General features: G+C 62.4%; 38 protein-coding genes. 12 read left to right on the forward strand and 26 right to left on the reverse strand.

Annotation, left to right across the window (positions count from 1 at the left end; all coding sequences use genetic code 11):
* The first annotated feature begins 82 nt into the window (after positions 1–82).
* Complete coding sequence (locus EVC45_RS36125; RefSeq protein ID WP_306770830.1) at positions 83–973, forward strand: acyltransferase; 891 nt, start codon at positions 83–85, stop codon at positions 971–973.
* Positions 974–1688: 715 nt separating this feature from the next.
* A complete protein-coding gene (locus EVC45_RS36130; RefSeq protein WP_129962922.1) occupies positions 1689–2618 on the forward strand; it encodes a phytanoyl-CoA dioxygenase family protein in 930 nt (309 codons plus the stop codon).
* Positions 2619–3002: 384 nt separating this feature from the next.
* Here the strand turns inward: EVC45_RS36130 and EVC45_RS36135 are convergent, their stop codons facing one another.
* Both EVC45_RS36135 and EVC45_RS36140 read right to left on the reverse strand, forming a co-directional pair.
* On the reverse strand, positions 3003–4208 hold the full coding sequence (locus EVC45_RS36135; protein WP_129962923.1) for a glycosyltransferase: 1206 nt from the start codon (positions 4206–4208) through the stop codon (positions 3003–3005).
* A gap of 287 nt (positions 4209–4495) precedes the next feature.
* A complete protein-coding gene (locus EVC45_RS36140) occupies positions 4496–5470 on the reverse strand; it encodes a hypothetical protein (protein ID WP_129962924.1) in 975 nt (324 codons plus the stop codon).
* Positions 5471–5473: 3 nt separating this feature from the next.
* Here EVC45_RS36140 and EVC45_RS36145 point away from each other — a divergent pair, with 3 nt between their 5' ends.
* Entirely contained in the window at positions 5474–6070 is a 597-nt protein-coding gene (locus EVC45_RS36145; protein WP_129962925.1) for a hypothetical protein, read from the forward strand.
* Positions 6071–6671: 601 nt separating this feature from the next.
* Here the strand turns inward: EVC45_RS36145 and EVC45_RS36150 are convergent.
* From EVC45_RS36150 to EVC45_RS36165, 4 genes are all read right to left on the reverse strand, one after another.
* Positions 6672–7385 (reverse strand): 4'-phosphopantetheinyl transferase superfamily protein, encoded by a 714-nt coding sequence (locus EVC45_RS36150; RefSeq protein ID WP_248295395.1) that lies wholly within the window; start codon positions 7383–7385, stop codon positions 6672–6674.
* Between the two features lie 89 nt (positions 7386–7474).
* A complete protein-coding gene (locus EVC45_RS36155; protein ID WP_129962926.1) occupies positions 7475–10618 on the reverse strand; it encodes an acetoacetate--CoA ligase in 3144 nt (1047 codons plus the stop codon).
* A gap of 796 nt (positions 10619–11414) precedes the next feature.
* Positions 11415–12557: a hypothetical protein gene (locus tag EVC45_RS36160; RefSeq protein WP_129962927.1), complete on the reverse strand. Its 1143-nt coding sequence runs from the start codon at positions 12555–12557 to the stop codon at positions 11415–11417.
* A complete protein-coding gene (locus tag EVC45_RS36165; protein ID WP_129962928.1) occupies positions 12532–12762 on the reverse strand; it encodes a hypothetical protein in 231 nt (76 codons plus the stop codon). Before EVC45_RS36165 ends, EVC45_RS36160 begins: the two co-directional genes overlap by 26 nt.
* A gap of 1597 nt (positions 12763–14359) precedes the next feature.
* Here EVC45_RS36165 and EVC45_RS36170 point away from each other — a divergent pair.
* Entirely contained in the window at positions 14360–14560 is a 201-nt protein-coding gene (locus tag EVC45_RS36170; protein WP_129962929.1) for a hypothetical protein, read from the forward strand.
* 589 nt (positions 14561–15149) lie between these two features.
* Here EVC45_RS36170 and galE read toward each other — a convergent pair.
* From galE to EVC45_RS36190, 4 genes are all read right to left on the reverse strand, one after another.
* Entirely contained in the window at positions 15150–16172 is a 1023-nt protein-coding gene (gene galE, locus EVC45_RS36175; RefSeq protein WP_129962930.1) for a UDP-glucose 4-epimerase GalE, read from the reverse strand.
* A gap of 12 nt (positions 16173–16184) precedes the next feature.
* Positions 16185–17333 (reverse strand): glycosyltransferase family 4 protein, encoded by a 1149-nt coding sequence (locus EVC45_RS36180; protein ID WP_129962931.1) that lies wholly within the window; start codon positions 17331–17333, stop codon positions 16185–16187.
* Positions 17334–17458: 125 nt separating this feature from the next.
* Positions 17459–18289, reverse strand: a complete 831-nt coding sequence (locus EVC45_RS36185; RefSeq protein ID WP_129962932.1) for a glycosyltransferase — start codon at positions 18287–18289, stop codon at positions 17459–17461.
* On the reverse strand, positions 18286–19548 hold the full coding sequence (locus tag EVC45_RS36190) for an oligosaccharide flippase family protein (RefSeq protein ID WP_129962933.1): 1263 nt from the start codon (positions 19546–19548) through the stop codon (positions 18286–18288). The genes EVC45_RS36185 and EVC45_RS36190 overlap by 4 nt, the downstream gene beginning before the upstream one ends.
* A gap of 328 nt (positions 19549–19876) precedes the next feature.
* Between EVC45_RS36190 and EVC45_RS36195 the strand changes: the two genes are divergently transcribed.
* From EVC45_RS36195 to waaA, 4 genes are all read left to right on the forward strand, one after another.
* Entirely contained in the window at positions 19877–21271 is a 1395-nt protein-coding gene (locus tag EVC45_RS36195) for a phosphomannomutase/phosphoglucomutase (protein WP_129962934.1), read from the forward strand.
* A gap of 235 nt (positions 21272–21506) precedes the next feature.
* Positions 21507–22448 carry a lipopolysaccharide heptosyltransferase I gene (gene waaC / locus EVC45_RS36200; RefSeq protein WP_248295398.1) on the forward strand — a complete coding sequence of 314 codons (942 nt, stop codon included), beginning with the start codon at positions 21507–21509 and terminating at the stop codon, positions 22446–22448.
* 81 nt (positions 22449–22529) lie between these two features.
* Positions 22530–23414: a Kdo hydroxylase family protein gene (locus EVC45_RS36205; RefSeq protein ID WP_129962936.1), complete on the forward strand. Its 885-nt coding sequence runs from the start codon at positions 22530–22532 to the stop codon at positions 23412–23414.
* Positions 23415–23511: 97 nt separating this feature from the next.
* Positions 23512–24825, forward strand: coding sequence for a lipid IV(A) 3-deoxy-D-manno-octulosonic acid transferase (gene waaA / locus EVC45_RS36210; RefSeq protein WP_129962937.1), 1314 nt, complete (start codon positions 23512–23514; stop codon positions 24823–24825).
* A gap of 145 nt (positions 24826–24970) precedes the next feature.
* Here the strand turns inward: waaA and EVC45_RS36215 are convergent, their stop codons facing one another.
* From EVC45_RS36215 to urtA, 16 genes are all read right to left on the reverse strand, one after another.
* Entirely contained in the window at positions 24971–25423 is a 453-nt protein-coding gene (locus EVC45_RS36215) for a DUF3828 domain-containing protein (RefSeq protein WP_129962938.1), read from the reverse strand.
* 54 nt (positions 25424–25477) lie between these two features.
* Positions 25478–26140, reverse strand: a complete 663-nt coding sequence (ureG, locus tag EVC45_RS36220; protein ID WP_129962939.1) for an urease accessory protein UreG — start codon at positions 26138–26140, stop codon at positions 25478–25480.
* Between the two features lie 30 nt (positions 26141–26170).
* Positions 26171–26851, reverse strand: coding sequence for an urease accessory protein UreF (locus tag EVC45_RS36225; protein WP_129962955.1), 681 nt, complete (start codon positions 26849–26851; stop codon positions 26171–26173).
* Entirely contained in the window at positions 26838–27467 is a 630-nt protein-coding gene (gene ureE, locus EVC45_RS36230; protein WP_129962940.1) for an urease accessory protein UreE, read from the reverse strand. Before ureE ends, EVC45_RS36225 begins: the two co-directional genes overlap by 14 nt.
* Positions 27468–27469: 2 nt before the next feature.
* Positions 27470–29176, reverse strand: a complete 1707-nt coding sequence (gene ureC, locus EVC45_RS36235; protein ID WP_129962941.1) for an urease subunit alpha — start codon at positions 29174–29176, stop codon at positions 27470–27472.
* A 98-nt stretch (positions 29177–29274) separates the two neighbouring features.
* Positions 29275–29580 (reverse strand): urease subunit beta, encoded by a 306-nt coding sequence (locus EVC45_RS36240; RefSeq protein ID WP_129962942.1) that lies wholly within the window; start codon positions 29578–29580, stop codon positions 29275–29277.
* A gap of 25 nt (positions 29581–29605) precedes the next feature.
* A complete protein-coding gene (gene ureA / locus EVC45_RS36245; RefSeq protein WP_008923043.1) occupies positions 29606–29908 on the reverse strand; it encodes an urease subunit gamma in 303 nt (100 codons plus the stop codon).
* A gap of 158 nt (positions 29909–30066) precedes the next feature.
* Positions 30067–30879, reverse strand: a complete 813-nt coding sequence (locus EVC45_RS36250) for a transporter substrate-binding domain-containing protein (RefSeq protein ID WP_129962943.1) — start codon at positions 30877–30879, stop codon at positions 30067–30069.
* 213 nt (positions 30880–31092) lie between these two features.
* Positions 31093–31962: an urease accessory protein UreD gene (locus tag EVC45_RS36255; protein ID WP_129962944.1), complete on the reverse strand. Its 870-nt coding sequence runs from the start codon at positions 31960–31962 to the stop codon at positions 31093–31095.
* Between the two features lie 95 nt (positions 31963–32057).
* On the reverse strand, positions 32058–32255 hold the full coding sequence (locus tag EVC45_RS36260; protein ID WP_129962945.1) for a hypothetical protein: 198 nt from the start codon (positions 32253–32255) through the stop codon (positions 32058–32060).
* A 66-nt stretch (positions 32256–32321) separates the two neighbouring features.
* Positions 32322–32681, reverse strand: coding sequence for a hypothetical protein (locus EVC45_RS36265; RefSeq protein ID WP_248295396.1), 360 nt, complete (start codon positions 32679–32681; stop codon positions 32322–32324).
* Positions 32682–32808: 127 nt separating this feature from the next.
* Positions 32809–33501, reverse strand: a complete 693-nt coding sequence (urtE, locus tag EVC45_RS36270; RefSeq protein WP_129962946.1) for an urea ABC transporter ATP-binding subunit UrtE — start codon at positions 33499–33501, stop codon at positions 32809–32811.
* Positions 33502–33558: 57 nt separating this feature from the next.
* Positions 33559–34422, reverse strand: coding sequence for an urea ABC transporter ATP-binding protein UrtD (gene urtD / locus EVC45_RS36275; protein WP_129962947.1), 864 nt, complete (start codon positions 34420–34422; stop codon positions 33559–33561).
* Between the two features lie 10 nt (positions 34423–34432).
* Positions 34433–35632 carry an urea ABC transporter permease subunit UrtC gene (gene urtC / locus EVC45_RS36280; protein WP_129962948.1) on the reverse strand — a complete coding sequence of 400 codons (1200 nt, stop codon included), beginning with the start codon at positions 35630–35632 and terminating at the stop codon, positions 34433–34435.
* Position 35633: 1 nt separating this feature from the next.
* A complete protein-coding gene (urtB, locus tag EVC45_RS36285) occupies positions 35634–37268 on the reverse strand; it encodes an urea ABC transporter permease subunit UrtB (RefSeq protein WP_129962949.1) in 1635 nt (544 codons plus the stop codon).
* Positions 37269–37600: 332 nt separating this feature from the next.
* Complete coding sequence (gene urtA, locus EVC45_RS36290; RefSeq protein WP_129962950.1) at positions 37601–38899, reverse strand: urea ABC transporter substrate-binding protein; 1299 nt, start codon at positions 38897–38899, stop codon at positions 37601–37603.
* Positions 38900–39599: 700 nt separating this feature from the next.
* On the opposite strand from urtA, the gene EVC45_RS36295 reads away from it, so the two are divergent.
* The 4 genes from EVC45_RS36295 to EVC45_RS36310 all read left to right on the forward strand — a co-directional run bounded on the left by EVC45_RS36295 (position 39600) and on the right by EVC45_RS36310 (position 42784).
* A complete protein-coding gene (locus EVC45_RS36295) occupies positions 39600–40475 on the forward strand; it encodes a patatin-like phospholipase family protein (protein WP_129962951.1) in 876 nt (291 codons plus the stop codon).
* 223 nt (positions 40476–40698) lie between these two features.
* Entirely contained in the window at positions 40699–41037 is a 339-nt protein-coding gene (locus EVC45_RS46280; RefSeq protein WP_211193532.1) for a hypothetical protein, read from the forward strand.
* On the forward strand, positions 41015–41215 hold the full coding sequence (locus EVC45_RS36305) for a hypothetical protein (RefSeq protein WP_129962952.1): 201 nt from the start codon (positions 41015–41017) through the stop codon (positions 41213–41215). The genes EVC45_RS46280 and EVC45_RS36305 overlap by 23 nt, the downstream gene beginning before the upstream one ends.
* 786 nt (positions 41216–42001) lie before the next feature.
* A complete protein-coding gene (locus EVC45_RS36310; RefSeq protein ID WP_129962953.1) occupies positions 42002–42784 on the forward strand; it encodes an alpha/beta hydrolase in 783 nt (260 codons plus the stop codon).
* Positions 42785–43117: the final 333 nt, after the last annotated feature.

Below are 43117 nucleotides of genomic sequence, written 5' to 3' on the forward strand. Positions count from 1 at the left end.
ATGAAGTAGAAGTAGTTTTGTCGGGCATTGCAACACCTTATACGAGATAAGTGTTGCACCTCGCTTTTGAGGCCGCCTCTTTATTGTCTCCGGATTCATCATGTCGTACATCACCGCCGGAAAGGAACTCCACGTACCTTCGTTCATGGTGCGGCGAGCGGTCAGAATTTTGCCGATGTATTGGCTGTTCACGACTGTCGCTTTGTGCGCGCTGATCGTCGTTCCGAAATTGGCATTTACGCATACTGAGCTTCCGCCAGGAATTGTCAATTCTTACCTGCTGATTCCCGATCCCCATCACTCTTTGCTGCTGATGGTGGGATGGACACTGTCGTACGAATTGCTCTTCTACCTGGTATTCGCGCTGGCGGCGAGGATGCCGGGCCGGCCGATCGCGGTTGTGCTGGCGATTCTGTGGAGCTCGTCTTTCTTCGCGCCGCAGAATTTTTATATGCAGTTTATCTTCAACGATTTCTGGGCGGAATTTCTGGTCGGCACAATCCTGTTCAGAATCGTGGATAAAAAAGCCTCCTTGTTTGCGGTGGGCGGGATCGCACTGATCGTATTCCTGATTCTTGCCTATTATGGCTTGCCCGACCGTCGGTCAGTCTATTTCGGTTTGCCGGCGGTAACCGTCGTTTCAATCGTCATTGGATTGGAAGGTTTCTTCAAAAAGTACCGCACGGCATACATTGTCCCGGCATTGAAGTTTCTTGGCGATGCTTCCTACTCCATTTACCTGTCGCATTTCTTTTCTTTAAATTTTGCATATCTGGCGATCTATAAGGTTTTGAAATTGAGTGGCCGCTCGGCTGGAGTGGCGTACTTCGGGCTTGCGATCGCGCTTAGTCTGATTGCGGGCGGGCTGGTGCACGTATTGATAGAAAAGAAGATCCTCCGCGCTTTGAAGAATATGGGTGGGCGAGATGTGAAGGGCTATGTGAATAACCAGGCAGATACGGGTGCGGCCTAACGGGTTTGGAGTTGGGTCGAATTCTGCCACCCCGTGGGAGCAGGCCTGCAGTGGTAAGCGACGCCTGGATGGGGTGCGGAGATTGCGCGAGAGAACTTGAGCCGGGCAGTCGGTCCGGATGGTCGCACGTCAACACAGCAACTATCTGTACCGGCCGCTTCACCGGGGTGCGCTCGACCGAGACGGAAATGGCAGGTCGCTGCAATTCTCTACGCGGCTTTATCGCTCGCAAACGTATGCGCGAAACATTAACGCGAGTGCGAGCCAGTTCCCGTCGACGCGCAAGCAAATCCAATCGCCGTCAGAGTGTAAATGGCCGCGCGACTTTCACCTGTAACCTCACCTGACGCTATTGAATCTCTTCGCTACTTACTCGCCCTTTATCCAGAGGTTCCGATCGACCTCGCCGTCAACGCTGCTGGGAAGTCTTATCGCACAAGCAGTGCAGTTATAAGATAAATGTAAGGATTAAATGCGTCCGCTCTTTTACAGCAGGGCGCACTATGCCAGCGTCCCGCGGCTTGAGATAAAGCATCTACAAATGCGAACCGGTCTAGTCGGAAACAAAACAGCTATCCGAAAGAAAAGGGATAGCTCTTCGATGTCACCACACGTAAAGACCAGGTAGCAGCATTGATACAGGCGGTATCGAACAGATCTCGCAATTAATACTACTAAGATAAACGTTGCGTGGTGGGGTTACATTGGAGAAAGCATGAAAACAAATTCTGTACTTCCCGAATGTATCAATCAAAGCAGTTTAGTCGCCGATCAGATTGCTCAGCTTCGAGAGCGCGGCTTCAGTTCGTTTGAGAATATTGCCTCCGCGGAGGAAATCGCTGAGCTAAAAGGCATCTGCGAGCGGCTTATATTCGCAGGTGCCGGTGCGCAAGAGGGCGCTCTGTTCGACTTCGTTGGTGACAATCCTCTCGCCTCGACCGGACTCACTCAATTGAGCATGCCGAGCAACTTCAATCCGCGGTTGCGTCGAACGGACTATCACAAGCGGCTCGAAGTTCTCGCCAGGCAGGTTCTGGGTCCCCAGGCGCGCTTCGCGGGAGATCACCTCTTCTACAAGCCGCCGGTAGCCGGTCCGGAAACCCCGTGGCATCAGGACGAAGCATTCCATGACCCACGGTTCAATTACCGGGAGGTGAGTTTTTGGCTACCTCTGCAACCGGCGACAATCGAAAACGGCTGTCTTCGTTTTATTCCGGGTTCGCACAAATGGAGCGTTCAGCCTCACAGAAGGATCCCAGGCAAGGAGCGTTCACACGGGCTTGAATGCTACGACGGTTTCGATCCCGACGACGCCGTCTACTGTCCGGTACCCGTCGGCGGGTGCACGGTTCACCTGGGTCGGACGGTGCATGGCGCAGGGCCGAATGTCACTGCGACCGCGCGCTTCGCGTATACGGTCGTCTTCGATGTTCCTGCCACCGTTTCAACGGAGTACCGCGAGTTCAACTGGCTCAACGACACAACGACGCGCGACGAGATCGAACTCAAATGGCGGCGGGGCAAGGGGAAGATGATCGCTTTGTATCGCCGCGTGATGCGACGCAATAATCTCGATCCAATCCGGCTCTACTATGGTTTCAAACGCCGTTGGTGGTCGTTGAGGCAAGGGCGCAAGCGCATATAGCACTTTGTCTATCGCCGATCTGATGCTTCAGGGAGTGAATGCCCCCGGTTTCGTTCGGCGATAGATTGGATTGGTTGCGCGCAAGGAGCCCGCGCTGCTTGATGCTGATCCGCGCCTGGGGACGCGGGCACGTAACCGTCTGGCTGCGAGCGACGTCTCGCGACCGGGTTGATCGCAACCTGACCTCGATATTGTGCTTCGATGTGCCAGAAGGTCCGGTTCAGTTCTGCGAGCGGAGATAGGCAGCGTGTGATGACCGGTAAGTGATCGCGCCACGCCTCGGAACGATTGCGCTGCGCAACGCTCGCGTTCCATTTGCGGAAAGTATTCGCGTTAGATTCACTGCACCGCGACTTCGAAGAGCCAACTCACCCTTCCGTCTTCTCAGCGTCGAAACGCCCGGAGCAGAATGCGATGCAACCCGGCGCACACCGCGTGTGTCGAGTATTGCAATGCATTGGTCTTGCCGAGCTCCCGCAATTCGTTCATCCGGGAAGGGGAGTCGGCGAGACTGCTGATTGCAGCCGCCCACTCGTCCGGATTCGTCGGGTCCGCAACGGCGAGGAACGAGTCACCCATCGAGCCTCGAAAGACCGGGATGTCGGACGCGATAACGGGAGTTCCCGCCATCTGCGCCTCAATCACGGTGCGGCCGAAGCCTTCGTGCAGCGTCGCCGAAACGTAGATGTCGGCGGCTTGATAAAAATATCCGAGATCTTCCTCGCTGACCGAGTCGGCAAAGTGAAAGCGGACTCCGGACGATTCGGCAAGCGTCTTGCATTCCATGCGATTGGCGGCGTTGAAAGCTTTGCCTACCCTAACGATCATCAGATCCTTGCGTGCCAGTTTAGCCAGCGCCTGGAAAACGGTAAGGTTGTTCTTGCGGGTTTCATCGGAGCCGACATTGAGTAGCACGAGCGCGTCGTCGGTCTCGAGGCCAAGGCGCTGTTTAAGGATTGCCCGTGCCTGAGCGCGAGTCTCACCGGGCGTCGCAGCAGCGAGCGGTGCATATTTGTCGTCGAATGGGCAGGGCACGATTTGCACGAGCTCTGGCTTCACGGGGGCGGCGCTTATCAGATCTCTGGCTGCCGAGTCGGCTTCGACGAGCACGAGATCCGCCTTCGGCGCCAGGGGAAGAAGCATCTTGACATAGAGTGACTTGAGCTTCTCCACGATGCCGCGAGCGTGCCCCGGAATTTGTACGTGATGGAACATCAGGCAGACCCGGCCACCAGCGAGGTGGATGATCGGAATCATGAAGCTCAGGTCTTCCTGATAAAGGATGATCATGTCGCAAGAGCGCGCCACGCGGATCGCGTGCAATGGATACATCACCAGTTGAGTCCAGTAACGCTTGAGCGAACGAGGCTTGGCATCGATGTCGACGGTCTCGACACTGAGGTTCGTGTACTTCATCAATCCAGCGGCCAACTCGAGACTATGCTGTCCCACCCCGGTCAACCTGCTTGAGCGCGGCCCCATGAACCACACGATCCGGGCGCCGGTCGCGTTCGGCACCGCGCTCTCCTGCGAGATGGTCTTATTGAGGCCTGCTGCTTCGCGTCCGGGCAGTATGGAGAACAATTTCATGGATATTCGAACCCTCGTTCGGCCGGCACTTATCCGCAGGCGCTCGAGCAGCGTCCTGAATGGACCGGCGAGATCTGGCGCGGTCGAACAACCTGCTGTCGGCCGTCGTACGTTTTCACGAAATATGAAGCGACGAGTTCAACGCCGCGCGGTCCGTTGGCGAACGCACTCGAAGGACGCCTGGAATCCAGGCTTCGCTTTGCTTCACAGGGCCCTCGTGTGAACCCTTAGACAGATACTGCTAGGCGTTGTCGTCATTCTCAGTGCGCTAACCCACCATGATGCGGCTAGCTGCTACGCACTCGGGATTCGGTGCCTTCGTCCAGCACGACTTCCGTCTCGCGCGCGAACGGAACAGTGGCGAGCGCTTCGAGCACACCATTCATTACCCGGGCGCCGAAGTCATGATGAAACGCCCACACGCCGTAAATGCGTCCGCGGAATGCCGCCTCGAACCCGGTCTCACGTCGGATCTGCTCGTCGGGGCGAAACCCCGAGCCCAGTCCGAACGAAAACAGGCCCTGCACCGATCTGCCGCTGGCATCGAAAGGGCAGCCGTACCTGTCGGAAACGACTCCGCCCTGGCCGAGTTGCAGCGAAATTGGTGCGTCCCAATGATCGACGAGTATCGACATGTTGGGTCCATATCCGGCGCCGTGAATCACGGCGATCGACTCTCTCAGGCACTCGCGTGCGCGCAACCGGGCAGAGTCGCTCGAATCCGCCTCGATCAGTTCGACGCGAGGTTTCGCTCCGGGCACACGGCCGTTCGTCATGATCGAGCGCGCAATGTCGAAAGCCCGATAACGCAGACCACCGGCACGATTGACTCGCCGGGTGACAGGACAGACGTCGTTGACTTCGTCGACCTCGTAACCATGCGCGTGTGCTTCTTCGACCGTTTCGAAAAACAGGCGGACCTGCGATCGATGAATCACGGTAATTTCATCCAGGCCCTCGCTTCCTAGTTCCATCGCGAGTCGGTCGACGACAGTGAATGCGCTATGCGACCCGCCGATAACCGTGATCCGGTTCGGGCGACGCGCGCGTTGCTGCGAGAAGTCGCGCGCGAACGCATCGATCAATTGCGGAGTCGTCAGGCTGAGCACATCGTCAGACACGTAGGTCCTGATGCCCGCGTTCGGGGGCGGCAACAGCAGTCCGTAACACAACTGGGCGATTTCGCCCACGTGTTGCTGTCCGCCGAGGTTCATTACAACGGTGTCGCTCGACAATGTACTGACCACGGTGGAGTCATTCACGTCGTGAAAATCGATTTCAAAGCCACCACTTTCAAGGCGCCGAATCCGGTCGATCTCGCGACCGCGCAGCACAGTCACGTTGTAACGCGCAGTGAGGTAGGCGAGGAGCTGCTCGGTCGCCAGCGCAAGCAGCGCGCCGGCTTCAGTGAGATTCGGCGGCCCGTCGGCTGCCTCGACCATCCGCTGGTGCAGTGGCGAGTTGGCTCTGAGATCGGCAAACACGTCTGCGAAGTTCTCGTGTTCGAGGCAAGCGAGAAAAGTATTTCCCACCGTATTGCCGGTGACGTTCACATACTCACCCAACTTACCCGCGCCGAGTTCGGTGCGCTTGTCGATGATCAAAAGGCCATTTCTCGCGATCTCCGGAAGATTGCCCGTTTTGAAAGCATGGAACAGAAATCCCATGCCAGACGGACCCGCTCCGCAAATGGCGCAAGAGAATTCTTTCCGCGCGATCCCCACGAAGGACTGCACGTGCGATTTGTGATTCATGTTTCTTTTCCCCTAGGCAGGGATGTTATGGATCTAATGTCTTACGTAATGAGGTTGACGCTCTGTTCGCTGCCGCACCGAACTTCTGCGGGCGTTAACATGCCTTAGGAATGCTGGATAATTCCTGCCGGCAAGGGACCGCGATTGAGAATCTTTTGCCTGGTTGCCGCATCGACATCCCGAAGTAGAGCGGGACGAATTCTTCCTGCGCTAGTAGCCGGGTTCAAACGGAGTCGCCAAGAGATATATCGAATCGGCAAGCGACGAATTCAAATGGCGCGGCGCTCGGAATCCGACAGACTGGGGCCCAAGTGTCAGCGGCGCCAACGGCAGTAAGAGGATCCGCTCGCCGCTTGTGCTGTGCCCCACGCGCGGGTTGCCTTAGACGCCCGCGCGTCGGAGAGATGGTTCTTGCTGGGGCTCGTTATAAGCGTGCTCTGTCGTCCGCCAGGTTTCGAGAACGTATAGCAAAGACTGGCTTATTCATCGTGAGCGAAGCAAAACTGATCAAAATCGGCTCGACGCAATACCGTTTTCGATAACAGCGCTTTTGCGATCACGATTGCTCAAATGTCGCGCGCTTGTGCTTGTGCTTGTGCTTGTGCCGTATCAACGACAGTTGGATTCGTTGCGCGACAAACGACGACCGCGTGTAAGTGGAGTTACGGCGCTTGCTGCCGGCGTAGCCGACGCTGGAATAGTGTGCCCGCTACCTGGCAGATATCCCAATGTCCGCGAAGCTAGACACCTGACAAAACTGAAGCGCGACCCGTGCGCCTTCGATGGACGCCGCCAGCGCGCCCCGGAAATGCGCGCCGAGGGGAAGGTCCAGAAACGTCCAGCCGGAGATGCGAGCGCCATGATGAGAAGCGCACCAATGACCCTCGCCGAGTAGTGAATCGTCTGCTGTGGTGTAGGCGTTCGGCTCGCCGGAGAAACCCGTGCCCAGCGCCTTCAGCAAAGCTTCCTTGCGGGTCCAGATGCTGAGTAGGCTCGCAGTCGAGTCGGGCCGTGCCGCGTCGAGCATCTTCTCCTCGGTCGCAGAGAATGTCCCGCGACCAATGCCGGGAGTGTCCAGGCCGTCGATCCATTGCTCCACATCCACGCCGACGCGGCAATCCCATGCGAAGGCAAGCAACGCCATTCCGTCGGTGTGTGAAACACTGAATGCGAGTCTTTTGGCGTCCGGCCACTGCAGAACGGGCTTGCCGAACGGCGTAACGTCAAATCGCAACGATTCGGGGTTACACGACAGGTAGCCGCTGAGCAGCCACCGCAGAGCGCACCGCCGGGCGACGAATCGATCACGATGCCATTTCTGTCGGTAGGCGCGCGCTCGCTGTTGCTCGTCTGGGGAGAGCGTATTCGCCAGTACCCTACACGCTGGTTCGATAGCAGCGTCGTCGAGCAGCCAGATCTGCACGGTGTTTTTCGGCAACGACAGATGAGCCGGCTGCAAACGGTTCGCGCTCCGAGCCCTCCGCCATGCGGCGGAGGGTGACCAGAGATCAACTAGGCACACGCGACGCCCCCGAGCGCAGGAAAACCGGGCCGGGGTTTGTCGCTGCTGGTCAATCGCCGATCCAGCGCCGCAGCCACAACCTGCACATTCGGCTCGGCGATCATATCGAAGTGGTCGCAAGCTACATGGACAACGTCCAGCCCGGCCCGAGCGACGTGCTGCCACAGTGTCAACTGATTGCTACGGTAGCTCTGCGCGGACGTCGCGTGCACGTAGACGATCGGTCCAGCGGTATAGGGCCGCGGCCGATAGGTCGTCATCGCTACCCGCAACGTCTCACGAACCGCACGTAGCGCCGCTGGCATCCGCGCGTTATGGCTGTCCGGGCGGTGTGCCATGCGTCCGTTGCGCATGCGCAAAAGATCGACCGCATTCGCGAGTCTGTCCTTCACGTAGCCGGAAAGTTGCGATTTGGGCACGGCGCGCAGCCTGCGCCAGTGCCAGCCTACGTATTGATAGTTGTGCCGCAGCCAGGCTCGCCACGGCAGGCAACGCTCGTCCGCATAGGTATCGATCAGGCACAGCAATTCCATTTGCTCGCCGGCGTGCCATAACTGTTGCGCAATCTCGACGGCAATCAATCCGCCGAACGAGTAACCCGCCACCGCGTACGGTCCGGTTGGCTGCACGCCGCGCATCTGTCCGATGTAGCTAGCCGCGATGTCGTGAACATGCCGTTGAGCCGGCTGCTCGCCGTCGAGGCCTCGCGCCTGTAGCCCGAACACCGGGCGCGGGCTCTGCATCGCGGCGATCAGCGTCGAGCATTCCATCACGGTTCCGCTTACCCCGTGTACCAGGAAGAGCGGTGTGCCCGTGCCCGCGCGCATTGGTACGACCGTCGGCGACGACTGCGGCAATGCGCCGTCGTCGATCGCGGCGGCGAGGCGCGCGATCGTCGGGGCAAATTGCAGCGTCGCGAGCGGAATGGTGCGCCCGGTCGACTGATACACACTGGCGAGCAACCTTGCCGCGAGCAGCGAATTGCCGCCCAGGTCAAAGAAGTTGTCGTCGCGACCGATCGGAGCGAAGTCGAAGAGCCTCTCCCACTGCGTCTGTAGATGCCGTTCGAGATCCTCGCGGGACTCGCCGACTGGCGCCAACTCACGCGTTGCCGAGTTCAGCGCCGGATGACGCCGAATCGCGTCGAGGCATTCTGGATTGCGCAGCGCCGCCGTGTTGCGCACCGGCAAGCCGCTGATCGCATTGCGCGCGGCAGATTCGGATAACTTACCATTATGCGTGGCCGGCAACGCGGGAACGGCGATGATCCGGTCCGGCACGTGTGCTTGCGACGCGCGACGTGCAAGTTCGCGGCGCACCCGGGCGGCCAGCGCAGCGTTCAACTCGATGCCGTCCCTGAGCACCAGCAGCAGCACGGTGCGCGGTTCCGTTGCGGCTGCATCGCCCTGATCAGCTGGCATATTGCGTGACGGCTGTTGCACGATCATCGCCTCGCGGATTTCCCGGATGTCATTCAGTACCCGGTAGATCTCGCCCGGCCCGACGTTGATGCCGCGCACATTCAGCACGCCATCTGTGCGGCCATGCAATCGCGCAGTACCTTCAGCCGAAAGCTCGATGAGGTCACCGTGAGTCCAGACCCCCGGGTTGCTGGCGAAATAGGCGGCGTGAAAGGCAGCACCGTCGGCGTCGCCGAAGAAACCGAGCGGACGTGACGGAAACGGATTCGCGCAGACCAGTTCGCCGATGCCGTCGGTGGGCGCGCCCTGCGTGCGGGCCTGAACGTCGAGCGCAAGACTCTTGCATTGGGCTTCGCCTGCATAGACCGGCAGATTGGGATTGCCCAGCACGAAGCAACCGAGGATGTCCGTGCCGCCCGAGATCGATTGCAGCTGCAGCGGCTTCACGTGATCGCGCACCCAGCGGAACTGTGCGTCGAATAGCACCGCACCGGTCGACATCATCGCGCGCAGTGCGCTGAGATCGAACTGCCGTCCGGGCACGAGGCCGGCATCCTCGCACATCTTCAGATAAGCGGGACTCGTGCCGAATACCGTGACGCGCTCGTCGGCGACAAGGCGCCACAACGTATCGACTGCCGAAATCGGGCCGTCGTAAGTAACGATTTCGACACCGGACGCAAGCGCCGACAACTGCCAGTTCCACATCATCCATGCGCAGGTGGTGTGGAAGTACATCCGATCGCCGGGCCGCAGGTCGCTGTGCAGCCGATGTTCCTTCAGGTGCTCCAGCAAGCTGCCGCCGGCGCCATGCACGATGCACTTCGGCTTGCCGGTGGTGCCCGACGAGAACATGATGAAAAGCGGATGATTAAACGGGAAGCGTCGCCATTCAAAACTTCCGGCGTCGCCGTGCTCGATCAGTTCGGCGTGCGAATAGATCTGTTGCCTGACCGCATCCGGCAGAGCGCCATCATCCAGACGGACGACAGCTTGCAACGACGGCAAGGCGGCCGCGAGCTCGCCGATCTTGGCCGAGACCGGTACACCCGTGTCGAAAGGCTGCGCCGCAGCGTGCGCGAACAGCAGTCGCGGCGCGAGCGGTGTGAAACGATCAAGGAGCGTCTCGACACCCATCTCGGGCGCGGCCGTCGACAGCGTTGCGCCGAGCGCGGTGACCGACAGCGCGGTAACGACCGCTTCAGCGTCGTTGCGCATCACGCCAACTACGCGGTCCCCCTGGCGCAGCCCCAATTTCGTCAGCGCATGCGCAAGACGCGCCACGCGATCGCGCAGCTCACCGCGAGTTAGATGTACGCGCCGGCCATCGGCGTGACAGGCTGTCAGCCCAGGTGCATCGGCACCTGCTACCGATTGGTTCAAGAGGTTGTCGGCGTAATTCAGTTCGACGCCCGGGAAGAACTGTGCGTGTTCGCAGTCGTCGCCGACGCACACGGGTTCGAGGTCGCCGGACCAGTCAAACCCGTGGGACCATCGCACGAAAGTCTGCCAGAAAGTTCGATATGCCCGTACGGAGAAGTCGTGCAGTTTTTCGTAGTTGTCGAAGATCTGGCCCGTGTGTGCCTGCAGGGCCGCGGTGAACGCGGTCATTTGCGAAGTGGCGGCAGACTCGGGGGTGTTGGTGAAAATGGGGGTGCGTTCGAGAGATGCAGCGGGGTAAGGCGACGTGGGAAGCAGTTGAAGGCGATCCATCTATCCCTCCATGCAGAGCGGCAAAAGCGTATTTCAGATGCCTGAAAAGGAATCGTCGAATTGATCCTATTAAATGATGGTCTGCCGCTATGTGCGGCAGCGCACTATCAGAATTGGGTCCAGAGAGATCGCTATGCCGCGTGAATTTTGGCTCGAAGCGCGAAGCGAAGACGTGAGAATTGCCCGCACTTTCAGCATGGAAATCGCGCCATCGACTTGGGCTTCAACGCAAAACAGGAGGCTGCAACGCTGCGATGATCGACACCAGTGTGCGACTCTAATACTTGTAGCAACTCGCATTTCGCAGGACGAAGTGGTTCGATTAGTGCCGGCAGTTCGTTTGCAATCAGTAAGCTTCCGATCGGTATGCAAACATTTTTAAACCGGGCATTGCATTGAGTGTGTGCCACGAACGTTTGCGAATGGAATCGCCGCACCTCGAGCGCTGGATGGCTGCGAAGTGATGGGCGGACACATGCTGGTGTTGAAACGCGATTACCTTTCGGCGAGCACCGCTTTCCAACGTCGCCTGCTCGTTTCAAAGACGCGAACGCATCGTGCGGCATGGCCCAGAGTTCACAAGCGCAAGGTGCGCGCGGGGCGAAGCGCATGCGAAGCGTGATTCACGCGTTGTGGTGTTCCGTTGCCGCTAATTGGTTTGGTGAGGGAGGGAAGAAGACCGAAAAGCGCTGCGTTGCACAGCGCGCTTCCCTCCCTGGATCCTGGCAGGGAGTCAATTCCTCGACGCGAGGCGCCGCGCGGCTCATTCGATGCCACGCGACGTCAACGCAATCTCTTAATTGACGGTAATGGCCGAAGAAAGGGTGTTCTTGATGAACGGCTTGCCCACAGCCTTGACGTAATAGGTGCCCGCGTTGGTCACCGGAATCGTCGTCGTGTTGGCCGGGTACGTGACCTGGGTCCACGCGGCGTTGTTGTTGCTCCACAACTCCAGGTGATCCAGGGTACTCGTGGCCGAGGGGGATACCGTGATCGTGCGGCCGCTCACCGAAGTTTTCAGCGTCAGACAGTTGTCGACACCCGTCTCGAGCGGAGTGCCCTCGTAGTAGTCATCCCAGGTCGTCAACTGCAGGAAAGGAAGCTGCTTCGCCGAGTTGTAGTACTGGTTGATCTTGGTGAAACCATCCAGCCACGTCTGGCCGCACTGCTGGTTCACATAGACGTTGCCATCCCACGACGCGTAACCAACCGGGTTGAAGCCCTTGTAGGTCGAACCCATGGTGATCTGATTCGGATGCTGGTTGGCCCGGGTGTAGAAGTCGTCCATCGTGCTCAGATCAGCCGGGGCGGCGTTCGAGCTGGTCGGATTCACCCACAGGAACGAGCCACCGCTGCTGGGGATGCCAAAACCATCCGGCGACGTCGCATTGTCCAGATGCACAAACGAGATTTTCGGATACGCGGACTGGATCGCGTTCCAGTCGATGCCGCTGGCTGCGGTGAGACCAAAGTCACCCACCACCGCCTTGCCGTTGTAGGTCAGGTAGTGTGGATCGCTGAGGTACTGCTTGTTGATGTACGCGACCGCTGACAGCACCTTGGCCTGATTTGTCGAGCCTGACGTGTTACCCAGCAGATTCGCGTCCAGCATGATCGCGAACTGCATCGGGCCGTTCTGTGCCGTGGTGTAGCTCTGGATGATCGGTTGCAACGCGAGCGAACCGGTGTTGCTGATATCCGTCTGGCCCTGCCAGTCAATCATCACGCCATCGACGCCCCGACTGACCAGATCAGCGAGGAAGCTCTTGATGTAGGTCGGATCACTGGTGCTGTAGTTGACGTTGATACCCGAGTCCATACCGCCGTCGAACCACGGCAGATAGTGCACCAGCACCTTCGTGGTGTTACCCGGGTAGAGCAGCGAGTGAACGTTGACCTTCGACACATCCGTGCTACCCGCCAGGGTGCCATTCGACAACGCAGCCGTGATCGGGCTGGCCGAAGTGTTTGGAGGCATCACTGCCGTTTGAACGCTTGCCGATGCGGCCGGAGCCGTCGACGTAGTCGTACCAGTCGACGTGGTCGAAGCAGGCGAAGATGTCGAAGTGGTGGAAGATGTCGAAGTGGTCGGGGATGTCGAAGCCGTCGAAGTGGTCGACGGTTGTGTGTTTTGCGAGCGCCAATGTCCGCGCGCTTGCGCCGAACCCACGACAACGAAAGTGACACAAGCCGCGAGCATGACGCGGGAAAGATTAGTTTTGAGTTTCGGAGACACTAGTAATTCCTGTCGAATTTTATTTGAAGACACGAAGCCCGGTACCGCGGGCTTCACTGCAAAAAAACGGGGCTGCCTGCCGGAAGGCGCTTGGGCTGCCGCCTGGGCCGCGACAAAAGCCGACATGGCCGTTTCGCCGTTCGCAGCGGCACTGCCGCGCGAGTAGGCTGACTTCCAGAAGCGGATTCGCTCTTACCGCGTCACGTCGAGAGCGTGATACCTCGATAAGCAGAACTAATCGCGATCAGCTTTTTTTTGGGTTGACAAATATCTTTCGACTCCTCCTCTTATTGATTAGTGACCTCGTGATTGCGTCACCTCGACACCACTTACCATCCACAGGCCACCCGATATGTGGATGGCCTTGATTGGAGGGCGCGATCAACCTTCACACCGTTCTGCTCGGGTCGAGATCGTTGTCGATCAACGGAGCGAGTTCGAACGGTTTGCGCGACCTCATCAGGCGAAGGTCACTTGTCAGGATCACCTTCCGCTTGTCGACTCAGAAAGACGACTCGAGCGAAGTCTTCGTTGATCGAAGTGTTCCTGCCAAAAAGCTGCGCCATAACACAAATGAACCGAGCGGTTAATCAGGTATGCAAATTAAAGTGTATAAAAGTGTAACTACCTTACATTTCACGCACTACCTCTTTCCGTGACACACACGCCTGGCAAGTTCCTTCGATCCGGAGGTAAGCTTGCCCGCGCTCCGATCGGAGCGCTCACGGACGTTTACGTACCCGCCGGGTCACGGCGCTTGGACAGAACCGATCGTTCGGACCGACCCTTTTATTGCGCCTGCGAGAACAACTCGGTTGCGGTGGTCATCCAGACTTCGCCACCCGCGACGCCACCCGTGTGTACAGCAAGAAACCTTTCAAATTCGCAAAACGCGAAGCATTACTGCTGTTAAATGCTCGGTCCACCGGAAAGAATTGCGCGATAGGGTTTTCCCGCGCAACTTCTGGGCACGAATTATATTCTCAAAAAACGTTTCAGTTCTGTAACGCGGGCAAAGTTCTGGGGAAAAAAGCGATAGCTCCCTGCATCCGTTTCTGCGGAGTTAGTTTTTCCTTGAATATTGAGCGGTACGCAAAAAGTCTTCCCCCGCCGCCAAAAAGTCACAATGAACTGCTTGACTTATGGGATTCGTTCATATGAACGAGAAAATATGACTCGGGAATTATTCTTCAGATAAATAGCATACCGAACTAATCACCGGACAAATCGGCTAGAACTTTTCGGCCAATGCGCTATTGGAAGATCTCGCGCTACTACGAAATGCGAACTATGCGCCACTGCGACACACGGTATTTCTTACTCATCTGCATGTGCGCGATGATTCGCGTTTTGTGGCGTAAAAGTAGGAGCGTTCGGTAGTGGAGGTCCAGTTCATGTTGCTTTGTTATGGATCGCTTACCAAATTGCACCTTATATGAAATGCGAATTTTTGGGCGCGGAGGGGTCGCGCAGCGACCGAAAGTACTCTTGTCTGGAGACTGGCTTTGAAGATCGCCGGTGCGCCTATTTTTCGATCCGGTCGTCGGAAAGATGGCAAAGAGCCGCGCCGGAATTCGCAAGTAGGTCTGGCGAAATACGAGGTAGTAGAAGTACTCGATGCCTGCAATTCACCGAGAACCGAAATGAAGCTTGCGATTGTCGGGAAGGGCGTTGCCGCGCTGCTATGGCAGTTCACGCCGATATGAGCGGATGTGGATCGCGCCTTCCGATTGAAGGGGCCTTGTTGTTGATTGGCCTGGCCATGCACTATCGACCGTCACGATGGAGGCGAGTACGAGCTTGTGATTTGATCATGCCGGTCAATGCATTCGATGCTCTGCTTTCGAGCGTCCGGGAAGTACTAGTCGGGCGTTTTCGTGCCTTCAAAAGAGTCGCACGCGCGTGCCAGCGGTGCTAATTGAAGTCTGAATAGAAAGTGAGTTAGCGCACGAGGCATTGATTAGGGAATGCTCGTTTTCAAATTGCGCTTTACTGTTCGCTAGCTGCGACAGACCGACCTGAGAAGGGGGCGCGTTGAGATTCTCAGGGTCGAATTGCGCCCTGAAAATGGTGGCATCAAGGGCTATTAGCGATTACGTATCATCAAATCCGCTGAGTCGGAACGCGTGCCAAGAAAGACCGGAACCCGCGAGTACGTCCTGACTATCTTGGCGGCGAGCAAGGCCACAAAGACCAACCACGGCGGCGTCCGAGCGTTGCCACTCGCCAGATCCGCGCTCGACCTTCAGCGGCCTTCAGGCCGCCTCTTCAGTTATATGACGCGCGTAAGCCGCTTCAAGCAAAGCCTCGCGGATTGTTCGACTGCCAGCGCCAGTGATCTGCGCACATCCGCTCGATCCCATACTGCGCGCTCCAGCCGATAATCCGCTCTGCCGCGGCTGGATCGGCGAAACACTGCGCGACGTCGCCCGGACGGCGCGCGACGATTTCGTACGGCACCGGCCGGCCCGACGCCTTCTCGAACGAGCGCACCACGTCGAGCACGCTGTAGCCCTGGCCCGTGCCGAGATTGACGACGAAGCTCGCATCGCGCTTGACGAGCGCGTCGAGCGCGGCGAGATGCCCGCGCGCGAGATCCACTACGTGGATATAGTCGCGCACGCCAGTGCCGTCAGGCGTCTCGTAGTCGCCGCCGAACACGCGCAGCTTCTCGAGCTTGCCGACCGCGACCTGGGCGACGTACGGCATCAGGTTGTTCGGAATGCCGGCCGGATCTTCGCCGATCAGGCCGCTCTCATGCGCGCCGACCGGGTTGAAGTAGCGCAGCGTCGCGATGCGCCACGACGGGTCCGACACTTCGAGATCGCGCAGGATCTGCTCGGCGATCAGCTTCGATTGACCATACGGATTGGTCGCCGACAGCGGGAACGATTCGTCGATCGGCGAGCTTTTCGGCACCCCGTACACCGTTGCCGACGAACTGAATACGAACTGCTTGACGTTGCGATCGCGCATCACGCCGAGCAGCGTCAGCAGGCTGCCGACGTTGTTCGCGTAGTACTCGATCGGCTTCGCGACCGATTCGCCAACCGCTTTGAGCGCCGCGAAATGGATCGCGCCGGTGATCGGATGCGCATCGAAAATCCGCTGCAATGCCGCTTCGTCGCGCGCGTCGACGTCGTAGAAGCTCACTGCGCGGCCGGTAATTTGCTCGACGCGACGCAGCGATTCGCGCTTGCTGTTCACGAGGTTGTCGATCACCACGACGTCGTAGCCGCCGTTCAGCAGTTCGACGCAGGTGTGCGAGCCGATGAAACCCGCGCCGCCCGTTACCAGAATCGTGCCCTTCGTGGTCATGCTGTTGCTCCGTTAAAGTAAAACACCTGTGATTTTTTGCACCAGATCTTTGTAGGTTTCGACAACCACACGTTCGTCGAATTCGGTCGCGACTTTCTGCCGGCCGCGTTCCGCCATTGCACGCCGCTCTGCGCCGCTCATGTCGAGCATGCGCGCGAGACTCGCGGCGAGGCTCGCCGCATTACGTGCTTCGCACAGCAAGCCGTTGACCCCGTCGGCCACCACTTCGCGGCAGCCGGGCACGTCGGTCGCGACGATCGGCCGGCCCATCGCGGACGCTTCCATCAGCGTGCGCGGCACGCCTTCGCGATACGACGGCAGCACCACGCAATCGGCATCGGCGATGAACGGCCGCACGTCGTGCGCCTCGCCCAGATATTCGATCACGCCCTCCCGTTCCCACGCGGCGACTTCGTCGCGCGTAATCGCGCTCGGATTTTCGACGCCGACTGGCCCAAGCAACTGGAAGCGCGCGTGCGGATACCGCGCACGCAATTGCCGCGCGGCCTCGACGTATTCGCCGACGCCTTTGTCCCACAGCAAGCGCCCGATCAGCACGAAGCGAAACTCGGCGCGCTCGCGCAGCGGCGTGAACGCGAATTGCTCGAGATCGACGCCCTCGCCATGCAACAGCCGCGCGCGCTCGGGATGCACGAGCAGCTTGCCGTCGATGAACGCGGCCTGATCGTCGCGATTCAGGAACCACACTTCACGCGGAAAGCGGAACGCGAAACGATACAGTCTTTTGGCGATCTGCGCGGCGCGGCTGTGCTGGATGAACACATAGCCGAGCCCGGTGGTGACCGCCACCGACTGCACGCCAGCCAGCTTCGCCGCGATCGAGCCGTAGATATTTGGCTTGATCGTGTAGTGAAACACGACGTGCGGACGGATGGTCCTGTACTGCCGGTAAAGCGCGACGAGCGTGCGCAGATCCTCGCCCGGGCTGGTGCCCTTCGACGCGACCGGCAGCTCGATGCAACGGCAGCCCATCGCGGCGAGCAACTCGAACGTGCGATCACGCGGCGCGAGCACCGTCACGTCGACACCGCGTCCGATCAGCGTGCGAATCAGCCCTTGCCGATACGTATAGATTGCCCAGGCCGTGTTGCAGACGAGTGTAATGCGCAGCGCGGGCGTCGACTTGAAAGAGGGCTTCATGCGGAGAAGGGACGGGCGTTGATTGAATTGTGGACCACAGATACGAATACGGCGCCGAACGAAGCGGCGCGAACCTCAGCCAATGTGGCGAATACGAAAGAGACAGCGCTCACACGGGGCGTGACTCAACGGCTCGCGCGCGGCGTGAGCAGCGCGCGCTTGACCCGCTGCAACGTGCGATAAGGCAGCATCAGGTGCATGAGATTCTTCGCGAGGCCCAACCAGTCGTACGGATTGGCCACGTTGAAGTAGCGCAACTGCAAACGCAGCGTCGAGCCGATCTGCCGGCGCCGCTTCGTCGCGCTGATGCCGCCTTCGTTCAGCTCATAGAGCAGGCCGAGTTCCGGCAGATTCGCGCAGTCGTAGCGTTCCATCAAACGTACGAACAGGTCGAGGTCTTCCGCCGAACGATACGCGGCGCGATAGTTGCCGACTGTGCGCACGGCATCGATACGCAGCATCATCGACGGATGCGCGAGGCACGAGCGGAAAAACCGCTGGCGCCGGATCGCGCTCGGTTCGGCCGGCGGCGTCAGCATGAAAAGCGGTTCGCCCGCGCGCGTGACGACCTGGGTCCACATGCCGAGGCCCGCCACGTTCGGATGCGCTTCCATGAACGCGCGCTGCTTCGCGAGCCGTCGAGGCACCGCGCGGTCGCCCGCGTCGATGCGCGCCGCATAGCGAAAGCCGCGTTGCGCGAGCGCGTCGATGCCGGTTTGCAGCGCGCGCTCGATGCCGCCGTTCTGCGCCATGCGCAGCACTTCGATCTTCAGGTTCGGCAGGGTGGGCGCGACAATCGGCGGCGTACTGCCGTCATCGACGATCAGTACGTGCACCAGCGCACTTTCTTCGAACGACGCGAGCGTAGAATCGACGTCCGCCTGGCCGTTGTAGGCGGGCATCAGCACCGCGACGTCGTCGAGCGTGGTTTGCGCGGTGGCGGATGAATTCGTCATGGGCGCAATTTGAAACGGATGTAATAAAGATTGACCGAGGCGGCCGCCAGGTAGCCGCCCGCGAGGCCGACGAGCGCGCCATACGCGCCGAGTCGCGGGATAGCCAGCAGATTGACCGCGAACGCAACGGCGAGCGCGAGCAGCCACTTCGCTAGCAGCACGAACTTGGCCTGATACTTGAGCACGACCAGATTGCCGATCGCCTCGATACCGGCAGGCACCGACAGCCACACGGCCCAACGGAAGATCTCGATCGCGCCTTCGAAGTCCGGTCCGAACACGCGGCGGATGATGAAGCCCGCGAGCAGGTCGAGCACGAACGCGCCGCACACCATCAGCACGGCGGTCAGCGCGGTGAGCCGCCACATGTTGCGGCGCAGTTGCTTGATGCCCTGCACGCGGTAGACGAATGCGGGCGCAATGGTTTGCGCGAGCATCAGCGCAAGCGTGATCCAGTTTTCGTTCAACTGCTGGGCGGCCGAGTAGCGTCCGAGGTCGGCGAACGAGATCGCGCGCTCGAGCATCAGCCGGTCCAGTTTCAGGAACAGGTACATACAGATGAGCCCGAGCCAGAACACGGTACCTGCGCTAGCGAAGTGCTTGAAGAGCGTTCGGTCGATATGCCAGCCGAGCTTGCCGCGATGCCGGCTCATGAAGTAGAGCAGCAGCACCGCGCCGATCGCCGCCGATTCGAGCGCCCATAGCCAGCCGAAGCGCGCGGGCGCGGCCGTCGCGCGCACCAGCAGATAGACGAGGCCGGCCTTGATCACCGCGGTGCTCATGCTGGTCAGCAACTGCGGCTTGCTGTAGGTCATGCTTTGCAGCCACGCGTTGATCACGCCGACGAACGGCTCGCGAAACAGCATCGTCACCGCGAGGCCGGCGAGCATCGCGCCGACGAGCGGCTCGAAGAAATGCAGCGCAATGCCGAGCCACGTGAGCAGCAATGCAACGGCCGAGACGGAGATGCGCAACGCGAACGCGCTGCCGAGTACGGTGCCGAGCTGTTCGGGCGGCCGGTTGACGATGGTTGGTACGAGGATTTCGGCGCCGCAGACCCATGTGATCGGCGACAGCACCAGCAGCAGCGTGTTCGCGTACTGCCATTTGCCGAACGTATCGGGCCCGAAGTAACGCGCGAGCATGCCGCTGATCACGATAGCGACGCCGATCTGCGTGAGCCGCTCGAGACCCAGCCAGACGATGTTCGTAAACGCGCGGGTGACGTCGGGATTGGCGAAGCGCTTGAGCGTCAGCATCCGTTGGCCGCTCGCCCTTGCGTGTCGGTCAAGCCGCCTCGTGCGGCCATGGATGCGGCGCCATGCACGTTCGCCCGCCCGGCCGGCAGCCACGGCAACTTTACAAAAGGAGGGCGTCTAAGCATTAGAATGGCGGTATTCAGGCTGGTCAGAAGAACGCAATTATAAGTTGGAACCGGACCGCTTCCGGCAAGGGCGCATCGCGGCGCGGTAACACGTGTTTTATCGCGAATATTGTCGTGGTTTTTTACGCGATTTTTTACCGCGTTTTTACCGGTTATCTTCGATGCGCAGGTCAAAATTTTCCATTGCACGCAAGTGAGCCAACATGATCTCCAAATCCATTTTCAAGGCGTATGACATTCGTGGCGTCATTGGCAAGACGCTCGACGCCGACGCCGCGCGCTCCATCGGGCGCGCATTCGGCAGCGAAGTGCGCGCGCAGGGCGGCGACTCGGTCGTGGTCGCGCGCGACGGGCGCCTGTCGGGCCCGGAGCTGATCGGGGCGCTGTCCGACGGCCTGCGTGCGGCCGGCGTCGATGTCGTGAACGTGGGCATGGTGCCCACGCCGGTCGGCTACTTCGCGGCGAGCGTACCGTTGAAGCTGGCAGGCGGCGAGCGCCGCGTCGACTCGTGCATCGTCGTGACCGGCAGCCACAATCCGCCGGACTACAACGGCTTCAAGATGGTGCTGCGCGGCGCCGCCATTTACGGCGAGCAGATCCTCGCGCTGCATCAGCGCATCGTCGACGAGAACTTCGCCGACGGTAGCGGCAGCTACACCGAATACGACATCGCCGACGCGTACCTCGAGCGCATCGCGAGCGACGTGAAGCTCGCGCGTCCGATCAAGATCGTCGTCGATACCGGCAACGGCGTGGCCGGCGGCCTCGCGCCCAAGCTGTTCAAAAAGCTCGGTTGCGAACTCGTCGAACTGTTCACCGAAGTCGACGGCAACTTCCCGAACCATCACCCGGACCCGGCGCACCCGGAAAACCTTCAGGACGTGATTCGCGCGCTGAAGGAAACCGATGCGGAAATCGGCTTCGCGTTCGACGGCGACGGCGACCGCCTGGGCGTCGTCACCAAGGATGGCCAGATCATCTACCCGGACCGTCAGCTGATGCTGTTCGCCGAAGAGGTGCTGTCGCGCAACAAGGGCGCGCAGATCATCTACGACGTGAAGTGCACGCGCAATCTCGCGAAGTGGGTCAAGGACAAGGGCGGCGAGCCGCTGATGTGGAAGACCGGCCACTCGCTAGTGAAGGCGAAGCTGCGCGAAACCGGCGCGCCGCTGGCAGGCGAAATGAGCGGCCACGTGTTCTTCAAGGACCGCTGGTACGGTTTCGACGACGGCCTGTACACGGGCGCGCGTCTGCTCGAGATCCTCACGCGCGTCGCCGATCCGAGCGCGCTGCTGAACTCGCTGCCGAACTCGCACTCCACGCCCGAGCTGCAACTGAAGCTCGAGGAAGGCGAGAACTTCGAGCTGATCGCGCGTTTGCAGCAAAACGCGAAGTTCACCGGCGCGGACGACGTCGTGAAGATCGACGGTCTGCGCGTCGAGTACCCGGACGGCTTCGGTCTCGCGCGTTCGTCGAACACGACGCCGGTCGTCGTGATGCGTTTCGAGGCCGACAACGATGCGGCGCTCAAACGCATTCAGGACGACTTCCGCCGCGTGATTCTCGCGGAGAAGGCCGATGCGAAGCTGCCGTTCTGACGGCTGATGCGGCGGCGCGCTTCGAAATTCGTTGAGGCGGATCGAAGCGTCGCCGCCACCGAACGCGGCGCGGGTTGCCTTACCGCGCCGCGTTTTTCATGTCTTTTATATACGGCGCGCTAGAATTGCGGTCCTTTCAACGCATCTTCGAGCCGGATCGCCGGTTTTCCCACTCTTGAGCGCGCAAAAGATACTGATCGTGAGGGTGTCGTCGCTGGGCGACGTCGTTCACAACATGCCCGTGATCGCCGACATCCGGCGCCGCCATCCCGACGCGCAGATCGACTGGCTCGTCGAGGAGAGCTTCGTCGGGCTGGTGGAACTCGTGAGCGGCGTGCGGCGCGCGATTCCGGTGTCGCTGCGGCGCTGGCGCAAGCGCATCCTGTCCGTCGACAACTGGCGCGAGATCGGCGCGTTTCGTCGCGCGCTCGCCGCCGAGCACTACGATCTGGTGATTGACTGCCAGGGGCTGATCAAGACCGCGTGGGTCGCGAGCATGGCGCGCGGACCGCTCGTCGGCCTCGGCAACCGCACCGAAGGCGCCGGCTACGAATGGCCGGTGCGCTTTTTCTACGGACGGCGCGTGCCGATCGCGCCGCGCACGCACGTGGTCGAACGCACCCGGCAACTGGTGGCCGCGGCGCTGAACGACCCGCCGCCGCAACCCACCGACGATATCGACTTCGGGCTCGATACGGGCCGGGCGGCGCTCGCGCTGTCGCAGGCGAATCTGAATCTGCCGGTGCCCTACGTCGTGTTCGTGCACGCGACTTCGCGCGCCGACAAGCAGTGGCCCGACGCGGCGTGGATCGAACTTGGGCAGTCGCTGGTGCGGCGCGGCGCGTCGATCGTGCTGCCGTGGGGCAGCGACGCCGAGCGCGCGACCAGCGAGCGGCTCGCGAAGGAGTTCGGCGCGGCCGCGATCGTGCCGCCAAAGCTGTCGCTTGCGGCGGTGGTCGGACTGATCGATGGCGCCGCCGCGACGGTCGGGGTCGACACGGGTCTGGTGCATATCGCGGCGGCGCTGAAGCGGCCCACGGTCGAGTTGTACAATTTCTCCACCGCGTGGCGTACCGGCGGCTACTGGTCGCCGAACGTCGTCAATCTCGGCGCGGCCGGGCAGCCGCCGACGCTGCAGCAGGTCAAGTCGGCGCTGGCCGAGTTCGGTTTGTTGTAACCCGGGCCCGGCAGTCATCAGCACGGGCTGCAACCCGTCGGTGCGCTTCGCCTTGCGCACCCTCCGTTCCCAAGGGCGACCATGAACGAAACCCAGATCATCGAAGTAGCGAACGCCGATTGGCACGGCTGCAATCTGTCCGTGCCGCGCGAAACGCTGCTCGCCGGTGTCGAGCGCGGCAAGGTGCTGTACTTCCCGAACCTGCGCTTCGCGATCGACGGTGGCGAGCAGGCGCTGCTCGATCCGGCGCTCGCCGATCCGAACCGCAAGAACATCAGCCTCGAACCGAACGGCGGCGCGCTGCATGGCGTGGCCGGCGATGCGGTCACGCAATCGGCGGTGCGCGCGTTGATCGCGCGTTATCAGGCGAATGCGCGCACGCTCGTCGACGGGCTCTTTCCCGAGTACGACGGCAAGCTGCGCGTGGCGCCGACGAGCCTGCGGCTGCATCAGGTCGAGACCCGCGAAACCTCGTGGCGCAAGGACGATAGCCGTCTGCACGTCGACGCGTTTCCGTCGCGGCCGAATTACGGCGAGCGCATCCTGCGCGTGTTCACCAACGTGAATCCACGTGGCGTGCCGCGCGTGTGGCGCGTCGGCGAGCCGTTCGAGGACATGGCGAAGCGCTTCCTGCCGCGCATCAAGCCGCAGATGCCGGGCGCCGCGTGGCTGCTGAACCTGCTGCATGTGACGAAGTCGCTGCGCAGCGAGTACGACCATCTGATGCTCAATCTGCACGACGGCATGAAGGCCGACCTCGACTATCAGAAGACGAGTCCGCAGGAGACCATGCCGTTTCCGCCGGGCAGCGTGTGGGTATGCTTCTCCGACCAGACCTCGCACGCGGTGATGTCCGGCCAGTTCATGCTGGAGCAGACTTTCTTCCTGCCGGTCAAGGCGATGGCGCAGCCGGAATGCGCGCCGCTCGGCATTCTCGAGCGCCTGAAGGGCAGGGCGCTGGTTTGAGCGCGACGGTTGATCCGAAGGCCGGGCAGGCGCCGACCCGCATCGCGCGTATCAGTGTCGTGGACTTTGCGAAGCGCACGAACCACACGGAGCGCCGATGCTAAGAGCGATCTATTGCGCGCTCTGGTGGCTGATCGCGCCGCTTGCCGTGCTGCGTCTCTTGATCCGTTCGCGCAAGGAGCGCGGCTATCGCGAGCATATCGGCGAGCGCTTCGGCTATTCGCGCGGACGCTTGCCCGAAGACAGCGCGCCGCTGATCTGGGTGCATGCGGTGTCGGTCGGCGAGACGCGCGCCGCGCAGCCGCTGATCGACGCGCTGATGAAGGCGCGCCCCGACGCGCGCATTCTGCTCACGCATATGACACCGAGCGGCCGCGCGACCGGCATCGAGATTTTCGGCGACCGCGTGTTGCGCAGCTATCTGCCGTACGACATGCCGCATGCGGTGCGGCGCTTCCTGCGCGCGTGGCGGCCGTCGCTCGGTCTCGTGATGGAAACCGAGGTGTGGCCGACCTTGATCGACGAATGCCGGCGCGCCGACGTGCCGCTCGTGCTGACCAATGCGCGGATGTCGGCGCGTTCGTTCAGGCGCGCGGCGAAGTTCGGCGGCGCGACGAAGGACGTGTTCGGCGGCTTCGCGCGCGTACTCGCGCAGAGTCCGTCCGATGCCGAGCGCTTGACGTCGCTCGGCGCGCGCAACGTGGCGGTGCTCGGCAATCTGAAGTTCGACATGAGCACGCCGCCCGAACTCGCGGCGCGCGGCCACGCATGGCGCGCGGCGATCGGCACGCGGCCCGTGTGGGTGGCGGCGAGCACGCGCGAGGGCGAAGAAGCGCTGGTGCTCGACGCGTTCGCGGCGCTCGGCGTCGACGATGCGCTGCTGATTCTGGTGCCGCGTCATCCGCAACGCTTCAATGAAGTCGCGGCGCTGGTCGAGAAGACGGGGTTGCGGCTCGAACGCCGATCGAACTGGGCGCCCGATGCGAAGGTCGCCTCGGCGGCGCGCACCGCTGACGATGGCGTGCCGCCGTTGCCTGATAACGTGAACGTGCTGCTCGGCGATTCGATGGGCGAGTTGGGCGCTTACTACGCGGCGTCGGATCTTGCGTTTATCGGCGGCAGTCTGTTGCCGCTCGGCGGACAGAATCTGATCGAAGCATGCGCGGTCGGCGTGCCGGTGCTAATCGGGCCGCACGTTTTCAACTTCACGCAAGCCACCGCCGATGCGCTCGCGGCCGGTGCTGCCGTGCAGGTGCAGGACCCGGCCGATCTGGCGCGCGCGCTGCGCGAACTGTTCGGCGACAAGGCGCGACGGCTCGCGATGGGCGGTGCCGCTGCCGCGTTTGCGGCGCGGCATCGTGGGGCGACGGCGAGGACGGTGGATGTGTTGGCGGCGTTGTTGCCGGAGTAGGGGGAGGTGCGGCGCGAAGCGGTGGATTGCTTCGCGTTTGATTCAGCGTCGATTGCACGGGTCGTTCCCGTTAATTTGATCAAACGGTACTCCGAATCTCCGCAGCACCTTGCCACGCCGGGTTCGGTCGTTTAATCGGCAGCGACTACCTGTCGTCCTCGGTATCGACCACCTTCGTGATCTTCCAGACGTTCCCCTGCTTGCGCAGAAACGCGATGATCGTTTTCTTTTCCGTCGATCCGAACGTTAAGGGCACGACCGCCACGCCATTGAGAAGAAGAGCGGGGTGCACCGCTGTGTGCGCGACCCAGTCCTGGTCGTCATAGTCCTGGACGCGGGTGAAATACTCCGCTTGCTCCGCGAACCTGTTTTGCTTGTATTCCGCTCTCAGAAAATCCACGGTTGGTTTTGAGACATAGGTGTAAATATCCTTGTCCATTAACGCGTATCCGTGCCTTTCCGAACTCCGGTGAAGAAACCATTTATAAAACACCGCGATACTGGATTCGGGTGTGCTTATGTCCGGCGCTTGCGCCATCGCCAGCGACTGAAAAAGCATCAAGAACGCGAGGATCAGAAGGTTTAGGGGTTTGCGCATGGTTCAGTCGTGGCGATAGATTTTGTAGGGAGGGTGACCAATCCCTCCACCCATTCACACCTTCAACAACCCCTTCTTTTCAATAAACCTAACCACGTCGCCGAGGCCTTCGAGCGCCTTCAGATTGCACATCACAAAGGGCCGCTCGCCGCGCATCTTCTTCGCATCCGAGGCCATCACGTCGAGATTCGCGCCCACCAGCGGCGCAAGATCCGTCTTGTTGATCACGAGCAGATCAGACTTCGTAATGCCGGGTCCGCCCTTGCGCGGAATCTTCTCGCCGCCCGCGACGTCGATCACGTAGATCGTCAGGTCCGACAGTTCCGGGCTGAAGGTGGCCGCGAGGTTGTCGCCGCCCGATTCGATGAAGACGATGTCCGCGTCCGGAAAGCGCGTGAGCATGCGGTCGACCGCTTCGAGGTTGATCGACGCGTCCTCGCGGATCGCCGTGTGCGGACAGCCGCCCGTCTCGACGCCCATGATGCGCTCGGCCGGCAGCGCGCCCGCGACCGTCAGCAAACGCTGATCCTCTTTCGTATAGATGTCGTTCGTGATCGCGACGAGGTCGTACTGGTCGCGCATCGCCTTGCACAGCATTTCGAGCAGCGTGGTCTTGCCCGAGCCGACCGGGCCGCCGACGCCCACGCGCAGCGGCGGCAGCTTCTTCGTGCGGGTCTGGGTCGTGGGGTGGGAAACAGGATGATGAGGTGCGTTCATGATGGATCGTGGGACTCGGGTGTGATCGTGTTACGAGCGGAAGAGCCGCGAATACTGCGACTCGTGGCGCGCCGACAGAATGCCGAGCTGCGGCGCGAACGTGTTGAGGTCGTCACGTGAAGTGGCGAGCGCGCGCGCGACGGCCGCGTCGATCGGTCCGCGCAGCGCGACGATGATGCGCTGCCCCGCAAGCTGGCCGAGTGGCACCGCCTTCAACGCGGCAGCGGCCTGGTTCTCGACCCAGCTGAACGCATAGGCGGCGAGCGCGGCATCGACAGGCGCATCGTGCGCATAGGCAGCGAAGGCGAACGCGCTCGGCTGCGCGAGCGGCGTGAGCGACGCGAGCGTCGCGCGTCTCGCCGCATCGCCCCATTCGAGCGAGACGCATAGCTGTCGCAGCGACCAGCCCATCTGCTCGGTTTCGCGGCGTAGCTCGGCGGACTCCCGGCTCGCGAGAAACTCGGCGTTGGCATCGGCGAGTTCCACGGCATCGTGCGTACGCCAGCGTTCGATCTGCTGGGCCAGGAACGGCAACTCGCCGCGCGCGAGCACGTCGGTCAGGCCGCGTTCGATCCACGTGCGGGCGGAGTCGGCGTCGGTGATGAGTTGCGCTTCGATTGCCGCTTCGAGACCCTGCGAATAGCTGAACGCGCCGATCGGCAGCGCCGGCGACGCGAGATGCAGCAGCGCAGTGAGTTCAGCGATGCGCATGGCGATGCGAGTGGTGCCCATGTCCGCACGATTCGTCGTGCACGTGGCCATGGTCGTGATCGTGCGAGTGCGAAGAACCCTCATGACCATGCTCATGACCATGATGCTCGCCAAACACCTGTTGCGCGATCGCATAGTCCTCGGCAAAGGTCTCGTCGTGCCCATGCTTATGCCCGCCGCCATAGGCACCCGCTTCCGGCTGGAACGGCAGCGTCGCCTGTTCGACCGTCGCGCCGATGCGCTTGATCATGTCGGCGAGCACCGGATCGTATTCGAGCTTCAGATAATCGGCGCCCACTTCGACCGGCGTATGACGATTGCCGAGGTGATACGCGGCGCGCGTCAACGTCAACGCGTCCGAGGCGCGTACCACGAGCACGGCTTCATCGGCGGCAACGACGCGCACGAGCCCGCCATCATCGGCGACGAGCACGTCGCCATCGCGCAGCACGGTGCCGCGCGGCAACAGCAAGGCGACTTCCTCGCCGTTGTCGAGCGTCGCGGCAAGACGGCTCTTGCGGCGTTCGTCGAACGCGAGCGTCAACGTCGGCGCACGCTTCACGAGTACCGGCGCAATCTTCAGATGCGGCGCGAGAAGTTTATCGAGTGTACGCATGATCAGAACAGGAAATAGCGTTGCGCCATCGGCAGCACGGTGGCCGGATCGCAGGTCAGCAACTGGCCGTCGGCGATCACCTGGTAGGTTTCCGGGTCGACGCTGATATTCGGGCGCCACGCGTTGTGAATCATGTCGGCCTTGGTCACGTTGCGGCAGTTCTTCACGGCAACGATGCGCTTTTGCAAGCCATAGCGTTCGGCGACGTTCGCATCGGCGGCGAGCTGCGACACGAAGGTCAGCGACGTGCGACCCAGCGCGCCGCCGCGCGTCGCGAACATCTCGCGATAGTGCACGGGCTGCGGCGTCGGAATCGACGCATTCGGGTCGCCCATCTGGGCCATCGCGATCATGCCGCCCTTCAGGATCAGCGACGGTTTGATGCCGAAAAACGCCGGCTCCCAGAACACGAGGTCGGCCCACTTGCCCGGCTCGATCGAGCCGACTTCATGCGCGATGCCGTGCGTGATCGCCGGATTGATCGTGTACTTCGCAACGTAGCGCTTCGCGCGGAAATTGTCGTGCCGCGCGCCGTCCTCGGGCAGCGCGCCGCGCTGCACCTTCATCTTGTGCGCGGTCTGCCACGTGCGGATGATCACTTCGCCGACGCGGCCCATCGCCTGCGAATCCGACGACAGCATCGACAGCGCGCCGAGATCGTGCAGGATGTCCTCGGCCGCGATCGTCTCGCGGCGAATTCGCGATTCGGCGAACGCGATGTCTTCGGCAATCGACGGATCGAGGTGATGGCACACCATCAGCATGTCGAGATGCTCTTCGAGCGTGTTGACCGTATAGGGCCGCGTCGGGTTCGTCGACGACGGCAGCACGTTCGCTTCGCCGCACACCTTGATGATGTCCGGCGCGTGGCCGCCGCCCGCGCCCTCGGTGTGATACGTGTGGATCGTGCGGCCCTTGAATGCGGCGACGGTCGCTTCGACGAAGCCCGCTTCGTTCAGCGTGTCGGTGTGGATCGCGACTTGCGTGTCCGTATCGTCGGCGACGGAAAGGCAGTTGTCGATCGCGGCCGGCGTCGTGCCCCAGTCCTCGTGCAGCTTCAGGCCGATCGCGCCCGCGGCGATCTGCTCGGTGAGCGGTGCCGGCTGGCTCACGTTGCCCTTGCCGAGAAAGCCGAGGTTCATCGGATAGCCGTCGGCCGCTTGCAGCATGCGTTCGAGATGCCACGGTCCCGGCGTGCAGGTCGTCGCATTCGTGCCGGTCGCGGGGCCGGTGCCGCCGCCGAGCATCGTCGTCACGCCGCTCGCGAGCGCTTCCTCGATCTGCTGCGGGCTGATGAAGTGAATGTGCGTATCGATGCCGCCCGCGGTCACGATCAGCCCTTCGCCCGCGATCACTTCGGTGGAGGCGCCGATCGCGATCGTCACGTTCGGCTGGATGTCGGGATTGCCGGCCTTGCCGATCGCGGCGATGCGGCCGTCCTTGATGCCGATGTCGCCCTTCACGATACCCCAGTGATCGAGGATCACCGCGTTCGTCACGACGGTATCGACGACCTCGGCATGTACGCGCTGCGACTGCCCCATGCCGTCGCGAATCACCTTGCCGCCGCCGAACTTGACCTCTTCGCCGTAGGTCGTGAAGTCGCGCTCGATCTCGATCAGCAGTTCGGTGTCGGCGAGGCGAACGCGGTCGCCGGTGGTGGGGCCGAACATCTCCGCGTACGCGCGGCGGCCAATGCGTAGTGTCATGGTGTGGATCCGGAATGAGCTACAAGCGAGCTACAAGCGAGCTACAGGCAAGGCAACAGGGAGCCGTGCGGTCCAAACGCCAGGGCGCGGGCGGCGCATCACAGCTTGCCCATCACCTTGCCGTTGAAGCCGTAGACGACGCGATCGCCCGCCAGCGCGACGAGTTCGACCGTACGTTGCTGGCCGGGCTCGAAGCGCACCGCGGTGCCCGCCGCGATGTTCAGGCGAAAGCCGCGCGCCGCTTCGCGATCGAACGACAGCGCGTCGTTCACTTCGTAGAAATGGTAGTGCGAGCCGATCTGCACGGGACGGTCGCCGGTATTCGACACCACCACCGTGACCGTCGCGCGGCCGGCGTTCAGTTCGTGTTCGCCGCCGTCGATGAGGAGTTCGCCGGGAATCATGGGGCCTGCCTTGACGGAGAAGAGTTCAGGGAATCGGATGATGGACGGTGACGAGCTTGGTGCCGTCCGGGAACGTCGCTTCGACCTGGATATCGGGGATCATCTCGGGCACGCCCTCCATCACGTCGGCACGCGTGAGCAGCGTGGTGCCGTAGTGCATCACCTCGGCGACGCTCTTGCCGTCGCGCGCGGCTTCCATCAGCGCGGCGGTGATGAAGGCGACCGCCTCCGGATAGTTCAGCTTGAGGCCGCGCGCGCGGCGCCGTTCGGCGAGCAGCGCGGCGGTGAAGATCAGCAGCTTGTCCTTCTCGCGAGGTGTCAGCTTCATCGGGTGTCGGTATCGGCGTTAGGGTGTGGTGGCTTGTTCGTCGCATCGCGATGACGGAGTGCTCGCATCGCGCCGTCAGCCGGTCACGGTACCAAGACCGGCTAACGACGCGCTTACAAATGCGTTTACAACCGAGCTTGCCACCGCGTTTGCAAAAATCACAGATCGGCGGGCAGCGGCGCGCCGAACCACTTCTTCGACATCGCAGCGAGCGTGCCGTCGTGTTTGGCCTGCGCGATCGCGGCATCGACCTTCTGTTGCAGGCGCGGCTCGTTCTTGTTCATGCCGACGAAGCACGGCGAGTTCTTGATCACGAACTTCGGCTCCGGGCGGCGCGGCGGATTCTTCGCGAGGATCGCGGCCGCGACGATGTTGCCGGCCGCGATCAGCTGCACCTGGCCGGACAGGAACGCGGCGATCGTCGCGTTGTTGTCCTCGAAGCGTTTGATCGTCGCGTTGGGCGCCATCTGCGTGAGACCGATTTCTTCGAGCGCGCCGCGCGTCGCGCCGACGGTCTTGCCGGTCAGATCGGCGGGACCGCTCACCTTGATATCGGCGGGACCGAACACGCCCTGGTAGTACGGCGCGTACGCGCTCGAGAAGTCGATCACCTTCTCGCGCTCGGGCGTCTTGCCGAGCGACGAGATCACGAGGTCGACCTTGTTCGTTTGAAGGTACGGAATGCGGTTCGCGCTGTTGACCGGCACCAGTTCGAGCTTCACGTTCATCGCTTTGGCGAGCAGCGCGGCCGTGTCGATGTCGTAGCCCTGCGGCTTCATGTCGGGACCGACCGAGCCGAACGGCGGATAGTCTTCGGGCACGGCGACCTTCAGCACGCCGGCCTTGGCGATGTTGTCGAGCGTGTCGGCGTGCGCAGGGCTCACATGAAACGCGAGGTCGGCGACGATGGGCAGGGCGAGCAATGCGGCCAGCAAGGCGCGGCGCGCGGCGCGGGAGAGAGTGCGGGTCATGGGCGTGAGCGGTGGTGGTGTCGTTGGTGTCGGGTCGTCGCTGGCTTCATCGTTGCCGGCCGCGAAGTGGCGAATGCAATGCAAGCTGTGTGCCATCGCGCTGCGCTGTGGCGCGCGGCGCGTTTCGCCGGCTCGCGCACAGGGTTGGGGCGAGCGCGTGTGCCACCTTGGTGCGCGAACGGTGCGATGAAGAAGAAAGGGGGAAGCGCGCGCTCAGGTCGACCAGATCCGCAACGGCACTGCCGCGACACCATGCACGACCGGGCGCAATTGCAGCCAGCAGCGCGTCAGCGCGTGCTGCAGCGTTTCCATCGAGCGCGATACCGCGCGCACCAGCAGCACGCCGTTCGTCACGCAGGAGGCGGCCGCTCGCAAGGTATCGTCGAACGGCAATTGCGCGCTCAGCGATTCGGCGAGCGCGTCGTCGCACGCGGCGCCCACCGCCCACAGCGTGCCGTACGCAGGAAAGCCGGCGAGTCCCTGCGGCGCGTCGCGCAGCGGATCGTCGGCGGTGAGGCTCGCGCGTTCGAACCACAGTAGCTCGCCATTCGCGCCGACGATGCGCGACACCGCGCGCAAGCTACCCGCCGACCAGCGTTCGCCGGCCGCCTGGCGTCCGAGCTGCGTCGCGTCCCAGCCGATCGCGCTCGCGCCGGCGCCGAGCGTCAGCGAAAAATCGAGTTGCGCGTTCGCGTGGTCGAACACGATGTTGTTCTGCGGCAGCCAGTCGAGCTTCGCCTGGCCGGCCACCTGCAGCGCGATACGTTGCCGCGCCGCGCGGCCGTTCGACTTGTACCACTTGGTTGCGCCCGGCGTCGTCAGCACGGCATGCGTGTGCGCGGCGAGCGTGATGTCGATGTCGAGCTGATCGCCACCCGCGACGCCGCCGGGCGGATGCACGATCACCGCGTGACAGATCGCCGGGCCTTCCGGATAGAGCGGCCGTTGCACGCGCAGCGGCCCATCGTGCAGCCGGTGCGCGAGCGTCGTGCGGGCGTCGCCGGCGACGAAGCCGAGTTCGAGACGCGCGCGCCATGGCGTGTGCGCGGCGGCGAGCGTGGCGTGGTTTTCGTGAAGCGACATGCGGATGGAGGGCGGAATCGGCGTGCGGCGAGCATAGCACGCGGGTCGAAGCGCGCAAGCCGCGGTAACCGCAGCTTGCGCGGCAGCGACTACGACTACGACGCAGTACCCTCGGGTGAGGCCTCGGTCACCGACAGCACCTTGATGCCCTCCCACTGCGGATGCAGCAGGCGCAGCAACGCGAGGACCGCGCGGGGCGTGTTTTCCTGAACGGTCAACGAGTCGCTGCCTGTCAGGATTGCTTTCTTGCCATGTTGGCAGTACTGATATTCGACGCGAACCGTCACGGACATGCGTATCTCCCTTCTCTTTCGATGTTGTGTCGCTAACCCAGGCCTTGGGCCGTATCGCGGCAGCGCCTAGCGTACGAGTGTCGGCTCGGCGTGATCGTCCACGCCCCGTTCCGCGCGGTTGATGAATCCGCAATCGAGCAATAGCTGACAGAAAGCTTCCGGCGAACACGACGGACCGGTCGTCTCGGCCATTCTCGCGAGGACGTCGGGGAACGACGCGAGCACGTGCCAGCTGTCGTAGTACGCGTGCAGTTGTGGCGCGAGTTCGTTGCCGAGCTTCTCCCAGCGCACCGACAGCATGCCGACCGTACCGCCGCTGTCCACCTCGAATAAACCAAAGGTGACCGCCGACACGACGTTCATCACCCTGCAATAGGAGGCGGGGTTCCTGTAGAACTCGCGTCTGACCTGCTTTTTGTCGTTCATGGTGTCCACCTCATCGAACCGTTACGGCGCTGCCTAGCCTGTCTAACGGTTGCGCGGCGGATAACTTGAGTGGTGAGTTGCAGTCGCGTCGGGGGGCGTGGTGGACGGTGGAAATTGAAGGAAACGCTTACACGGCGATCAACCCGCGCACGCCGTCCGCATCCATGTTCGCGCCTTCGCCGCCCGCGATGATTTCGCCGCGGCTCATCACCCAGTAGCGATCGGCGATCGCTTTGGCGAAGTCGTAGTACTGCTCGACGAGCAGTACCGTCATGCCCATCTCCTCGACGAGTTGCCGCAGCGTGCGGCCGATGTCCTGGATGATGGACGGCTGGATGCCCTCGGTCGGCTCGTCGAGGATCAGCAGTTGCGGCTCGCTCATCAGCGCGCGGCCGATTGCGAGTTGTTGCTGCTGACCGCCGGACAGATCGCCGCCGCGCCGGTTGCGCATGTCCTTCAGCACCGGGAACAGCTCATAGATCCGCTCGGGGATTTTCTTCGGCGCCTTTCTGCTGGCGGCGCCCACCAGCAGATTTTCCTCGACGGTCAGGCGCGGGAAGATATCGCGGCCCTGCGGCACGTAGGCGAGCCCCTGGGCGACGCGCGCATGAGTGGGCAGCTTCATCAGCCCTTCGCCGCGCCATGCGATCGCACCGCTTTTCGCGGGCACGACGCCCATCAGGCAGCGCAGCAGCGTGGTCTTGCCGACGCCGTTGCGCCCGAGCAGCACCGTCAGCTTGCCGTCGGGCACCGTGAGCTTCACGTCGCGCAGAATATGGCTGCCGCCGTAGTACTGGTTCAGTCGATCTACTTCGAGCATGGTTCATTCATCCAGTCGGGTTGACGATGCGATATCGCCTTCAGCCTTCAGCTGCAATCAGCGGCCCAGATAAGACTCGATCACGGTCTCATCGCGCTTCACTTCGTCGAGCGTGCCGTGCGCGAGCACGCGTCCTTCGGCCATCACCGTTACCTTGCCGGTGTCGCCCGCGAGTGCCGCGACGAACTCCATGTCGTGCTCGACGACCATCATCGAGCAGGTGCCGCGCAGGTGATTGAGCAACTCGGCGAGCTGCATCGTTTCGTCGTCGGTCATGCCGGCCGCGGGTTCGTCGAGCAGCAGCAGCGCCGGTTGCTGCATCAGCAGCATGCCGATTTCGAGGCGCTGCTTCTGGCCGTGCGACAGCTCGCCGGCGAGCCGTCGCGCTTCGCTTTCCAGCCCGATCAGCGCGAGCGTTTCCTCGATGCGCGCCTGCGCGTCGCGATCGAGCCGCGCGCGCAGCGACGCCCACCAGCCCTTGTCGGTCTTCATCGCGAGTTCGAGGTTTTCCCACACCGGATGCTGCTCGAACACGGTCGGCTTCTGGAACTTGCGGCCGATGCCGGAGCGCGCAATCGCCGGTTCGTTCATCCGGGTGAGATCGATCGACTGGCCAAGAAACACCTTGCCGTGATCGGGCGCGGTCTTGCCCGTGATCACGTCCATCATCGTCGTCTTTCCCGCGCCGTTCGGGCCGATGATGCAGCGCAGTTCGCCCGCGTCGATCGCGAGCGACAGCGCGTTCAGCGCGCGAAAGCCGTCGAAGCTGACCGTCACGTCTTCGAGGTAGAGGATCGTGCCGTGCGATACGTCGATCTCGCCGGGCACGACCGCGTGCCCCATGCTCGCGACGCCGCTCAACGAGCGTTCTGGCGGTGCTTCGGGTAAATCCAGATCGGGAACCATCGGGTTTTCGTTCATCAGCGGTTCCTCAGCGGTTTCTTTTGCGCGTCAGCAGATCGGCGAGGCCCATGATGCCGTTCGGCAGCAGCAGCGGCACCAGCACGAAGATCAGGCCGAGAAAGAACAGCCAGTATTCGGGGAAGTTCGCCGTGAAGAAGCTCTTCGCGCCGTTCACCGCGAACGCGCCGATGATCGGTCCGATCAGCGTGCCGCGTCCGCCGACCGCCACCCAGATCGCCATTTCGATCGAGTTGCCCGGCGACATCTCGCCCGGATTGATGATGCCGACCTGCGGTACGTAGAGCGCGCCGGCGATGCCGCACAGCACCGCCGACACGGTCCACACGAACAGCTTGTACGCGAGCGGGCTGTAGCCGAGGAACATCAGTCGCGTTTCGCCGTCGCGCACCGCGGTCACGACGCGGCCGAGCTTCGACGTGACGATCGCGCGCGCGCCGATGAACGCGGCGATCAGCACCGCGAACGTGAGCAGCAGCAACGCGGCGCGCGTGCCCTGATGGGTGATCGGAAAGCCGCCGATGCGCTTGAAGTCGGTGAAGCCGTTATTGCCGCCGAAGCCCGTTTCGTTGCGATAGAACAGCAGCATCGCGGCGAAGGTCATCGCCTGCGTGATGATCGACAGATACACGCCCTTCACGCGCGAGCGGAACGTGAAGAAGCCGAACACCCACGCGACCACGGCCGGCACCAGCACGATGAGCAACAGCGCATAGCCGAGATGCTGCGTGCCGTGCCAGTACCACGGCAACTGGTGCCAGTCGAGAAACACCATGAAGTCGGGCAGATCGCTGCCGTACTTGCCGTCGTGACCGATCGCGCGCATCAGGTACATGCCGATCGCGTAGCCGCCGAGCGCGAAGAACAACGCGTGGCCGAGACTCAGGATGCCGCAGTAGCCCCACACCAGATCGAGCGCGAGCGCGGCGATCGCGTAGCACATGAACTTGCCGGTCAGCGTCATCGCATACGCGGACAGATGCAACGCGCTCGTCTCCGGAATCACCAGCGCGGCGAACGGCACGCCGAGGCCGAACACGATGATCAACGCGATCAGCGCGAGCCACGCGCGACGCGACAGCAGCGCGGGCCGTGGCGGCAGGCCGAGCGCGAAGCCGCTGCTGGACTCGCGGGCGCCGCCAGCGCCCGCCGCTGCGGCGCGTGACGACGCGGCGGAAGTGGGGTTTGCCGATGAAGTAGCCGATGTCATCTCATGCCTCCGCGCTACGGCCCTTCAAGGCGAACATGCCCTGCGGACGCTTCTGGATGAACAGCACGATCAGCACGAGCACCGCGATCTTCGCGAGCACCGCGCCCCAGAACGGTTCGATCGCCTTGCTGACGAGCCCGAGACCGAAGCCGCCAAGCACGGTGCCCGCAAGCTGGCCGACGCCGCCGAGCACGACCGCCATGAACGAATCGATGATGTAGCTCTGGCCGAGGTCGGGCCCGACATTGCCGATCTGCGACAGCGCGCAGCCGCCGAGTCCCGCGATGCCGGCGCCGAACGCGAATGCATACGAATCGACGCGCGCGGTTTTCACGCCGACACACGCGGCCATGCGGCGGTTCTGCGTGACCGCGCGCACGAACAGACCCAGCCGCGTGCGCGTGAGCACGGCCCACGCGATCGCGACGACGATCAGCGAGAACGCGAGAATCGCGAGCCGGTTGTACGGCAGGATCAGGTTCGGCAGCACGGTGACGCCGCCGCTCATCCACGATGGATTGACGACCTGCACGTTTTGCGCGCCGAACAGCATGCGGGTCGCCTGAATCAGGATCAGGCTCACGCCGAAGGTGGTCAGCAGCGTTTCGAGCGGGCGACCATACAGGTGCTTCAGCACGAGCCGTTCGAGCACCATGCCGACCAGCGCGGCCGCGACGAACGAGGCCGGTATCGCGAAGAGCGGATACCAGTCGAACGCGTTGGGCGCGAAGCGCTGAACGAGGTTCTGCACGACGTAGGTCGCATACGCGCCGATCATCAGGAATTCGCCGTGCGCCATGTTGATCACGCCAATCAGGCCATACGTGATCGCGAGGCCGAGCGCGGCGAGCAGCAGCACGCTGCCGAGCGACAGCCCGGCGAACAGCGTGCCCGCGATCTGGCTGCGGCGCTGGATCGCATCGAGCTCATCGATGCCGCTTTGCGCGGCCGCGCGCACGCGTTCGTCGGTTTCGGCAAAGGTGCCGTCGGCCTTCTTCGCGACCAGCGGGCGCAGCAACTCGTTCATTTCCAGGTCGTGCCGCGCGGCGACCAGTTGCACCGCTTCGAGACGCTTCGCCGGGTCCGGGTCGTGCAATGCGCTCATCGCCCACAGCGTGTCGAGACGCTTCTTCAATGCGGGATCTGTCTCTTTCGCGCGCGCCGCGTCGACGAGCGGCTTGATCGAAGGATCGGGGTTTTGCAGCAGCGCATCGACGGCGGCTGCGCGTGTCGCCTGGTCGGGCGACGCGAGTTGCAGACCCGACAGCGCGCCCGCGACTTTCGAGCGCAGCAGGTTGTTCAACGTGACCGGTTGCGCGTCGCTCGCGGCGACGGGCTGGCCGGTGACGGCATCGCGGGTCGCGTCGCCGTCCTGCAGCAGTACCCCGCCCGAGTCGGTGGCGAGCGCGCTGTCGTCGGCGAGTGCCTTCAGCACCGCGAGCGACGCGGTGTCGTGCGTGGCGATCAGTTTGTCGATCGCGGCGGACTTCGCCTCGAAGTCGTCGCCGGCAAGCGGCGCGACGTCGGCCTGGGTCAGCGCGAATGCGGCGCCCGGCGTGCCGGCGAGAAGGACCGCAAGCGGCAGCAGGAGCGCCGCACCGCGTCGTCGTACGGAAGTCGGAAATGAAAGCGCCATGATGGCCTTTTGCTCTGGGTTGAGTCTATGAGCGGTGGAGCGGGCAAGGGCGCCGCGTGAGGCATCGCCGCTGCTTCCGCGTGACGATGCCGCGGCTTCAGCGGGACGCCGCCGCATCTTCAGCGAGGCGTCGCCGCGGATTGGCGTGCGCGGTCACGCCGCGCAACGCAGCCAGCGCGCGGCAACCGCGCGAAGCGCGACGCGTTTGGGTCGCGCGCGAGCCGCGCGTGTCAGTTTCCACGCTGCCCGTCGCGGCCGCAGCGGCAATACATGCGCGGCGAACCGCGCGTCAGACCGCCACCGCGCGCCGCAGCGCGGCTCACGCCGACACGTCATGCGACGCGCGAACGCCGCAGGAACGCCGGAATCGAGCTGACCACATCCGGCTTGCCCGCATTGCCGGCGATGAACGGGCTCCAGGGTTGCGCCCGAACCGGTCCCTTGGTGCGCCACACGACGTTGAACTGGCCATCGGCGCGCACCTCGCCGATCATCACCGGCTTGTGCAGATGGTGGTTGCCGTCCATCTCCAGCGTGAAACCGGACGGTGCAGCGAAGGTCTGCCCGACCATCGCGACGCGCACCTTGTCGACCTCGGTGCTCTTCGCTTTCTCGACCGCCTGCTTCCACATATGGATGCCGACGAAGGTCGCTTCCATCGGATCGTTGGTCACGCGCTTCGTGCCGCCCGGCAGGTTGTTGTCCTTGACCCAGGTGGCCCATTGCTTCTTGAACTTCTCGTTGGTCGGGTTGCGCACCGACATGAAGTAGTTCCAGGCCGCGAGATTGCCGACCAGCGGCTTCGTGTCGATGCCGCGCAGTTCCTCTTCGCCGACCGAGAACGCGACGACCGGCACATCCGACGCCTTCAGCCCCTGGTTGCCGAGTTCCTTGTAGAACGGCACGTTCGAATCGCCGTTCACGGTCGAGATCACCGCGGTCTTGCCGCCTTGCGAGAAGGTCTTGATGTTCGCGACGATGGTCTGATAGTCGCTGTGGCCGAACGGCGTGTAGACCTCCTGAATATCGGTTTCCTGCACGCCCTTCGATTTGAGGAATGCGCGCAGGATTTTGTTGGTGGTGCGCGGATACACGTAGTCGGTGCCGAGCAGGAAGAAACGCTTCGCGCCGCCGCCTTCGGCGCTCATCAGATATTCGGTCGCGGGGATCGCCTGCTGGTTAGGCGCTGCGCCCGTATAGAACACGTTGCGCGACATCTCCTCGCCTTCGTACTGCACCGGGTAGAACAGCAGGCCGTTCAGTTCCTCGAATACCGGCAGCACCGACTTGCGCGACACCGAGGTCCAGCAGCCGAACACGACCGCGCACTTGTCCTGGGTCAGAAGCTGGCGCGCCTTCTCGGCGAACAGCGGCCAGTTCGACGCCGGGTCGACGACTACCGGCTGGATCTGACGGCCCATCACGCCGCCGTTCTTGTTGATGTCGGCGATCGTCATCAACGCGGTGTCTTTCAGCGACGTCTCTGAGATCGCCATCGTGCCGGACAGCGAATGCAGGATCCCCACCTTGATCGGGCCGCTATCGGACTGCGCGTGCGCGAACGGCACGCGACCCGCGAGCGCGAGCGCGCCGGACATGGAGCCGAACTTCAACAGACTGCGACGTTTCATGTGCTTTCCCCTTGCCATTGATGGTCACTGTTTATGAGCGTCGATTTCAGCCAGCCAGGCTGAGCTCGTACGACTAGCCGCTCGTCTACTGCAAGGCACATGCCATGTGACATATTCGATGCGATGCGCGTGCGATGCCCGTTGCGGCGCGGCTATCGGCGCGAGGGCGGCGCGCCGGCCCATCGATGCCGCGGCGCGAAACTGGTGCAGTCGCGCGCGCCGCGCCTCGTTCGGGTGCGCGTCGCGCTGCGACGAAGCGCACTTCGCCGCCAGCGAATTGCCGGGGGCGCACGCGGAGCATCGGCGGTGCATGGACGGCATCAGCACGCCGTGTCTTTGTGCATGACGCGCGCTCTGTCTACGCTGAAAGGCCATCGATACAGGACAGGGGGACTCGACATAAGCGAGCGCGCGGCCGTCAGCCCACCGATGTGTTCGCTGTCTGGATGTGCTTCACAGTGAACCGTCAGTTCAGGAGCGCGCCGCGTACCGAGGTTTGGTGGATACCTTGAAAGGGACCTACCATGCAGAATGAACTGCTGGATCTGATCAACGGACGAAGATGCCGCAGCAGTGAATTGCTGAGGCTGGGTTGGATGCGCCATACAGGCGCTTGTGCGCGATTGCCTCAGCATGCTGGTGCCGGTCGACTGGCAACGGCAATTGGCGTTGAGCCGCGGGTAGACGTTTCGAACAAGTCATGAACTCCCCCCTTTCCGGTTTGACCGCCTTCGTGTTCGCGGGCGGTGGCAGCCTTGGCGCGATCGAGGTTGGCATGCTGCGCGAGCTGCTCGAGCGCGGTGAGCATCCGGGCTGCGTGGTGGGCGCCTCCGCAGGTGCGATCAACGCAGCGTATTTTGCTGGACAACCGGACGGCGGTGGCGTGGCGATGCTCGAAGCACTCTGGTGCAAGATCCGGCGCCAGGACATCATGCCGCTTTCCATGCTCGGGCTGCTCGCGATGATTCTGCGCAGTCGTGCGCACCTCGTCGAGGCGAACGCGTTGCGTCAGCTGCTGGAGACGCATTTGTCGTATGAGCGGATCGAGCAGGCGACCTTGCCGCTTCACATCGTCGCGACCGATTCGCTGACTGGCGACGAAATCGTTCTCTCTGCCGGTCCTGTGGTGAAAGCCGTGCTGGCGAGTGCAGCGATCCCCGGCGTGTTCCCGCCCGTGCGTATCGACGGGGTGGATCTCATCGATGGCGGCGTCGCCAACAACACGCCGATCTCAGTGGCGGTCACGCTCGGTGCGACGCGCATCATCGTGCTGCCGGCCGGGTTCGCGTGTGCGTTGCATGCGCCGCCGCGTACCGCAATTGCGCAGGCCCTGCATGCGCTGACGCTCGTCATCGCACGTCAGCTGTTGCGCGACCTTGAGTTCTATTCGACGCGTGCGCAGATCTATGTCGTTCCGCCGTTGTGTCCACTCGATGTCTCGCCCTACGACTATACGCAGTGCGCCCAACTGATCGAACGGGCTGCAAAGAAGACGCGTGCATGGCTCAGTGACGGTGGCCTCGAGCGCGCGTTGATTCCCGGTGAACTGCGCGAGCATGCGCACGCCGTGCGCTAACGGCGCAAGTAAATACTGACGAGCTACTTTGTGCCAAGAGTCAATGAAGCGACGAGCACGACTGGCTGCCGATGATTCTCTATGCGTATCGAGTTTGATCGCGGAGGCAACGGCGAATTAAGCGACTGCCTACTCCAGGTGCGACCGAATGCCATCCGGGTAGTTGCTTTCATGACCGTAAACTTACGGTTAGTAAGGTGGGGCTACGAAGGAGGTCCTGGTCATGGAAGTGGAAGAAAGGAACGAAGTTCACTGGGAGCCGCTTGCGGCGATTGCCCGTGAAGAGTTGGGCGTACCCTCACTGGTGGAGTCGGGGAAGGTCACGACCGACGTCCATCTGGTGCGAATCGCGAGTCTCGCGCAGGCGCTCGAGCGGGCGTACGACCTGGGCCTGCTGATGGGGCACCGGGTGAGTCGCATGGAGCAGGGGCAGGCACTGCCGTCCGAACTGGTCTGTCGTGACGAGCAGGATGGTGTGCGGGCCACCGCCAGCAAGTGGCTGCGTACGTGCGCGAGTAACGAACCGCAAGGAGGCGAGCATGAGTGCAACCTCCAGGAATGATCCTCACTGGCTCGCGTTGCAGGCGATCGCCGCGGAAACGATGGCGCTCGACTCTCTGGAGGAACGCGGGCGTACCGCGGCGGACCTTCGTATGGTCCGGGTCCGGGACATCGCCAGCGCGCTCGAGCAGGCGTACCGGATGGGCCTGAACGTCGGGTACAACGCCGAGCTGCATTGATGGAAGCGCTGGCGAAGGATCTCGGTCCTCGCCGGCGAGCCGACACAACCAGAAGCCCGTGCCGTGCACGGGCTTTTCGTTTTTGGATCATGCGCTCACGAGTTGCGGCGTCGCAGGCAGAGGCACTTACATATCGCTTCCGCTTGCTTTCGAGCTTCTCGAATTCCTCGTTGTGGCATCGCAAATCGTCTGCCCGGCTAACAGAGGGCGGTGCCGGAAGGTTGGCCCGACGGCAGCAGAATGGCGCGTACTCGCTCGGAGTCTCTCACGCCAAGTGAATTGGACAGCTTCTGTGCAGCATCGCGGCGGCCGATAGTCGTCGCTCCGGGGCCTGGATGTCCGGCTCAGAACGACCCGCATCAGCCGATCATACTTGTCCAAATGCAGGGGCTGTTCGCCGACCAAAAACAGCCATTCGAGTTCGTCAAACGATGCATCCGATAGATTCGGAATAGGCAAGGCAACAGAGCGACCCAGCCAGCAGGTAGCTTGCTCAACACAACCTTGCGTCGAGCGTGTATCCGTGAACCGAAACGCGCTCCTTCTGTGGAGTGCACCGACCAGCCGAGCGCCGCCGCAAAATGGACGCCGCAAAAAAGACTTTGCAGTGAATGGAATGTTCGCTCCGACACTGTGTTTGCACCCTTCGTACACCAGAATCCAGCGCCCGCTTGCAGTCGGAAGCATCGACCGGACGATTGGCTGGGTATGGTTCGTCTATCGACTCGCCGCAACGGCCGGGGGAGATTCGCGAATCTCATCCTTCACATATCTCGGAGAAGTCTCATGAAGTTGAATTCGTTTGTCCTCGCCGGTTTCGCCTGCGCCACGCTGCTGAGCGCAACGACGTCATTCGCGCAGGACAGCGCCACCGCCCCGTCCGCACCGATCAAGAACGTCGTGCTGGTTCACGGGCTGTTTGCAGATGGTTCGAGCTGGCAGAAAGTGATTCCGCTGCTGCAGGCGAAGGGCCTGCACGTGACGTCGGTGCAGAACCCGACGACCTCGCTCGACGCGGACGTGGACGCGGTCAAGCGCGCGCTTGCGCAACAGGACGGCCCGACGCTGTTGGTCGCACACTCGTACGGCGGGATGGTGATCAGTCAGGCGGGCGACGATCCAAAGGTGGCCGGTCTCGTGTACATTGCCGCGCGTGCGCCGGATGCCGGCGAGGACTATCCGGCGCTGACGAAGAAATTCCCGGCCGCGCCCGCATCGGCGGGGCTTCAGTGGTCGGCCGAAGGCTACGGCAAGTTATCCGAGCAGGCATTTGTGAAAGACTTCGCCGGCGATCTACCGACGGCTGAAGCAGAAACGTTCTATGCGGTTCAGCAGCCGATTGGCAAGGCGATCACGATGGCGAAGACGACCATCGCCGCGTGGCACGACAAGCCGACCTGGTATGCGGTGTCGACTGACGATCGGACCATCAACCCCGATCTGGAACGCTTCATGGCGAACCGGATGCGCGCGCATACGATCGAGCTTAAGTCGAGCCACGTGTCGCTGCTATCGCATCCGACTGAAGTGGCAAATATGATCCTCGAGGCGAGCGGCGAGCAGAAGTAAGGCGGTGCTCGCGTCGCCTCGCATTGGCGCATAGAGCGCGAGCGGTCAAGCGGCTAAAGAACTTGCAGGCGATAGGCAACGGTGAGGCAGGGTTTGGTGAACGGTTGGACAAGAATGTCCTTGACTGACCGCCTACGGTCAAACGGCCGAAGATTGACATCAAATCGATCGGAGGCGATCGCGCATGAATGGCAGCTGCGCCACCTGGAAGTGACGTCCGAGCGTCCGGATTGCCTTGCAGGCGAACGACCGATGCTGGCCGAGGCTGTGTAAAAACGCACTGATCGCCTAGACTGAATCAACCCGTTGTTGCGAGAGGCGAAGATGGGGCGA

Origin of the sequence: Paraburkholderia sp. UYCP14C, assembly GCF_004197395.1 — a bacterium.
GTDB lineage: Bacteria > Pseudomonadota > Gammaproteobacteria > Burkholderiales > Burkholderiaceae > Paraburkholderia.

Excerpts from the sequence above, each read along its gene's own strand:
- EVC45_RS36130 (WP_129962922.1), top strand. The coding sequence starts at position 1,689 with ATGAAAACAAATTCTGTACTTCCCGAATGTATCAATCAAAGCAGTTTA.
- EVC45_RS36135 (WP_129962923.1), bottom strand. The coding sequence starts at position 4,208 with ATGAAATTGTTCTCCATACTGCCCGGACGCGAAGCAGCAGGCCTCAAT.
- EVC45_RS36155 (WP_129962926.1), bottom strand. The coding sequence starts at position 10,618 with ATGGATCGCCTTCAACTGCTTCCCACGTCGCCTTACCCCGCTGCATCT.
- galE (WP_129962930.1), bottom strand. The coding sequence starts at position 16,172 with ATGACCACGAAGGGCACGATTCTGGTAACGGGCGGCGCGGGTTTCATC.
- EVC45_RS36180 (WP_129962931.1), bottom strand. The coding sequence starts at position 17,333 with ATGAAGCCCTCTTTCAAGTCGACGCCCGCGCTGCGCATTACACTCGTC.
- EVC45_RS36185 (WP_129962932.1), bottom strand. The coding sequence starts at position 18,289 with ATGACGAATTCATCCGCCACCGCGCAAACCACGCTCGACGACGTCGCG.
- EVC45_RS36190 (WP_129962933.1), bottom strand. The coding sequence starts at position 19,548 with ATGCTGACGCTCAAGCGCTTCGCCAATCCCGACGTCACCCGCGCGTTT.
- EVC45_RS36195 (WP_129962934.1), top strand. The coding sequence starts at position 19,877 with ATGATCTCCAAATCCATTTTCAAGGCGTATGACATTCGTGGCGTCATT.
- waaC (WP_248295398.1), top strand. The coding sequence starts at position 21,507 with ATGCCCGTGATCGCCGACATCCGGCGCCGCCATCCCGACGCGCAGATC.
- EVC45_RS36205 (WP_129962936.1), top strand. The coding sequence starts at position 22,530 with ATGAACGAAACCCAGATCATCGAAGTAGCGAACGCCGATTGGCACGGC.
- waaA (WP_129962937.1), top strand. The coding sequence starts at position 23,512 with ATGCTAAGAGCGATCTATTGCGCGCTCTGGTGGCTGATCGCGCCGCTT.
- EVC45_RS36215 (WP_129962938.1), bottom strand. The coding sequence starts at position 25,423 with ATGCGCAAACCCCTAAACCTTCTGATCCTCGCGTTCTTGATGCTTTTT.
- ureG (WP_129962939.1), bottom strand. The coding sequence starts at position 26,140 with ATGAACGCACCTCATCATCCTGTTTCCCACCCCACGACCCAGACCCGC.
- EVC45_RS36225 (WP_129962955.1), bottom strand. The coding sequence starts at position 26,851 with ATGCGCATCGCTGAACTCACTGCGCTGCTGCATCTCGCGTCGCCGGCG.
- ureE (WP_129962940.1), bottom strand. The coding sequence starts at position 27,467 with ATGCGTACACTCGATAAACTTCTCGCGCCGCATCTGAAGATTGCGCCG.
- ureC (WP_129962941.1), bottom strand. The coding sequence starts at position 29,176 with ATGACACTACGCATTGGCCGCCGCGCGTACGCGGAGATGTTCGGCCCC.
- EVC45_RS36240 (WP_129962942.1), bottom strand. The coding sequence starts at position 29,580 with ATGATTCCCGGCGAACTCCTCATCGACGGCGGCGAACACGAACTGAAC.
- ureA (WP_008923043.1), bottom strand. The coding sequence starts at position 29,908 with ATGAAGCTGACACCTCGCGAGAAGGACAAGCTGCTGATCTTCACCGCC.
- EVC45_RS36250 (WP_129962943.1), bottom strand. The coding sequence starts at position 30,879 with ATGACCCGCACTCTCTCCCGCGCCGCGCGCCGCGCCTTGCTGGCCGCA.
- EVC45_RS36255 (WP_129962944.1), bottom strand. The coding sequence starts at position 31,962 with ATGTCGCTTCACGAAAACCACGCCACGCTCGCCGCCGCGCACACGCCA.
- EVC45_RS36260 (WP_129962945.1), bottom strand. The coding sequence starts at position 32,255 with ATGTCCGTGACGGTTCGCGTCGAATATCAGTACTGCCAACATGGCAAG.
- EVC45_RS36265 (WP_248295396.1), bottom strand. The coding sequence starts at position 32,681 with ATGAACGACAAAAAGCAGGTCAGACGCGAGTTCTACAGGAACCCCGCC.
- urtE (WP_129962946.1), bottom strand. The coding sequence starts at position 33,501 with ATGCTCGAAGTAGATCGACTGAACCAGTACTACGGCGGCAGCCATATT.
- urtD (WP_129962947.1), bottom strand. The coding sequence starts at position 34,422 with ATGAACGAAAACCCGATGGTTCCCGATCTGGATTTACCCGAAGCACCG.
- urtC (WP_129962948.1), bottom strand. The coding sequence starts at position 35,632 with ATGACATCGGCTACTTCATCGGCAAACCCCACTTCCGCCGCGTCGTCA.
- urtB (WP_129962949.1), bottom strand. The coding sequence starts at position 37,268 with ATGGCGCTTTCATTTCCGACTTCCGTACGACGACGCGGTGCGGCGCTC.
- urtA (WP_129962950.1), bottom strand. The coding sequence starts at position 38,899 with ATGAAACGTCGCAGTCTGTTGAAGTTCGGCTCCATGTCCGGCGCGCTC.
- EVC45_RS36295 (WP_129962951.1), top strand. The coding sequence starts at position 39,600 with ATGAACTCCCCCCTTTCCGGTTTGACCGCCTTCGTGTTCGCGGGCGGT.
- EVC45_RS46280 (WP_211193532.1), top strand. The coding sequence starts at position 40,699 with ATGGAAGTGGAAGAAAGGAACGAAGTTCACTGGGAGCCGCTTGCGGCG.
- EVC45_RS36305 (WP_129962952.1), top strand. The coding sequence starts at position 41,015 with ATGAGTGCAACCTCCAGGAATGATCCTCACTGGCTCGCGTTGCAGGCG.
- EVC45_RS36310 (WP_129962953.1), top strand. The coding sequence starts at position 42,002 with ATGAAGTTGAATTCGTTTGTCCTCGCCGGTTTCGCCTGCGCCACGCTG.